Origin of the sequence: Olsenella sp. KH1P3 (assembly GCF_900167315.1) — a bacterium.
GTDB classification, from domain to species: domain Bacteria; phylum Actinomycetota; class Coriobacteriia; order Coriobacteriales; family Atopobiaceae; genus Olsenella_J; species Olsenella_J umbonata_A.
In genome coordinates this window covers 1-56742 of record NZ_FUWQ01000003.1, presented here as the reverse complement: position 1 = coordinate 56742, position 56742 = coordinate 1, and the positions used below count along the sequence as shown (strand labels likewise).

Below are 56742 nucleotides of genomic sequence, written 5' to 3'. Positions count from 1 at the left end.
CGTGGTCGAGATGGAGTCTGAGGCTGGCGCGTCCGGCACGGTTCACGGCTCTCTCGGCGCGGGCGCCCTCACGACGACCTATACGGCGTCACAGGGTCTACTCCTCATGATTCCGAACATGTACAAGATTGCTGGCGAGGGACTCCCGGGCGTCTTCCACGTCTCTGCGCGTACGGTTGCCTCTCACGCTCTGAACATCTTCGGCGACCACTCGGACGTCATGGCCTGTCGCCAGACTGGCTTTGCCATGCTCGCCGAGGGCAATGTCCAGGAGGTTATGGACCTCGCTCCCGTCGCCCACCTCGCCGCTATCGAAGGCAAGGTTCCGTTCCTGAACTTCTTCGACGGCTTCCGCACTTCTCACGAGATCCAGAAGGTCGCAACCTGGGACTTCGACGACCTCGCCGACATGCTCGATATGGATGCGGTCCAGGAGTTCCGCGATCACGCCCTCAACCCTGAGCACCCGCACGCGCGCGGCGCCCACGAGAACGGCGACATCTTCTTCCAGCACCGTGAGGCCTGCAACTCCTATTACGACGCGCTTCCCGCCGTCGTCCAGGGTTACATGGACAAGATCAACGAGAAGCTGGGCACCGACTATCACCTGTTTGACTACTATGGTGCCGAGGACGCGGACCGCGTTGTCGTCTGCATGGGCTCCTTCTGCGACACGCTCGAGGAGGTCATCGATTACCTCAACGCCCACGGCGAAAAGGTCGGCCTGGTCAAGGTTCGCCTCTACCGCCCCTGGTCCGTCAAGGACTTCGTTGCCGCCCTGCCCAAGAGCGTTAAGAAGGTCGCTGTTCTCGACCGCACCAAGGAGCCGGGTTCCATCGGCGAGCCCCTCTATCAGGACGTCGTTTCCGCGCTCTATGAGTCTGGCATGACCGATCTTGTGACCGTCGGCGGCCGCTATGGCCTCGGTTCCAAGGACGAGCCCCCCGCGGCTGCGTTTGCGATCTACGAGGAGCTCAAGAAGGACGAGCCCAAGCGCGAGTTCACCGTCGGCATCGTCGACGATGTCACGAACCTCTCGCTGCCGATGGACGAGGACGCGCCCAACACGTCCGCGCCTGGCACCATCGAGTGCAAGTTCTGGGGCCTTGGTGGCGACGGTACCGTCGGCGCCAACAAGAACTCTATCAAGATCATCGGCGACCACACCGACAAGTACGTTCAGGCGTACTTCCAGTACGACTCCAAGAAGACTGGTGGCGTCACGATTTCCCACTTGCGTTTTGGTGACTCTCCCATTCGTTCGCCCTACTACGTGACTAAGGCCGATTTCGTCGCCTGCCACAACCCCAGTTACATTATCAAGGGCTTTAAGATGGTCCGCGACGTGAAGCCGGGCGGCGCCTTCCTTGTCAACTGCCAGTGGAGCGACGAGGAGTTTGCGAAGCATATGCCCGCGAACGCCAAGCGCTACATCGCGAAGAACGACATCAACGTCTACCTGATCGACGCAATTGACCTTGCGGCCAAGGTCGGCATGGGCAAGCGCACCAACACGGTTCTCCAGTCCGCCTTCTTCGCGCTGGCCAAGGTGCTTCCCGCGGAGGACGCGCTCCAGTACATGAAGGACGCGGCGACCAAGTCTTACTCCAAGAAGGGCGAGGCCATCGTCGCCGCAAACCACAAGGCGATCGATGCCGGCGCGACCGCGTTCCGCAAGTTCGAGGTTCCCGCCGACTGGGCTACTGCCGAGGACAAGCCTGAGGTCTTGTCCCTCGAGGGCCGCGAGGCAATCGTCAAGCAGGTCAAGGACCTCCTTACCCCCATCAACAAGATGGACGGCGACTCCCTGCCCGTCTCCGCGTTCAAGTGCAACCCTGACGGCCAGTGGGAGCTTGGTGCCTCCGCCTACGAGAAGCGTGGAACCGCCGTTATGGTTCCCCGCTGGGACGAGACGAAGTGCATCCAGTGCAACCAGTGCGCCTATGTGTGCCCGCACGCCACGATCCGTCCGGTTGCCATGACCGCAGACGAGGCTGCTGCCGCGCCCGAGGCCATGAAGATGTCCGACCTCAAGATTCCGAAGGACACCGGCTACAAGTTCGCAATCGCCGTCTCGCCGCTTGACTGCATGGGCTGCTGGAACTGTCTTGCCGTCTGCCCCAAGAGCGACCTCAAGGAGGGTGGTGCCCTCACGATGGTCCCGCAGGAGGAAGAGGCTGCACAGGCAGAGGTCTGGGACTACGCCGTCAAGAAGGTGAGCGAGAAGACCGAGCTCGCTAACGACAAAAACGTCAAGGGCTCTCAGTTCCACAAGCCGCTGCTCGAGTTCTCCGGCTCCTGCGCCGGCTGCGCCGAGACCTCGTACGCACGCCTGGTGACCCAGCTCTTCGGCGACCGCATGTTCATCTCCAATGCCACCGGCTGCTCCTCCATTTGGGGCAACCCCGCGGCGACCGCGCCGTACACCGTCAACGCCGAGGGCCACGGCCCCGCGTGGAACAACTCGCTGTTCGAGGACAACGCGGAGCACGGCCTTGGCTTCAACGTCGGCTACGAGGCGGAGCAGGATCGTCTGGTCGCGGCGACCGAGGCACTTCTCGACACTGACGTCTCCGATGAGTTCAAGGCGGCCGCCCAGGCCTGGCTTGAGTCCAGGAACGACAGCGCCCTCTCCAGGTCGGTCTCCGATGCCTACATCGAGGCTCTGGAGAAGAACGGCTCCGATACCGCCAGGGCAATCCTGGCCGACAAGTCCTACCTCTCCAAGAAGTCCTTCTGGATTTTCGGCGGCGACGGCTGGGCCTACGACATCGGCTTCGGTGGCCTTGACCACGTGCTTGCCTCTGGCCGCAACGTCAACGTCTTCGTCTTCGACACCGAGGTCTACTCAAACACCGGTGGCCAGGCTTCCAAGGCGTCCAACATCGGTCAGGTCGCACAGTTTGCCGCTGCCGGCAAGGAGACCAAGAAGAAGTCTCTCGCCGAGATCGAGATGAGCTATGGCTACGTCTACGTCGCTCAGGTCGCTATGGGCGCCAACCAGGCGCAGACCCTCAAGGCCATCGCCGAGGCCGAGGCTTACGATGGTCCGTCACTGATCATCGGCTACAGCCCCTGCGAGATGCACTCCATCGCCAAGGGCGGCATGATGCACTGCCAGGAAGAGATGAAGAAGGCTGTCGACTGCGGTTACTGGAACCTCTTCCGCTTCAACCCCGCGGCTGAGCCCGGCAAGAAGTTCTCCCTCGACTCCAAGGAGCCGAAGGGCGGCTATCAGGAGTTCCTCAAGAATGAGGCGCGCTATAGCCGTCTGACCCGCGAGTTCCCCGAGCGTGCGGAGCAGCTCTTCGAGCAGAACGAGAAGAACGCCATGGAGCGCTACGAGCACCTGCTTAAGCTCAAGGCGATGTACGCCGAGGCCTAGTGCCTTCGTGGCATGGTCGTCTTTCGGGCCCACGCGAAAGCGTGGGCCCTTTTTTGTGCCGCGAAGGCGTGAGCGACGGGAGGGCTGTGTCCTAAACCTCTCTAGTCCGCATCGCCGAGGCGTCGCGGACGGTAGCTATCGGGCTGCGGGCGGTTGAGAAGGCCAGTCCGCCACCTTGCCCCGTCTGGCCGCCCTTGTCCTTCTCCTGCTTGAGGACGTTTCGAGCCTACGTTCTCTACCAGCTGATTTACCGAAGGTTTAGGGAGGGGTTAGGCCTCCTGTCACCCAAAGAATCCGCTATAAACTGGCGGACGAAAATGGTCGAGCCGAATATGGGGTCGTGCATTTTCGAGCGCTCTCCAATCGTGCCGGAGAGCCGCTCGGTGTGAATGGGGGCTCCGGTCCAGAAGGGGGGCGGAGCGAGTCGACGGGCGTCACTTCGGCGCAATCGTAAGAAAGGAAGCACGACATGACCATGCCCAAGGATTACATCGACACCAATGCCTATACCAAGGAGGAACTCCTTGCCCTCGAGGACCTCGGTCTTGCAATGAAGAAGGCCATCAAGGTCGACGGTTTCTATCCCCACCTGAAGCGCAACAAGTCTCTCGGCATGATCTTCCAGCAGGTGTCCACGCGTACCCGCCTGTCCTTCGAGACTGCAATGACCGACCTTGGCGGCCACGCGCAGTTCTATGGCCCCGGCACCATCCAGCTCGGCGGCCACGAGTCTCTCGGCGACACCGCTCGCGTCATGGGCTCCCTGCTCGACATCATGATGGCTCGCGTCAACCGTCACAAGGACGTCGTCGGCCTTGCCGAGGGGTCTGCGGTTCCCGTGATCAACGGCATGTCTGAGTACAACCACCCCACCCAAGAGCTGGGTGACCTCATGACCATGCTCGAAAACCTCCCCGAGGGCAAGAAGATTGAGGACTGTACCCTCGCCTTCATCGGCGACGCGACCCAGGTCTGTGTCTCTCTCATGTTCATATGCTCGAAGATCGGCATGAAGTTCGTGCAGTACGGCCCCAAGGGTCACCAGATCACCGACGGCGGCCTTCAGGTCGAGAACAAGGTCGACTTGCTTGCCATTGGCGAGGAGAACTGCAAGAAGTCTGGCGGCTCCATCGTGATTTCCGACGACATCGAGTGCATCAAGGGTGCTGACTTCATCTACACCGACGTTTGGTACGGCCTGTACGACGACGAGGAGGGCGGCGAGTCTTACATGGACGTCTTCTACCCCAAGTACCAGGTCACCATGGACATGATGAACTACGCTTCCCCCAACTCCAAGTTCATGCACTGCCTGCCCGCCACCCGCGGCGAGGAGGTTACCGACGAGGTTATGGATAACCCCGAGCGCTCCCTCTGCTGGGTCGAGGCTGAGAACCGCAAGCATTCCATCCGCGCTCTCCTCGCCGCCCTCGGCGAGCGTACCCCGCTCAACGACGAGGACCTCGAGTACTCCGCCAAGGCTGAGCTCCACGCTGCTCTGGACAAGATCGCCGAGCTCCAGAAGTAAGCGCTCCCTGCGCCTGCGTTACGGGGTAGGGCACGCCCCGGTATCAAGCTGCCCCTCCCGCCCGCGGAGTCGGGCGGGAGGATTCTATTGTGTCGCGGCGCGTCGGCGCCGCGACGATCGTCACGAAAGAGGAGAAGCGCAATGGGTGAGAAGAAGGGCCTTTCGTTCCTCACCGTCATTTCGACGGTCATCTGCGTCGTCTTCGTGTGCGAGGCTGCGGCTCCTGCGGCGGCCATTGGTAATCAGCAGTTCTTCTGGTGGATCTTCCTGATCCTCACCTTCCTGATTCCCTATGGCCTTGCGGTTGCCGAGCTTGGCACCACGTACGACAGCGAGGGCGGCATCATCGACTGGATTCGAGACGGACTCGGCGACAAGTGGGCGGCCCGCGCGTCCTACTACTACTGGGTCAACTACCCGTTCTGGATCGCGTCGCTGTCCACGCTGTTTCCAGCGGTCATCAACATGGCCTTTGGCATCGAGTTCACCACGGTCACTGGTCTTCTTGTCGAGCTGGCCTTTACCTGGATCGTCACCTTCATGTCGTTCTCGAAGGTCTCCGACTCCGAGATCATCCTGAACGGTGGCGCAATCATCAAGGTCATCGTCGCGGTGCTCGTCGGCTGCCTGGGCATCTGGTTCGCCTCCCAGAACGGCTTCGCCAACGACATGAGCTTCCAGACCTTCCTGCCTTCCGGCGACCTCAACGCTCTGAGCTACATCTCGATCATCATCTTCAACTTCATGGGCTTCGAGGTCATCTGCACCATGACGGGTGACATGAAGGATCCCAACAAGGACATCCCCAAGGCCATCATCCTTGGCGGCGTCGCAATCGCGGCCATCTACCTCTTTGCCGGCTTTGGTATCGGTGCCGCAATTCCTTCCGATCAGATCGACCCTGACTACGGCATGATCGTCGCCGTTCAGGCCATGGTTGGTGACTCCATCCTGTTCAAGGCCGTCTGCGTCGCCTTCCTCGTCACGCTCTTCGCAAACATGGCCTCGTGGTCCTTCGGCGTCAACTCCGCGGCGGCATACGCTGCTAAGACGGGCAACATGCCCAAGGCGTTTGGCAAGATGAACCCCAAGACCGGCATGCCCGACCAGGCCGCCATCATCAACGGCGTCGTCGCCTCGCTGGTCCTCTGCATCCAGCTCATCCCCATTGAGGCAATCTCCAACGGCATCTTCTGGATGCTCTTCGGACTCTCGGTCGTGTTCCTGCTCCTGACCTACGTACCCATGTTCCCGGCGTTCATGAACCTGCGCAAGAACGACCCGAATCGCGAGCGCGTGTACAAGCTTCCCTTTAAGGGTGTCCTGCTGAAGATCGCCATGGTTGTTCCCATGGTCGAGCTCATCGCGGTGACCATCACCACGGTCGTCCCCCTCAGCGCCGCCGAGGTTGACGGAAAGCTTCCGAAGCTCATCGGCTTCATCGTCCTTCTGGCCATCGGCGAGGTCGTGCGCATCGTCTCCGCCAAGGATCGCGACGAGGAGTACATGGGTCTGACGCCCGAGCTCGCCCAGAAGCGCCTGGCCGAGGAGGCCGCGGCCGAGTAGGAGAAGGTCTTCTCCGCTTGCGTCGGAACGTGTTCCGACTCGCTCTAACCACCTTGTTCGTATTGTTCTCGAAGCGCGGCCGCCGCATGGGCGGCGGCCGCCTCAAGAGGAGGAAATGCAATGCGTACCATATTTGAGTCTGACTCAACCCCCAAGGCCGACGGCTTCCGCATGCCCGCCGAGTTCGACCCGCAGGATCGCGTCTGGATGGGCTGGCCCACCCGCACCGACACCTGGTCGTTCGGCGCCAAGCCTGCACAGGAGCAGTATGCAAACATCGCTCGCGCCATCGCCGAGTTCACGCCGGTTACCATGTGCGCCAACGAGCGCGACTACGCCAACTGCAAGGCCGTCTTCGAGGAGGACGAGAACGTCCGCGTCATCGAGATGACCACCGACGACGCCTGGTTCCGCGATACCGGAGCGACCTTCGTCGTGAACGACACGGGCGAGAAGCGCGCGGTCAACTGGCACTTCAACGCCTACGGCGGACTGGTGGACGGCCTCTACTTCCCCTGGCGCGCTGACGACGAGATCGCCCAGAAGATTGCCGAGATTGCTGGCGTGAAGGCCTATCGTCCCGACTACGTCATCCTCGAGGGCGGCTCCATTACCGTCGACGGCGAGGGCACCCTTGTCGTGACCGACCAGTGCCTGCTCTCTCCCGGCCGCACCTGCTCTGCCCTCGTGGCCGATGAGGAGAGAGGGGACACCATCTGGCCCAAGTGCGCTCGCAAGTTCGAGCCTTGGTCCGAGGAGCTTCGCGAGTACATGAACGAGGAGCTCAAGAAGTACCTGGGCGTCGAGAAGGTCATCTGGGTCAAGGAGGGCATCGATCCCGAGGAGACCAACGGCCACATCGACGACGTCGCGACCTTCATCGCGCCGGGCGTCATGGCCTGCATCTGGACCGACGATCCCGAGTACCCGTTCTACCGCCAGTGCCACGAGGCATACGAGACTCTCAGCAACGCGACCGACGCGCAGGGCCGGAAGCTCAAGGTCTACAAGCTCCCGATGCCCGTGAAGCCGCTGTACATGACGCAGGAGGCCTGCGACTCCATCGACGTCGACGAGGCTGCGGAGCCGCGCGTTCCCGACGAGCCCCTGATCGCCTCCTACATGAATTACCTCGTCACCAACCACGGCGTCATCACCCCGCAGTACGGCGACGAGAACGACCAGCTTGCCGTCGACACGCTCCAGAAGATCTATGACGAGACCTGGGGCGAGGGCGTCTATAAGGTTGTGGGTGTCAAGTCCGAGCAGGTCGTCTACGGCGGCGGCAATATCCACTGCATCACCCAGCAGGAGCCTTCCGCTCAGGCCAAGTAGGTCCTCCCACCTCCTTGGGGCGTACGGATAGGCGGACGGCACCAAGCGAAACGTCATGGGGACGTCCCCGGCTTGCCGGGGACGTCCCCATGACTGTAAAAGGACGTTCGGTTGCGCGTGCCTGAGACGTGGGGCGCCGATTGTGCATGCCTGTGGCATGGTGCTGTCACTGGTGCTGTCACTGGAGCTCGGTCGGCGTCGTCGCCCTACCTGCGTCCGGCGAGGGGCGATGGGCTAGACGCCGCGGAAGCCCCTGCCGATGATTTCCGAGCTGCTGACGATGGTGATGAACGCGTCTGGGTCGTTGTCGCGCAGGAAGACGCGCAGCTGCTTGGCTTCGCTGCGAGAAAGGACGGAGACCAGAACCGTCTCGCGCTTTCCGGTGAAGCCGCCACGCTCTTCTCGAATGGTTGCGGTGCGATGGAGGTTCCTGACCAGGTAGGTCAGCACGGTGTCGGGGTCTCGGCTGATGACGGTGCAGACCTTGCGCTGGTTGACGCTCTCGATGACGGTATCGACCACGAAGGCCTTGCCAAACAGGCCGAGCACGCAGTAGAGGCCGGTGCGTGGCCCATACAGGGTTGCGGCACCGGCGACGATGGCGGCGTCGACCACCATGAGGGCCTTTCCGATTTCGAGCGAGCTGTACTTCTTCAGGATCATCGCCAGGATGTCGGTGCCACCCGTCGACGCGCCGATGTTGAAGATGATGCCGCTGCCCACGGCCGGAAGCAGCACGGCGAAGATGAGCTCGAGCAAGGTGTCGTCCGTCATGGGGCCGCTCAGGTGAATGGCGATCTCGAGCAGCGAGGTGAACGCCGAGAGTGCCAGCGACGAGTATACGGTCCAGCCGATGGTCTTCCTGTCCAGGAAGATTAGGCCGAGCACGACCAGGATGATGTTGATGACCCACATGAACGCGCTGACCGGCAGGGTGGGGAAGAGCGTCGAGAGGATGATTGACATGCCCGATGTGCCGCCCATGGCGAAGTGGTTGGGCGACTTGAAGGCGACGATGCCCAATGCCGTGATGAAGAGGCCCACATTGAGGGTGATGAAGAAACGCGCGGGAGAGGGCTTCTCGCGCCTGCGCGATATCTTCCCGCCTTCCTCTATCTCGCTGTCGGACAATTGCTCTTGTATTGGCTGCATATTACATTCTCTCTTACTCACGCAAGCGCTGGTGCGCCTTTCATTTCCAACCGTTGCATTCGTTATATTTGAACGGCACTTCGAAAGACTGATTCGGCTGGGGTGGCAAGTCAACCGGTTCTCGCGGACCTGCACATAATAGTCCATAAACGGAGCGAACGGGGTAGAATGGTCCCAACACGGCCAACGGTCGCTGGCACGGCCCCTGCGCACTTGGAGGAACAACGTGAAACGCGGTACTAAGTCCGGTGCACTTATTCAGCGTCGGGCGCTTATGCCCGCCGCGCGCGGGGTCATGGTTGCCGTCGGCGCCTCCCTGACGGTCGGGAGGTGTGCGCTCAGGTGAATCCCGCCATCGTCATCCCCTCCTATTGGGCCGAAACCGACCAGCCTACCGAAATCGGAGAGGCTGGCGTCTACGACCATGTCACTCCCATCACGAAGCCGGTTCCCGAGCTCGAGACCTGTCTCAGGTCCCTGGAGGCGGTCCGTGGCGTGCTGAGGGTTATCGTCTTGCTCGTTGCGCCCGCGGAGTGCGAGGAGTCTGCCCGCGCACGCGTCGACGCGATCTGCCGGCAGCACCTCTCGCTGAGCCCTATCGTCATCGGCAGCCGCGAGGGTTCCATCGTGAGCGGGGCGGTCGAGAAGGTGGTTCCGCGCATGGACGCCGACTACGTCTCCCTGCGCGGCTATGGCGCCATTCGCAATATGGGTCTTGCGATTGCGGCCATGCTCAACCATGACGTGGTCGTCTTCCTGAACGATGACGAGGTCGTTCTGGACGAGAACTTCCTTATTGACGCGGTCTACGGAATCGGCTCGATCACGCGGCAGGGCATCCCCATCCGCTGCAAGAGCGGCCTGTTTCTTGACTGGCAGAACTCGCCCTACGCAAACGTTGGCCGTCCGCGCTGGTCCGAGCGCCTTTGGTCGAAGCGTATAGAGTTCAACCAGTGGATGCACCGCGCCCTGACGGGAACGCGCATATCGCGTGCCAACTCCCTGTGCGGCGGGTGTTTCGTCGTGAGTGCGGAGGCCTATACCAAGGTTCCATTTGATCCCATCATCAGCAGGGGAGAAGACCTTGACTACCTCTTCAACCTCCGCATGAACGGCATAGATGTCTGGATTGACAACGCCTGGCGCGTGCGCCACCTCCCCCCGGACCTCCCCCAGACGGCCGAGCATTTCGTGCAGGGGGTCTACCGGTGGAGCTACGAGACCGAGAAGATTGCCGCGGCCAATGCTACGCCTGGCATCAGGCAGATTCGCGCGGAGTCGCTCAGGCCGTATCCTTCGGGCTGGATTTCGCCTGACGTGCATCGTCGTATCCGTGGGACGGCGTTCCGTCGGGCGCTTGTGGGGCCCCAGCGGCTTGCATATCTTAAGATACTGTTGTCGGGTCACCGCCGCGCTCGAGCGTGGGCAAAGGAGCACTCGACTGAGTACTTCTCGTTTCAAACGTACTGGCCCCGCATCATGTCGGATCTTTGGGACAGTAAACTGCTTGCCAAGAGACTGCTCAACATGGCGTCTCCAAAACCCGTCGAGGGGGGTTCTCGCTCGTGAATCGTTGGCTTTCTGCGCACTACGGCTCGCTGATGCACATTGGACTCGTCCTGGTCACCATCGTTCTTCTCGCCCTGCTCTCCTGGGGCCTCATCGCCAGCAACCTCTTTGCGGCGATGATTGCTGGCGCGGGTTTGGCCATCGACATCGTTCTTGGCGGCACCAACCTGTTGGTTCCCGATGACTTGCGATCTCAGGCGACCGAGCGCACGCTGCGCGTTGCCTCGGGCACGCTTGCCCACATGGCGGGCGGCCTCACTCCCGAGGGCTGCGTCGCGGTATGCCAGCTGCTGCTCCCCGAGACCTCGGCTGCGGCCATTGCGATGACCGACGTGATCCAGACGATGGCCTACGTGGGCGGCGAAACGCTGGGCACCCATGCCGGCGTGCCCAACACCGCCCCGACGCGCGAGGTCATTTCCAGCGGGCGCATGCAGACCTTCAGCTCGCTCGACCGCGACGAGCGCAACCTGCTCGCGGCATCCGCAAGGCCGGTTGACGGCGATGCGCAGGGGGACGACCTCTATCCCATCGGCATCATCGCGCCACTGACCGTTGCCGACCGCACCGTGGGAACGCTGAAGCTCTACTACCGTCACGCCCGTGAGGTAGACAGGACCCAGCTGACCATCGCGCGTGGCTTTGCCGAGCTCCTCTCCACGCAGCTCTCTACGTACGAGCTGGACCGCCAGGCCGAGCTTACGGCGCGCGCGGAGGTCAAGGCCCTGCAGGCGCAGATCAACCCGCATTTCCTCTTCAACACGCTCAACACCATCGCTGCGCTGACCCGCACCGACCCCACGAAGGCGCGCAACGTGCTGCGCGAGTTCTCGTCCTTCTACCGACGCACGCTCGAAAGCAGCTCAAAGAGCCTCATTCCCCTGTTCGAGGAGCTCGAGCAGACGCGTCGCTACCTGACCATCGAGAAAGCCCGCTTCGGCGAGGACCGCATCGTGGAGACCGAGGCCGTCGAGGAAGGCTGCGGCGAGGTCATGGTTCCGGGCTTCATTGTGCAGCCCATTGTCGAGAACGCCGTGCGCCACGCCATGCGCGACGAGGGGCCGCTCCGTATTGACATCCAAGTGGTCCGCGACGGCGACGACGTCATGCTTGCCGTCGTCGACGACGGAAACGGCATGGACGAGTCCGTTGCCGAGAGACTTCTCGAGGGATCGTCGCAGAACTCCTCGAGCGAGTCCAAGGGCACGGGCATCGCCCTGCGCAACGTCGCCGAGCGCATCGAGCGCTTCTACGGTAAGGGCTCGGGAGTCGAGATCATGAGCAAGGTGGGCGAGGGGACGAGCGTCACGCTGCGCCTAAAGGGGGCCGCTCCCGCGCACGAGTAGCGTCTTGGCCCTGGGCACTAATACAATTGCTTGACGCATTGTCAAATAGACGCAGTTGTCAGCTAAAGGTAAGATTGAGGATGTTGTTGTTGTGTGCCCGCGCCCGCGGGCAAGGAAAGTTGGGTGATTCACGTGCTTAATGCTCTCATTGTCGACGACGAAGCCCCCGCCCGCTCTGAGCTTAGGTTCCTCCTGGAGGAAACCGGGCGCATTGGCAACATCGAAGAGGCTTCCAACGCCCGCGAGGCCGTCGAGGCTCTGGTCAGGAGTCGTGAGGGAACCGACGCCCGCACCGATGTGCTGTTCCTGGACATCTCGATGCCCAAGACCTCTGGCATGCAGCTTGCCGAGGCGCTCCACAAGCTCAAGAACCCGCCTGCGGTCGTCTTCGTCACCGCGTACAGCGAGTATGCGGTCGAGGCCTTCAGCGTCGACGCCGTCGACTACCTCATGAAGCCCGTTGAGACCGACCGTCTGAACCACGCCCTCGACAAGGTCGAGACGCGCGTCAAGCCCTCCGGTGGCAATCATGGTGCGGTCGAGCGCATCCCGGTCGAAAAGGGCGGCCGCAAGGTCCTCGTCCCCATCGACCAGATTCGCTACATCGAGGCCAAGGACGACTACTCCTGCATCTACACCGACTCCGATCGTTACCTCTCGACCATCTCACTCGCCAAGCTCGAGCAGAAGCTGGTTCCCCACGGCTTCTTCCGCGTGCATCGTGGCTACATCGTCAACCTCGAGCACGTCGAGGACGTTGAGGTCATCTCCAGCGGAATCCTCCAGCTCGGCCTCAAGGGCATCGAGGACAAGAAGATTCCCGTGTCGCGTCGTCGCGTCGTCGCCCTCAAACGCGCTCTCGGCCTCTAGCGAGCGTCATGCGCTACGACATCGTTTCCGACACGCACGGGCACATCTCGGAGGAGCTTGAGTCGGCGCTCCAGGGTGCGGACGTCATCGTTCACGCGGGAGACATCTGCTCGGACATCGACCTTCTGCACCTCGAGACCATCGCCCCTGTCCATGCGTGCTACGGCAACAACGACTGGGGCTACGACTACGGTCCGTTCGTGATGCACAACATCACGCGTTTCTTCTCGGAGGGGCTTCGCTGGGAGATTTGCCACTATCGCGAGCGGCTTGACCTCGAGACTTGCGAGGTTGCCGTCTGCGGGCACACCCATCGTCCCTTTGTCGAGAAGGACCCGCGTACCGGGGCGCTGGTCATGAATCCTGGCAGCCCGACCTATCCCCGTGCGGGGTATCCCTCGATGGGGAGAATCATCGTGGAGAAAGGCGCCATTCTGAGTGCCGAGATCATCCGTCTTTAGGGAGCTGTCAAGACACGCAAGAAAGTCGGCCCCTCGCGCCTTCGAACGCGAGGGGCCGATTGTCGTTTGGGGAGGCATGGTTCGGGCGGATGAGACAGCAACGCCCCCAGCTAGGTTTGCGCGCTCTCGCCGTGCTCGCCTAGGAAGAGGGGTGCCACCAGCTTCGTGTAGACGCACAGCCAGGCCAGCGACACGCAGAAGCCTGCGATGACGTCGGAGGCGTAGTGAACGCCTAAGTACACGCGGCTCAGACCGACCAACAGGACGACGGTTCCGAACCCCGCGACGCCGAGCCACTTGACGAAGCGGTCCTTCTCGTAGTGCCAGACCATCCAGGCGAGCAGCCCGTAGAAGCCCATTGACACCATCGAGTGGCCCGAGGGGAAGCTGTAGCCGGTCTCGGCGATCAGACGGAAGCCATCCGGGCGAGGGCGCTGCACGACCTCCTTCAGGATGAGGTTCAGGAGGGCGATGCCAACCAGGTTGACCGTCGCGCACATGCCCGGCTTGCGCCCCGGTGCGAAGACCTCGACGGCCAGAAGCATCACCAGCAGGACTACCGGCAGTGCGAGCTCAGAGATTGACTGCATGATCGGCGTGAGCCAGGGGCGGCGCAGGAACAGGACGAAGAACTTGTAGGCCGAGACGTCAAAGCTGAACATGCCGACCTGGTTGACCTCGCCCATCAGCCAGACAAACAGAACGAGCGCCACCGAAAAGACGATGGCGCGCGGGTTGTTGCTTACGAGATTTGCGAATCCCTGCGTGGCCTGGCGTATGCGCGCGATCAGGTTGTGCACTAGAGGCATGCCCTGATCTCTGCTTCCAGGTCGGCGCGGGGCATGTTGCCCACAAGCGTGCGGACGCACTCTCCACCCTTGAAGACCATGATGGTCGGGATGGAGACGATCTGGAAGCGCTGCGCCAGCTCGGCTTCGTCGTCTACGTTGCACTTGTAGAGGACTGCCTGGTCGGACATGCCGCCGACGACGGCCTCAATAACGGGGCCCAGCGCGCGGCAGGGACCGCACCAGGAAGCCCAGAAGTCAACGACGACGGCCCTGTCGCTGTTCGCGATGACGGAGTCGAACGACGCTGCGGAAATAGCCTCTGCCATGAATAAACTCCTAACGGTTTGTGCGGAAGTCTGATTCCGCGCTCTTTACTGTTGCCCTTATACCCACGCGTGTGGGATTGCAGCGTTAGAATTGGCGAGAAACACAACTGGCGGGGTCGCGCCCCACCTCCAAGGAGGGCATTCATGCAAGAAAGCGCCGCACGAAAGCAGGAGTACGTCGAGAAGGCCAGGGCGGAGCTTGCCACTCTGGCCGCTGAGGGGCTCAGGAGCTCTGGCAATGCGTTCTCGTCGGTGCTGTTTCTGAAGGGCGACCTGTCGGAAGACGAGAAGGGCGGCCAGCCCCTGCTCTCGGGCGAGGACGGCAAAGCCTTGCGCGCCTCGCTTGTGGCGCTGGGCTATGCGCCTGAGGACTGGGTCTGCGTCGCCGCAGCGGGAAATGACGGCGAGCCGATTGACCCGGCACTTCTCCGCAAGGCCATAATGACCCTCGATCCCGCCACGGTCATCGCCTGCGACGACGCGGCGACGGCAGACCTGCGCGAGGCCTTCTCGGACGAGCTCAGTGACCTCGAGAGCTTTGAGCAGGCCATGATGCTTCCGGGCGAGCTAGCGACCATCATGGGAATGCGCATGATGAACCTGGGCGGCTTTGCCGCTGCCCTGGCCGACAAGGAGCAGAAGCAGCTCATGTGGTCGCGTCTCAAGAGGCTGCCCCCTCTGGGCGCGCCTTACTAGTTCGGTTGATTCTGCTGGACAAACGACTTCGAATCAGCGTCCACCTGGCTTCTGATGGCAAGAAAAAATGGCAAACGGCTTGATGTTCTCGGTATCCGCGCTCCTGCGCCGCTAAAATAAACACGCATGGCTATGCGTCCACGTGGCGCGCGACATCATCGAGCCCGCCGCATGGTGCGGCGGCTTAAGCAGAGGAGCTAGCATGGCAGACGTTCCTGCACCTATCGATGTTACCCAGACTTCCGAGTGGCATGCCCTCCAGCAGCACTTCGAGAAGATTCAGTCTTCGGGCGCCAACCTCAAGTCGTGGTTTGCCAACGACCCGCAGCGCGTGAAGAAGCTCTCCTACGATCTCTCCGACCTTCACTTCGACCTCTCGAAGAACCTCGTGAGCGACGAGACGATCAAGCTTCTCGTCGCCCTGGGCAAGGCCGTCGACCTTGAGGGCCGTCGTGACGCGATGTTCTCGGGCGTCCACATCAACACTACCGAGGACCGCGCCGTTCTGCACACCGCCCTTCGCCGTCCGGCGAGCGAGGCCGGCAGCCTGATTGTCGACGGGCAGGACGCCGTCGCTGACGTGCACGAGGTGCTCGACCGCATGTACGCCTTCGCCAACAAGGTTCGCTCCGGCGAGTGGAAGGGCGTCACGGGCAAGAAGATCGAGAACGTCGTCTCCATCGGCATTGGTGGCTCCGACCTCGGTCCGGTCATGGTGTACGAGGCGCTCAAGCCCTACGCTGACGCCGGAATCAACGTCCGCTACGTCTCTAACATCGACCCCAACGACATGGCCGAGAAGGTCAAGGGACTCGACCCCGAGACCACGCTGGTGATCATCGTCTCCAAGACCTTCACCACGCTCGAGACCATGACCAACGCGCGCGAGGCGAAGGCCTGGCTGCTTGAGGGCCTCAAGTCCCAGGGCGCCATCGACGGCGGCGACGCATCCGTCGAGAGGGCCATAAAGAGCCACTTCGTGGCCGTCTCCACCAACCTCGAGCTCGTCGAGCAGTTCGGCATCGACCCCCAGAACGCCTTCGGCTTCTGGAGCTGGGTTGGCGGCCGCTACTCCGTCGATGCCGCGGTCGGCCTGTCCCTCATTATCGCCTTTGGCCCCGAGGTCTTTAAGGACTTCCTCGCTGGCTTCCACGACCTGGACACCTACTTCTGCGAGACTCCGCTCGAGCAGAACGTCGTTGCCCTGATGGGCCTGCTCAACGTCTGGTATGTGAACTTCTACAAGGCCGAGAGCCATGCGGTCCTTCCGTATGACCAGTACCTGCACCGCTTCCCGGCGTACCTGCAGCAGCTCACCATGGAGTCCAACGGCAAGTCCACGCGCTGGGACGGCACGCCCGTGACCTGCGAGACCGGCGAGATCTTCTGGGGTGAGGCGGGCACTAACGGCCAGCATGCGTTCTACCAGCTGATTCACCAGGGCACCCGCATGATTCCCGCTGACTTTATCGCGTTCGCCAACACCCCCAACCCCACCAAGGACGGCGAGCAGGACGTTCACGAGCTCTTCCTGGGTAACTTCCTGGCTCAGACCAAGGCCCTTGCCTTCGGCAAGACGGCAGACGAGGTTCGTGCTGAGGGCACGGCGGAGTGGATGGTTCCCGCCCGCGTGTTCACGGGCAACCGTCCGACCACGTCCGTCTTCGGCGAGGCTCTGACCCCGCACGCCCTGGGCGAGCTCATCGCGCTCTACGAGCACATCACCTTCGTTGAGGGCACGGTCTGGGGCCTTGACTCCTACGACCAGTGGGGTGTCGAGCTCGGCAAGCAGCTTGCCAAGCAGATTACTCCCGCCCTTCACGATGACGAGGCCCTTGCTTCGCAGGACGAGTCTACTAAGGCGCTCATCGCGTACTACCGCGCTCACCGCAAGTAGCCAGAAGCGCATGTTGCGACCATAGAGTGGCGCAAAGCCGCCTGTTTCCCATGCTGGGGGGCAGGCGGCTTTTTCATCGACCTATGGCGCGTCGAGCGTGGGGCGTCGCGTGGACGTCTAGTTGTTTAGGAGAGATGCCGAGGGCATTGAGGGGTCGACGCGTAGGATTTTTTTGACGCCCGCTTCCGAAAGGCGGGTCACCTGATCGTCCGTGATGCCCGTGTCGGTAATCAAAAGGTCGACCTCGTCAGCTAATCCGAACTGAAAGCTTGAGGTGACCCCGATTTTTGAGGAGTCGGCAAGGACGACGTGGTATTTAGAGCGCTCGAGCATCATGGCGTTGACCGCGGGCTCCGGAGCGGTTGCTGACGTGAGGCCGTATTCTGCCGAGATGCCGGTGCAGCCAAGGAAGCACTTCGCTGCCGTAACCTTGGCAATGCTGTTGATAGCGGCGGCTCCGGTAAGGGAGCTGCGCGGCGGGTGGACTTCTCCGCCGGTAAGCAGCAGTGACACATTGGGACGGATTCCATCAAGCAGGACTGCCTTTCCCATGTTCGTCATGCATGTGACGTCTTCGGCTTCGATGTGGTCGAGGACCCCAATGGCTGTGGCGCTGGTGTTGATGAGAATCAGGTCGCCGTCCTCCACGTAGCCTGCGGCGAGGCGTGAGATTGCCGTTATCGCTCGGATTTGGCGCGACCCAGACGGTCTTCCCATGGGGTTCAGCAGCTTGGCGGTTCCGTACTCTCGCGTGAGCACTCTGCGCGCCTCGAGGTAATCTCTGGAATCAAGGAGAGGTTCGGCGATGACATGATTGTCGGCGCCGGTACCGTCATGGAGGCGGCTACCGCGCGCATGGCGGTCATGTCTGGGGCACAGTTTGTCGTCGCGAACATGATGAGCGACGAGGTCGCGACAATCTGCAATCTCTATCAGATTCCCTATGCACCGGGCTGCACAACGATGACTGAGGCGAACCATGCCCTCTCGATCGGGGCGTCTTTCGTCAAGTGCTTCCCCATCTCGAATACCTATGGCCCACAGCTCGTCGGGCTCTTTAAGACGCCGACTCCCTGGATGCCCCTCATGATTTCTGGCGGTATCAACCTGGATAACCTTGCCGACTGGGTGAGGTCGGGCGCCGAATGCTATGGCATGGGGAGCCCCCTCACGAAGGGAACTGCTGGCGAAATCGCGTCCAACGCAGCGCAGGTTCGCAAGATCATCGACGAGACTCGCGCGAGCATGTAGCTCGCTGTGGCCAAGCTCTCGAAGGGGCTTCTCGGCCGCATTGCACAACCGCCTATGTGCGGGCGATTCATTTTCGTCCCGCGACGATGCCTTCAAAAGAAAGGGAAAACATGAAGTTCTTTATCGACACTGCTGACATTGACGAGATCAAGGAGGCCATGAGCTGGGGGTGTCTGGCGGGAGTGACGACAAACCCCTCGCTGTATGCGCGAACTGGCGGCAAGCTTGCCGATTTCGAGGGTCACATGGTGAAGATTGCCGAGATCTGCAAGGGGCTGCCCGTCTCCGCTGAGTCCCAGTCCAAAACCGTCGAGGGAATGATTGAGGACGGTCGTCGCCTTTCTGCCCTTGCTCCAAACATCGTCGTCAAGCTCCCCATCTGCGCTGAGTCGCTTGCTGCCACGCACATACTTGCCTCTGAGGGCGTTCGCATCAACATGACGCTTATCTTCAGCGCTCCGCAGGCACTTCTCGCCGCGAATGCCGGCGCGCGCTACGTAAGCCCCTTTGTAGGCCGCTTCGATGACATCGGAGAGGATGGCATCTCCGAGCTCAATAATGTCGTTTCGGCAATCGGCAACTATGACTGGGGCGGAAAGAACGTCGACAACCAGGTCGAGATTATTACCGCTTCCGTCAGAACTCCGAATCATGTAACCCAGGCCGCCCTCATGGGGGCCGACATTGCCACCGTTCCGCTCTCCGCCCTCAAGAAGTGCCTCAAGCATCCCCTGACCGACCAGGGCATGGCGTCCTTTGATGCGGATTGGGCCAAGGTCGTCGCCCAGTAGTCGTCTGCCGCACGACTGAACGGCGCGACGTATCAACATCAATAAGGAAAGGGCATTATGACAGACCAAGAGCTGGCGCGCATTGCCAATGAGGTCCGTCGCGGCATCGTCACCGCGGTTCATGCCGCCAAATCCGGCCACCCAGGCGGGTCGCTGTCGATAGCCGACATTCTTACCTATCTGTACTTTGAGGACATGAGCGTCGATCCGACCGACCCTGGTTGCACGAACCGCGACCGTCTCGTTCTCTCCAAGGGACACGCCGCTCCAGCGCTCTATTCGGTCCTTGCGGCTCGGGGATTCTTCCACGCGGAAGAGCTTGAGACGCTCCGGCGCATCGGAAGCCGTCTCCAGGGGCATCCGAACATGAACGATACGCCGGGCGTCGACATGTCGACCGGCTCGCTCGGGCAGGGCGTCAGCGCAGCCGTCGGCATGGCTCTTGCCGCCAAGCATTGGCATGAGAGCTGGCGCACGTATGCCATTTTGGGCGACGGTGAACTTGAAGAAGGGCAGGTCTGGGAGGCCGCAATGCTTGCCGGCAACATGCAACTGGACAACCTGTGCATCGTTGTCGACCACAACGGGCTTCAGATCGACGGGACCATCGAGGAGGTCAACTCGGCCATGCCCGTTGCGGACAAGTTCCACGCATTCAGGTTCAACGTGATCGAGCTGACGGACGGCAACGACATGGCCAAGATCCGAGATGCCTTCCAGAAGGCTCGCACACACAAGGGGGAGCCGACCTGCATCGTGGCCGAGACGGTCAAGGGCAAGGGCGTCTCCTTCATGGAGAACCAGGTCGGATGGCACGGCAAGGCGCCAAACGACGAACAGTTCGCGCGGGCGATGGCCGAGCTCGTGGCCGCCGGGAAGGAGCTCTAATGGCTGAGGAGAAGAGAATCGCCACTCGCGTCAGCTACGGTGAGGAGCTTGTGGCGTTGGGCGCCGAGCGCGACGACTTTGTGGTCCTGGATGCCGACCTCGCGGCAGCAACCCAAACGAGCAGGTTCAAAGCTGCATATCCGGATCGCTTCTTCGACTGCGGAATTGCCGAGGGCAACATGGTTGGCGTCGCCGCAGGCATTGCGGCTGCGGGTAAGAAAGTATTCTGCTCGACCTTTGCGATGTTTGCCGCCGGGCGCGCGTTCGAGCAGGTCAGGAATTCCATCGGCTATCCCCATCTCAACGTTAACATCCGTGCGACCCATGCGGGGATTTCGGTTGGCGAGGACGGTGCTACCCATCAGTGCTGCGAGGACATCGCCCTCATGCGCTCCATCCCCGGCATGACCGTTATCGTTCCCTCTGACGACACGGAGGCTCGTGCGGCGGTTCGCGCGGCTCTCGACTGCGCTGGGCCCGTCTACATTCGCCTTGGCCGTCTAGCGGCCCCTGTCATCAACGACCCTGTGGCATACGACTTCAAGATGGGAAGGGGTGTCACTCTTCGCGAGGGGGGCGACGTGACCATCGTCGCAACGGGACTCATGGTCGCGGCAGCCATAGAGGCCGCCGAAGCGCTTTCTGCAAAGGGCGTGGCCGCCGAGGTAATCAATATCCACACCGTGAAGCCTCTCGACGAAGAGCTTGTGCGCGCCTCGGCCAAGAAGACGGGCCGAGTTGTGACATGCGAGGAGCACTCAATCATTGGTGGCCTCGGGGATGCCGTTTTGGCTGCTCTGGCCTCTGACCCGGTTCCCGTGCGCAAGGTCGGGATTAATGACGTCTTCGGTGAGTCTGGACCCGCTCTTGAGCTGCTGAAAAAGTATGGTCTCGACGCCACTGGCATTGAGCGCGAGGTCTTGGACTTCTTGAAGGATTAGTATGACGCCCGCCTTGAGCGTTTGGTGGTCGCCGAGCGTCCCGCTGCGAAAAGGCGCAGCGGGATGCCTTTCGTTTGTGTGGCTCGTCACCTGTCGAGCAACCCAAACGCGTCTGTCGAAAGAATTGCGACTGCGCGGTGGGGGACAACCTGGCCAACAAGAACATCCTCGAGACGGCTGATGCCTGGTCGAGCACCGTCAGGCTACCGAAGACGGCATGGTGGACTGCGTCTATCCGTTGCGCGACCACACGAGCGACATGGCGACAGCGAACGAGCTCCTGGCCGACAGCCAGGATCCCTACGGCTTCCTTTGCGGCAAGACGCGCGAGGTCATAGGGGACGAGTTCCCGATCGACATGTGACGGCGGCCGGGGGACGGGCCTAGCAGTTGCCGACCACGACGCTGGCAAGCTCTTCTCGCGCGACGTCTGCCAGGCGATAGACGTCTTCCACGGGCGTCGCCGGGCGGTCGCGGAGCCGCCAGCGGGGGAAGAACCTCGTGACGTGCAGCACGATGTTGGGGTCGACGGAGGCGAGCCACCGGGCGATCTGGCGCATCTCGTCTGCGGAGTCGTTTATGCCCGTCACGACGAGGGTCGTGATCTCCAGGTGGCACGAGGGCTCGGCGGCCAGGATCTCTATCGTCCTTCGCGTTGCGTCGAGGTCGCCGGCGCAGCTCTGGTAGAACGCGGGCGAGAAGGACTTCAGATCGATGTTTGCGGCGTCCGTCAGGGGCGCGAGCGCGCGGACGACCGACTCGCTCGCGCATCCGTTCGAGACGAGCACGCAGGCGAGGTCGGAGTCGCGTGCGAGCTTGGCGCAGTCCCGCACGTATTCCCAGCCAATAAGCGGCTCGTTGTAGGTGAAGGCGAGGCCGACCATGCGCGGGTCTCGCCTGCGTTCGCGCGCGGCCAGGTCGACGAGCTCATGGGGCGAGACGTAGCGCCAGGCGACGTCGCCTGATTCCGCCTGGGATATCTGCCAGTTCTGGCAAAAGGGGCAGCGCAGGTTGCAGCCATAGCTGCCGACCGAGAGCACGGTGCCCCCGGACCTCCAGCGTGCGATGGGCTTCTTTTCGATTGGGTCGAGCGCAAGCGAGGTCGCGCGTCCGTAATTCTGGGCGACGATGTGCCCGTCCACGTTCCGCCGCGCACGGCAGAATCCCATGGCGCCTTCTTTCAGGCTACAGTGCCTGGGGCAGACGTCGCAGAACGCGCTCTTGCCTTCGCCTGCGCTCACCGGTGTCTCACGACCTCAAAGCGCTCCAGCCGCCAGTCGTCGTCCGTCAGGCTGATGCCTCCCTTGCGGGCGGCGATGGAGATCTGGCTCTGCGTGCCGTCGACGCCGTCGAGGTCGGGAAGGAGCAGGCCGTGCCTGCCGTCGGACGTGCTGACGATGACGCCGTAGCGACGGGGGTCGAGTTGGCTGGCGTCCGAGATGGACTCGGGCTTGCCCATGACGTCCACGTCGTAGACCAGCTGCGCCAGCTCGTCCTTGCGCACGGGGCTGAAGCGCGGGTCATGGCAGGCGGCCGAAAGGGCGTTGGCGACGATCTCCTCGGCCAGATTGCGCCGGACGGGAAGGATGGTGCCGATGCAGCCCCTCAGCTCGCCGTTTAGCGTGAGCGAGACAAAGCAGCCGGAGGGGGAGGAGAGCTCTTCGACCTCGGGTGCCAGCGGGTTGTCCAGCAACCCCTCGGCGTCGGGGCGGACTCCCTCGCGGACGAAGGTCTCCACCGCACGCCGCGCGAGCCTGACCAGGGAGTCCTCGTGCGAGCGCAGCTCCCGCATCTTCCGGTCCCGGGCCTCCTCGTACTGGGGCAGGAACGCGCGGGAGAAGGACGCGCGCTCTTCTCCGCAGGGCGTGAACGCGGCGACGCCGTATCCCACTCCAAAGGGACCCTCGTAGGAGAGGAGCTCGGCCTTGACCTCCGTCTGGTCCAGCGCGCCGGCCATGATCTGGAAGCTGCGCAGCCCGCACTCTGCGGCCCGCTTGGCCAGGCTATGGTCGGTGGTAAGAAGGTCGAGGAACGATCCGGACCTGAAGGCTTGGCAGACGTGGTCGTCGAAGCGCGGTGCCTCGGGAGCGAAGCCGTAGGGACCTTCTTCCAAAAGCTTGTGCGACAGGTCTCCCGAGGCGACGTACACCACCCGGCGCCCCAGGACGTCGGCGCAGCGCTGCACGAGCATTCCCATGCGATAGTGGTCTGCGGGAGACAGCCCGGATATCCCCATGCGCACCAGCTTGAAGTCGACCGCGTGGCCTGCCCGCGTGTAGGCCTCGCGGACGAAGTGGAGGGGGATGAGGGTGCCATGGTCGAGCTCGGGCGAGCGCTCGCCCTGGCTTCCGGCGCTCAGGGCGTCGGCCTGGGCGGCCGCGTCCAGGGCGCTTACGAAGGCGCTGTCGTAGTCCGCTTCGTATGCCGCGTCCGGAGCTCCGAACTGCAAGAAGTCGCCGCGCGCGCCGGTTCCGGGCGAAACGTGGACGTAGTCGCGGTAGCACGTGGCGTGGGGCGACGACAGGACTATCGTCTGCGGGGCGAGCCGCTCTATGCGCCGGGCGACCTCCTGGTACGCCTCGACGGTCGCGCGAATACCCTCCTCGCGCCCATGGCCGACCGCCGGAATGATGAGGGGCGGGTGCGGTACCGCAAACGCTGCGACGATGGACATGCTCTTCTCCCTTAGCCTCGCTCTGTGCTACAGGCAACATAGCGCGCTTGTGCGACGGGCGCGTCGGGAAATCGGGCAATCGGGAGCGTGTGGGGCCGCCGGGTCAGGGGCTACCAGATCGTCAGAGGCTCGGTCTGGGAGGCACAACAGAGGCTCAGGAGCCCGTCGGGAGTCCGTGCCTCGTTTGGACGCCCGGCGTCTACCGTCGCGCCCATGGCCGCGGCCAGCGTTCGCATGCAGACGCTGGGGCGGTTGTTCTTTTGCGAGAGGTGCAAGGCGACCACGGTTTCGGTGTCCTCCCCCACAAGAAGCGGCAGCGCGTCGGCGCACTGGTCGTTCGAGAGGTGTCCGCGCTCGCCACCCACGCGCTGTCGCAGGAAGTACGGGTAGGGGCCGTTTTTTAGCATCTCGCTGTCGTGGTTGCTCTCGATGCCCAGGATGCGGGCGTCGCGCAGCAGGCCGAGGGCCTCCGCCGTCAGGACGCCCGTATCAGTGCACCAGCCCACGGCGTCGGCCGGCTCACCGTCCGCGCCCGAAACCTCGAAGCGAATGCCAAAGGGGTCGGCGACGTCGTGCGAGGTGGGGAACAGGCGCAGCGTCATCCCGGCAAGCTCGAGGACGTCGTCGTGACCGACGAGTTCGAAGGGGGTGCCCGCAATGCTCTTTCGCGCGCTTGCGGTTCCGGCGGTCGAGAAGACCGGGCCGCCGTAGTTGTTGCAGAAGGCGGGCAGACCGCTCACGTGGTCCGAGTGCTCGTGCGTCACGATGACGGCGTCTACGGCTTCCACGTCCACCCCCAGCGCGCCGCCGCGCCTGAGCAGCTCGCGGCGAGAGATGCCGCAGTCGACGAGCACACTTCCCGCGGGCCCCTCGACGACGGCGGCGTTGCCTTTGGAGCCGCTGGCCAGTATGTGCAGGTGCAGTTGGGGTGTCATGGGCGTCGCTCTCGAATGTCGTCGTTGTCTGCCGGTATGGCAGAACTCTAGCGCACGGCGGAATGCGTGAGTGCGGGGGCGCGTGCCGTGGCATACTCTAGTCGAGAAAAAACATCGGTGCGGCCGCGGCCGCAAGGGAGGTACCGTGCCCAGCGTCAATCGAAGGTATGCGGCAACGGAGCTGCGCTTCAAGCGTCCGCCGGCGGCGCGGGGCGACGAGTCGCGCGCCCCGGTCGTGCTCATGGTCTCGGGCGGCGCGGACTCCACGGCGCTGGTCGTGCTTGCGGCCACGAGCCCCCTGGACATCGACGACGGTCGCGGGGCGCAGCGCATCATGCGCGAGCGCCTTCACATCCTGCACGTGAACCATCAGCTTAGGGGCATCGACGCGGAGGAAGACGAGGAGTTCGTTCGTCAGCTCGCGTCGCGCTTTGGCATGCCCTGCACCGTCCATAGAGCGGACGTCAGGGCCCTGGCGGAGGAGGCCGCCCGTCGCACGGGCTCAAGCGATGACGCCAACGTGGAGAACGTGGGTCGCGAGGTTCGCTACGAGGCCGCGCGAAAGCTGGCGAACGACCTTTGCGACCAGCTGGGGGCCCCGCGTTCCGCGGCACGTATCGTCACGGCCCACACGGCCGATGACCGCGCGGAGACGTTCTTCATGAACGCCATCCGAGGCACGGGGCCTGCGGGCCTCTCGTCCATCCCTCGCAGGCGCAACCGCATCGTCCGCCCCCTGCTCGACTACACGCACGAGGAGCTATGCGATCTGCTTCGCATGCGCGGCATCATCTGGCGCGAGGACGTGACTAACAAGGACACCCACTACCTGCGCGCCTACGTTCGCCACGAGGTCATGCCCGTGGTGCGCAAGCGAAATGCCCGCGTGGCCGGCAGCATTGCCACGACCTGCGACATCCTCTCTGATGAGGACGCCTACATGAACCAGGTCGCCTCGAAGACCTATCGCGAGCTGATTCGCAGGAGCTCCGACAGCATGGTCGCCCTCGACGCCCGCCGGCTTGCCGCTTGCGAGGTAGCCATCGCCCGTCGCGTCGTGCGCAAGGCGATCGTTGACATCTGCCCCGACGCGCGCCTCGAGGCGCGTCACATTGCGAGGGCGCTCGAGCTCGTTGCCGCGGATCACGGTTCCGCGAGCATTCCGTTGGGAGCCGACGTGCGTGTCGAGTATGGCCTGCTGTTCATTCGCGCTCATGGGTCCTCGCGTCGCGAGCTTGCCCTCTGGCTTGAGGTTCCGGGGCGTGTCGCCCTTCCCGACGGCCGCGCCCTCTCCGCACGCCTGGTCAGCCTGCCTGCGGGCGCCAGCGCGCCCGACGTGGCACGGGCCCACGCGTTGGAGTTCAAAGGAAGCTCCGTGCTGCTCGACGCGGAGGCCTGCGGGCTGTCGCGCTCCCAGGGCGGAAGGCTTTGGGTGGACGCTGCGGCCCCGGGCGACGTCATGTGCCCCCTGGGCATGCATGGCCAGTCGAAGAAGCTCTCGGACGTCCTCAATGAGGCTAAGGTTCCTGCGGCTGACCGTCCCGGCGTGCCCATTGTCCGACTGGACGCGACGGGCCCCGTTGCGTGGGTGGCAGGAATTCGCCCCGACGAGCGAGTTCGCTGCGCGTCAGATACCAAGCTGCTGCTAGAATTGGGCATTATCGACGGGTAACCCCGTTCGCTTGACACAGTACGTCTCAAAAGGAGAGCAACCAGAATGGCTGAGCTGCACAAGGATATAGAGAGGGTCGTTCTCACCGAGGACGAGATTAAGGAGATCATCGCCCGCCTGGGAGACCAGATCAACCACGACTACGCGGACAAGAACCCCCTGATCGTTGCGGTTCTCCGCGGCGCCTTCGTGTTCACCGCGGACCTCATGCGTGCCATCAAGGTTCCCTGCGCCGTGGACTTCATGGCCGTCTCGAGCTACGGCGACGGCGTCAAGAGCTCTGGCGTGGTCCGCATCGTGAAGGACCTCGACACCAAGATCGAAGGCCGCGACGTCCTGATCGCCGAGGACATTCTGGATTCCGGTCTGACCCTGAGCTACCTGGTCGACCTCTTCAAGGGCCGTAGGCCGCGCTCCATCAGGATCTGCGCCTTCGCTGTGAAGGACATTCCCAACCACACCGCGGCGGTCGTGCCCGACTACGTGGGCACCCACGTTCCCGACGAGTTCATCGTCGGCTACGGTCTCGACTACGCTGAGCGCTATCGCAACCTGCCCTACGTCGGCGTGCTTAAGTCCGAGGTTTACAGCTAATGGCCGACGCGTGCCCCCGATTAGGTCGGGGGCACGCTCATACTGGGCGATGAGAGTCCCGCGCACCAAACGCAGCAAGGAGCACCTTCGTGGCAGACCAAAACAACAACGAGGATTTCGATCCCAACGACATTCTGGGCTCCGGCCCCAACAAGAACAGGCAAGCCGTCATCGCGACGCTCATCGTGCTCGCGGCCATAGCCTTTGTCGCCTACAACTTTGCCAAGTCCTTCATGTCGGCTCCCGAGGTCGACGCGCTCAGCACGAGCGAGTACGTGACCGCCGTGAAGGAGGGCCGTGTGGACGAGGTCACCTACAAGACCTCTGACGGATCGCTCAAGGGTAGCTACTGGAAGGACACCGAGTCCAAGGGCGACGAGGACAAGGCCGTTGCGTTCACGAGTTCCTACGTAGGCTCGGACAGCCTGCAGGAGCTGATGGCGAAGCACAGCGACACCAAGTTCTCCATTGACACGTCGTCCGACGAGCTGTGGACCACCCTGGCCGTGTCCTTCGTGCCGACGATCATCATCGTGGCCGCCCTCGTCTACTTCATGAACCAGATGAACGGCGCCAACGGCAAGCAGATGAGCTTTGGCCGCGCAAGCCACGCGCGAACCTCGGAGGAGACGAGGCCCAAGGTCAAGTTCTCGGACGTGGCGGGCATCGACGAGGTGGTCGAGGAGCTCAAGGAGGTTCGTGACTTCCTGAAGGAGCCCGAGCGCTACAGCAAGATGGGTGCCAAGATACCCCATGGCGTGCTGCTGGTCGGCCCTCCGGGAACCGGCAAGACCCTGATCGCCAAGGCCGTTGCCGGCGAGGCGGGGGTTCCGTTCTTCTCGATCTCGGGCTCTGACTTCGTCGAGATGTTCGTAGGCGTCGGCGCCAGTCGCGTGCGTGACCTCTTCAAGCAGGCAAAGGAGTCCTCGCCCTCGATCATTTTCATCGACGAGATCGACGCGGTCGGCCGTCAGCGCGGCGCCGGCCTGGGCGGCGGTCACGACGAGCGCGAGCAGACGCTCAACCAGCTGCTGGTCGAGATGGACGGCTTCGAAGACACCTCCGCCGTCATCCTCATCGCGGCGACCAATCGCCCGGACATCCTCGACCCCGCACTGCTGAGGCCGGGGCGCTTCGACCGCCAGGTTACGGTCGACAGGCCTGACGTCAAGGGGCGCGAGAAGATTCTCGCAGTCCACTCGAAGAACAAGCCGCTGGAAGACGAGGTCAAGCTCGACAAGATCGCAAAGCTGACTCCGGGCTTCACCGGTGCGGACCTGGCCAACCTCATGAACGAGTCCGCGCTGCTCGCCGCGCGCAGGCGCGAGGACACGATCTCGATGGCCGACGTGGAGGAGGCAATGGAGCGCGTCATCGCCGGACCCGAGAAGAAGGGCCGCGTGATGACCGAGAGCGAGCGCACCACCATTGCCTACCACGAGAGCGGCCACGCGCTCGTGGGGCACGTTCTCGAGAACTCCGACCCGGTGCACAAGATTTCGATCATCAGCCGCGGACGCGCGCTTGGCTACACGCTCCAGCTTCCTGAGGAGGATCGCTTCCTCGAGACGCGTGATGGCATGCTCGACCAGATCGCCACGCTGCTGGGCGGCCGCACCGCAGAGGAGCTCTTCTGCGAAGACATCACGACCGGCGCCTCGAACGACCTCGACCGTGCGACCAAGATCGCCCGCGAAATGGTCACGCGCTACGGCATGAGCGAGGAGCTGGGCGCTCAGGTCTTTGGCGAGGCGAGCCACGAGGTCTTCCTCGGCCGCGACTACGCCAGCCACTCCGACCTCTCGGCGGAGACCTCCAAACGCATCGATGACGAGGTCGAGCGCATCATGCGCGAGGCCCACGACCGCGCCCGCAGGGTTCTCGACGAGCGTCGCACGCAGATGAAGACCATGGTCGATGTTCTGCTTGCGTGCGAGACCGTCGAGGGTAAGCTCGTCGACGCGCTTCTCGACGACAAATGGGACGAGTGGGTTGCCGCCCATCCCGAGGACGCGCCAACATTGCCAAATGAGTAACAGCACGGGCATCTGATTGCCATGCGCTTACAATGAAGCCAACCGACGGCGTGCGGCTTGTCGCGCGTCGTCTTCTTTTTTCGACGAGCAAGAGGGGAAGAGCGCATGTCAATTAACGAGAAGAGCTACGCATTCGGCGCCGCAAAGTCCTCGATCCGCGAGATCGCCGCCTATGGCGCGGCGCGCAAGGCCGAGATTGGCGCGGAGAATGTCTTCGACTTCTCGATTGGCAACCCCTCGGTGCCCGCGCCCGAGTCGGTTCGCGCCGCTATCGAGCGCTGCGCACAGCTGCCGCCGACGGAGCTTCACGGCTATACTCCCGCGGCGGGCCTTCCCCAGGCGCGCAAGGCGGTCGCCGACTCGCTCAACCGTAGGTTCTCCACTAGCTATGGCCTCGAGGACCTCTACCTGACCTGCGGTGCAGCTGCCTCCATCTCGATTACCCTCCATGCGCTGGTCAACCCGGGTGACGAGGTCATCGTCATCGCCCCCTACTTCCCGGAGTACCGTGTCTGGATCGAGACTGCTGGCGCCACCTGCGTCGAGGTCATGGCGGACCCCGAGACCTTCCAGATCGACACCGCGGCCGTCGCCGCGGCAATCACGCCGGCTACCAAGGCCATCATCGTCGACTCGCCCAACAATCCTGTTGGCTCCGTCTACTCTGCGCAGAACCTCGCCGACTTGGCGCAGGTTCTCACCACGCGCGGCGAGGAGATCGGCCACCCCATCTACCTCGTGTCCGACGAACCGTATCGCGAGATAACCTATGGCGTCGAGGTTCCCTGGGTGCCTGCTGCGTACGAGCGGACTATCGTCTGCTACTCCTACTCGAAGTCGCTTTCGCTCCCTGGCGAGCGCATTGGTTGGGTCCTGGTCCCCAACACCAACCCTGATCACGATGAGCTCATGTTTGCCGTTGCGGGTGCAGGCCGCAAGCTGGGATTCGTCTGCGCCCCTGCGCTGTTCCAGCGCGTCCTGGCAGAGTGCGTCGACGAGCCCACGGATATCGATGCCTATGCCCGCAATCGCGAGGCCCTCACGCGTGGCCTCTCCGAGCTCGGCTATGAGTACATCGAGCCGCAGGGCGCCTTCTACCTGTGGGTCAAGGCGCTCGAACCCGATGCCGAGGCCTTCTTCCGGAAGGCGAAGGCCTTCGAGATTCTTCCCGTTCCCTCCGACAGCTTCGGCTGTGGCGGTTGGGTGCGCCTTGGCTACTGCGTCAGCTACGATACAATCGTTAACTCCATGCCCGCATGGAAGAAGCTGATGGAGCAGTACCGGTAGCGTCGCCTGGGCGCCGCTGCGTTTTCGGGGGAGAGACATGACTGGTGACCTTAGGTGCAGGGACTGCATTTTCCTGAGCGAGAAGACCGGCCTCTTGCGCTCCCACGCCGTCTGCATCCAGGGCTCTCGCCGCGGACGCCAGCGCGTGAGCGAGGACAATCGCGCCTGCGGGCACTTCAAGCCCCAAATGGTGAAGCCGGGCCTCAGCTTAGTTCGAACGCTCGAGAAGGGCGTGCGCCACTCATATGACGTCCTGTCTTCTCAGACAGGGGAGGTCGAGGCCCCGAAGGCCGACGGCGGACAGCAGGTTGATGCCACCGACCTCGACCTTGCGGCACTCGAGGCGCGTGCCGCTGCGGCTGAGGCCCGCGCGCAGGCACTTGAGGCAAAGGCCGCCCTCGCCGAGGCCCGCGCCCGCGCGCGCCGTTACAACGAAAGGTAAGTTGATGCTCCGTATCGCCTGCGACGTGCATACGCACACGCTGTACTCTCGCCATGCCTATTCCACGATAGAGGAGAACGTTCGCGCGGCTCGGGAGGCCTCTCTCGAGCTCCTGGGGTCCACCGATCACTTCTCGCGCATGGTGTACGCCCCGCGAGGCACCGCGGGCGACGAGCGGTTCGACGTGCGCGACTATCAGTACTTCCTCAACTACCTTTGCTGGCCGCGCACGTGGCGTGAAGTGAGCCTGGTCCGCGGCTGCGAGGCCGACATCGTCGACCTTGACGGTCACCTGTTCGGCTGGGACGTCTCGGTTCCCGAGGCCATCAACGGCTACGTGTACGACAAGCCCCAGAACCTGAAGGAGCGCGTGTTCAGGGAGAGCGACTACGTCATCGCGAGCGTTCACGACGAGAGCATCTGCGACGGCGCGTCGGTCGAGCACGCGACGCAGATGTACCTCAATGCCTTGAAGGACCCCAAGGTGCTCATCCTGGGGCATGTCATTCGCTCGGGCGTGAACTTCGAGCTCGATCCCGTTCTCGACGCCGTCCGCGAGTCGGGCAAGCTGGTCGAGATCAACGAGTCGACGCTGGCTGACTACCCGGAGCTTGTGCCCGCGGTGAAGGACCTCGCGCGGCGCTGCGCCCAGAAGGGCGTCATGGTCTCCACGGGAAGCGACTCTCACATCTCCGCGACCATCGGCCGCTTCGAGCGGACGCGCGCCCTGCTGGAAGAGGTCGACTTCCCCCAGGAGCTTGTTGCCACCTCCAGCGCAGAGACCTTCCTCAAGGCCATGAGAAGGGCCATCGCCTAGAGCTTAGATGCGAATGCGCAGTTCGATGGGACAGTGGTCGGATCCGATTATCTCGTCGTGGATGGAAGCGTCGACGATGGAGCCCGCGATGCGGTCGCTCGTTAGAAAGTAGTCGATGCGCCAGCCCACGTTGCGCTCGCGAGCGCGCATGCGATAGCTCCACCAGCTGTAGGCGCCCTCAAGGGTGGGGTGGAGCGTCCTGAAGCTGTCGGTCAGGCCCGCACCCAGAAGCTTGCCGAAGCTCTCTCGCTCCTGGTCCGAGAAGCCCGGGCTCTCGTGATTCGTGGCAGGGTTCTTCAGGTCGATCTCCTCGTGGGCAACGTTGAAGTCCCCACAGGCGATGATCGGCTTGCTCTGGTCCAGCTCGCAGAGGAACTCTCGGAAGCGGCTGTCCCAGACCAGGCGCTCGTCCAAGCGGGCCAGCCCCTGCTTCGAGTTGGGCGTATAGACGTTGACGAGCCAGTAGCCGGGAAACTCCAGCGCGCAGACGCGGCCCTCGTCGTCTGCCACGTCGCAGCCGATCTGGCGGACGACGTGGGTGGGCTTCTCTCGCGAGAACACGGCAGTGCCCGAGTAGCCCTTGCGCTCTGCGTGGCTCCAGGTTTGGTGGTAGCCGGGCAGCTCAAGGTCGACCTGCCCTTCCTGGAGCTTGGTTTCCTGAATCGCGAACACGTCGGCGTCGAGCGTCGCAAAAATGCTCTTGAAGTCGGGGTCCTTCCGGAGGGTCGCCCTCAGCCCGTTGACGTTCCACGAGACGAGCTTTACTTCGCGCGCGCCCAAGGCATCAGCCATGATTCCTCCTAGGTGACGTTGCCGGTCGTTGCGGTCGAGCTGCCGTACAGGAACTCTCGCCAGCGTGGGAGCTCGCGCAGGGCCTGGGCGTGGCCCATCTTGTATGCCTGCTGCAGTTCCACGGTGTCGAGGTTGGTGCTCGAGACCGGCATGAAGTCCGGGCGGACCCACAGGAGGTCGCCGGCGCGCTCCATGCGCTCAAGGCGATCGAGCTCGGCGTTGTATCGCTCCCAACGGGTGAGAAGTGCGTTGCGAAGGTACGGATGGCTTTTGCCCAGACGGGCGATGACCTTGCGCTCGCGATCGGTGGGGGGGCTGCTTGCGGTATCCCGCGGGCCTCGTCGCGACGAAGAAGAACTTCTTGTAGCCGGCTTCCTCAGCCATGTGAAGCGGGATGCCGGCGCCCTTGCCCAGGCCGCCGTCGAGGAAGGTTCGCCCATCGATGGGCTCGGGCTTCATCATGATGGGAAGCGTCGAGCTCGCGCGAACGCAGCGGATGAGCGACCACACGTCGGGCATGTCGTCCTTGGTGAAGGTCACGGTCCGGCCCGTGTCCCGCTCGAACGCCTGGATGGCGATCTTTGCGGGGTTGTCCGAGAACGCTCGGAAGTTGAACGGCAGGTAGCCGTCTTCGATACAGCCCTCGTAGAGGTAGTCTGCGTTGAAGTAGCCCTTTCCGCGCAGGAAGAAGCCGAGGCCTCCGACCCCCTCGTTTCCGGGCGTTGCGAGGAAGGCCTGCTCGACGCGGCGCCGGTCGCGGCTCACGTAGTTGACGGTGTGACTGGCGCCTGCGGAGAGGCCGCACACGAAGTCGAAGTAGATGTGGTTCTCCAGCAAAGCGTTGGCAATGCCGGCCGTGTAGGCACCGCGGTAGCCGCCACCCTCAAACACCAGGGCACAGTCGTGAATCATGCCATCTGTGGAAACGTTGAATGCGGAGCCGTCGCGAGGCTCGCTGACGAGACCTTTGGCTTCGTCGCTCATGCGTGTGACCTTCCTTCCTCTGCCTCCCTAGAAGGTACCCGTTTGGCGTTTCGCTAAGCAAGCGGGTGCGTCGCCTGCCGAAGTGTTAACGTTGGCCCAAGACACTCGATTGAGGGGGGGCACATGGCACAGGTCATTCGCGATTGCGCGCAGGCTGCCGAGGAGCTGAGGGGCATCGTCGAGCAAGCACGGGACGTCGTCTTCTTTGGTGGTGCGGGCGTGTCGACGGCAAGCGGAATCCCCGACTTCCGAAGCGAGAACGGACTGTACAACCAGCACTTCTCCAGCAAATACTCTCCGGAGGCGCTCCTGAGCCACCAGATCTGGCGCGATGATCCCGAGGCGTTCTACGACTTCTACCGCAAGATGATGTGCGCGCCTGAGGCGCGCCCCAACCAGGCCCATCTGAAGCTCGCGGAGCTCGAGGAGCAGGGCAAGGTGTCGGCGGTCATCACCCAGAACATCGATGGGCTCCATCAGATTGCCGGCTCGCGCAACGTCATCGAGCTCCATGGATCGACCCACCGCAACTACTGCGTATCCTGTGGCGCTGGCTACGACGAGGAGTGGATGCTCCAGACCGACGGCATCCCTCGCTGCGAGAAGTGCGGATCTATCGTCAAGCCCGACGTCGTCCTGTATGGCGAGTCGCTCGACGAGTCGAACATCACCCGCGCCGTCAGGGCGATCAGCTCCTGTGACGTGCTGATCGTAGGAGGGACCTCACTCGTGGTCTATCCCGCGGCGGGCCTCGTCCAGTACTTCCAGGGCAAGAAGCTCGTCATCTGCAACCTCGAGCCCACGCCGCAGGACGCCCAGGCCGATCTGCTATGCGCCTGTGACATCGCTGGGGCCTTCGACTGGTAGCGCGCTCATCCGGCCGTTCGCGTTACGGATAATGCGCAGCTTTTGGTGAGGGGGCGCAGACCCGCTACAATCAGGAAGACGAAAGGGGACCGTGGGTTGTGGTGACCTGGCCCCACGCTACTCTTGGAGGATCCGATCCCATGCTTCGTGAAGACTATTCCGTCTGGCGCTGCGGCCGCCACGAGCTTTCGCTCGCCCGCCCGCGCGTCATGGGCATCCTCAACGTCACCCCGGACTCATTCTCGGATGGTGGCAAGAACCTTGATCCCCAGAAGGCCGTCACCCGCGCCCTCCAGATGCTGGACGAGGGTGCCGACATCATCGACGTTGGAGGCGAGTCCACGAGGCCGGGCTTTACGCCCGTCTCTCCCGACGAGGAGGCTGGGCGCATCGTCCCGGTTATCCGCGGCATCCTCGAGGCGGCTCCCACTGCGATCATCTCGGTAGACACGCGCCACGCGCCCGTCGCCAAGGTGTGCGCGCGACTGGGCGTCTCGATCATCAACGACGTCAACGGATTCTCCGATCCGGCGATGGTCCAGGTTGCGGCAGAGACCGGCCTGGGATGCATTGTCATGCACTGGAACAAGCTGGGCGCCGGCAGCAGCCGTCGCTCCGTCACGCTCGACTCCGTCCGTCCCGCGCGCTCGGTTCCCACCAGCACGCGCCGATTCACCCTGCCCGAAGAGGCACCCATCATGCGCGAGATCATGGGCTTCTTGGGCGACCAGGCTCGCATCCTCATGCGTGCGGGCGTCAAGCGCGAGTGCATCTGCGTCGACCCGGGCCCTGGCTTCGACAAGACGGCCGACGAGGACGTCGTCATCCAGCGCGCCACGCGCAAGCTCACCTCGATGGGCTACCCCGTCTGCTGCGCGCCTTCCCGCAAGCGCTTCGTCGGCGCAATCTCGGGAGTAACCGAGGCTCCGCAGAGGGACTTCGCCACAGCCGGCGTCGTGCTCTCGGCGGTCGAGGGCGGCGCGCGTGTCCTGCGCGTCCACGACGTCGCGGGTACGGCCCAGGCGGTCAACTCCTATTGGGCAGTCGCCAAGAACGACGCGCGCCAGGGCTTCATCTCGCTCGGCTCGAACGTGGGCGACCGCATCGGCCACCTCACCCAGGCCGTCAGGCTCATCAACGAGATCCCCCTCACCTGTGTGGTCCAGGTCTCCCACGCTTACGAGACGGAGCCGGCCTACGGAATCGCGACTCCGGTCGTCAACGCCGTCGCGGAGATCAGGACCGAGTTGCACCCGACCGTCCTGGTCGAGGCGCTCATGGACGTCGAGGCCAAGCTCAAGCGCGTTCGCGACCCGCGCATGGCGGGTCACGGCCCTCGCACCATCGACTGCGACCTGTGCTGGGTCGAGGACGAGGAGCACGCCGGCGCCAAGCTCACGCTCCCGCACCCCCACCTGGGCGAGAGGGACTACGTCCTGGTCCCGATGGAGGACCTCATGCACGATCCCGCGCGCTTCCTCATTCATGCAGGCGTGCCCGTCTACGCTCCGGGCGATCGCGTCGGTCACGTTACCGCCGAGATTGGCGAGCTCGACTGGCAGTAGCCGCATCACATGTACGATGACCTGGCGGCGCCCCTCGTGGGCGCCGCTTCCCCTGAGTTTCCAAGCAAAGGAGAAGAACGTGGCCGATTCGCTCGATAGGCTCACGGTGACCGTCCGCCCCGACGTCCCCATGCAGATGTACACCTGCGTCCAGCACGTCATGGCGCTCGGCTGCGTCCGCGCGCTGCGCGACGCTGGCCTCGAGGCGCACATTGTTTGGCCGGCAGAGGTTGCGGTCGATGGCGAGGAGGCGCTTCACGTGAGGGCCCGTGCCGGCTACGAGGAGGGCCTCTTTGCCGAGGTGACCCTAGCTGCGACGGAGCGGGGCACGTCTCTTCTGGCACAGAGGAGGCAGCTTCTTTCCGAGGCCCTTGAGGCCAGCGCGCGCGAGTGGGAGGCCTCCCTGCGCAGGGCGGGCACCGTTGCCGGTCCCCTGGCCCCCGTTTTGGACGAGTACTTCTCGCTCCTGCTTCTTGCCCAGAAGGAAGTGGACGTCGTCTACCCCAACGGAAACCTGTGCGCCCGCGGCGTGCTCGCCGGCATGGACGTGTGGGGGAGGGCCGCGGTTCGCACCGCGTCCGGTCGCGTCGTGGACATCTCGCCCGAGCAGGCGAGCCTCAGGGGCGCGACCGCCTAGCTGCCGGGGATGCTCGAAGTCCGCTCGCGCTCGGCCGCGTTGCGATGCCTGGCTTCTGGGCGCGTCTACTTGCGCGCCGCGCGCTTCGCGGCGCGGTGGCGCCAGATGCTGTAGATGCCTCGTACGGTGAGGTCCGGGTCGATGGTGTCAAACATGTCGGTCGCACGGGTGATCTCCTCGGCGAGTCCGCCCGTGCCGACGACCGTCGCGTCTGGCTCCCCGAGCTCAGACTTGATGCGGGCCACCAGCCCCTCGGCGGCACAGGCCGCGCCAATCACGATGCCCGATTGGACGGCGCACTCGGTGGAGACTCCCAAGGCGTGCTCTGGCGCCACAAGGGGAACGCTCGAGAGCTTTGCCGCGCGCTCGAAGAGCGAGTTGGCCGACAGCAGGAGGCCCGGCATGATCACGCCACCTCGGAAGGTGCCCGTCTTGTCGACGACGTCGATGTTCGTGGCGGTGCCGAAGTCGACCACGATGGTCGAGGGGCCATAGCTGTCTCGGGCGGCCACCGCGTTCGCGATGCGGTCGGCGCCAACCTGGCGCGGATCGGGAATGCCGACGGCGATGCCGCAGTCGCGGGTCGCGTCGACCATCAGGACGTCCTCCGCCTTGAGGACGTTGGTCATCATGTAGCTCCACTGCTGCGAGAGGATGGGGACGACGCTCGAGATCGCGACGTCGGTCACGCTCTCCATCTTCATTCCCAGCATCAGGAAGTAGCCAAACAGGCGCTCGTGCAGCTCGTCTGCCGTGTCGGTACGGTCGGTCGCCATGCGCCACTGGACGACGAGCTCGCCTCCCTCGTCGAAGAGGCCAAGGGTGGTCTGCGTGTTTCCTACGTCTACGGTCAGGAGCATGGAGTCCTCCGGTGAGCGCGGTGGTTTTATTCGGGCGCCGTGCCGCCGGCAGGGCGTCCCTCTTGGAGTGTAGCAACTGCGGGATGGGAGCCGTGGCACAAACTGCAGGTTCTTCTCCACCGGCTCGCCACATAATCGGGGGCATTGCATTTAGTTCTGGAAATGGCCCGACCTTGCGTGCTACTATTCAAAAGCTTGAGGCCCCTGGTCGGAACCAGGGGCAGTACCATCCTCGCCTGGTCGGAAACCAGGCCAATCAAAGGAGTCCTGAGATGAAGCAAGGCATCCATCCTGACTACGTGGAGTGCACCGTCCGCTGCACCTGTGGCAACACCTGGACCACGCGTTCCACCAAGAGCGAGATGACCGTCGACCTGTGCGACAAGTGCCACCCGTTCTACACTGGCCAGCAGAAGCTCGTCGACACCGGCGGACGCGTCCAGCGCTTCTCCGACAAGTTCGGTGGCGCAGCTGCTGCCCAGCTCAAGAAGGCCCAGGAGGCCAAGGCTGCTAAGGCCGCCAAGGCTGCCGAGGAGGCCGCTGCCAAGAAGGCTGCCAAGGAGGCCAAGGCCGCAGAGAAGGCCAAGCGTGCTGCCGAGTACGCCAAGAAGGCTGAGGCACAGGCTGCCAAGCAGGCCGAGCAGGAGGCCGCTGAGGCCGAGGCTGCCGCAGAGACCGTCGAGGAGTCTGCCGAGTAGGCTCTCGCGTACGCACTGCATACCGCAGGGGGGAGGTCGACGTTGGTCGGCCTCCCCTTTTTGCGGGAACGACGCTCGCCGGGGCTCGCCCGTGCGAGGGAAGGGGTAGCGTGCGACCGGCTTGGGTAAAATCCCCTTGCACATCGGCCGCATCGGCGCCATTGACCAGAGGAGCTCTCACATGACATGCGTTCCGCCTGACACCTCCGCCATCAAGACCGACCTGCTCATCGTGGGTGCCGGTCCCGCCGGCATCTTCACCGCGCTGGGACTCCTGCGCAAGGGCGACTGCCGCTCGATCACGATGGTCGAGAAGGGGCTGCCCATCGAGCGCCGCTCGTGTCCCAAGCAGAAGGTCGGCCACTGCGTCCACTGCAAGCCCTGCCGCATCACCACGGGCTTCAGCGGCGCCGGTGCGTTCTCGGACGGCAAGCTCTCGCTCTCGCATGAGGTTGGCGGCGACCTGCCTGAGCTCATCGGGGCGGACCTCGCGCAGGAGACCATCAAGAGGGCCGATGACATCTATCTCGAGTTTGGTGCCGACACGCACGTCGAGGGCGTCGGCCGCAAGGACGAGGTTGCGGCTATCCGGCGTCGCGCCATCAAGGCCGGCCTCAAGCTGGTCGACTGTCCCATCCGCCACCTGGGAACCGAGAAGGCCCAGACCATCTACGGCAAGATCGAGCAGGAGCTCCTTGCTGCCGGCGTGAACATCATCTTCGAGCACGAGTGCGTCGAGATGCTCATCGAGGACGAGAGGTGCCGAGGCGCCGTCATCGCGGCGGTCGGCAACCACAGCGACCTCACGCGGATCGAGGCAAAGGAGACCGTCGTCTGCACCGGCCGCCGTGGCGCGCTCTGGTTTGACGAGATGTGCAGCCAGCACGGCATTAGCCACTCCGCCGGCCCCGTTGACCTGGGCGTGCGCGTCGAGGTCCGCAACGAGATCATGGACGAGGTCAACGACGTCCTCTACGAGTCCAAGCTCGTAGGCTATCCCGACCCCTTCCGCAACAAGGTCCGCACATTCTGCCAGAACCCCGGAGGCTTCGTTAGCCAGGAGAACTACGACGGCGGCCTCGCTGTGGTTAACGGGCACTCGTACAAGGAGCTCAAGAGCCCCAACACCAACCTCGCCATCCTCGCGACCTTCAACTTCCGCGAGCCGTTCAACGAGCCCATCGTATACGCCCAGAACGTCGGCCGCCTGGTGAACATGCTGGGCGCGGGCCACATTCTGGTGCAGCGCTTCGGCGACATCCTCGACGGCAAGCGTACCTGGCCCAAGGAGCTCAGCCAGTCCAACGTCGTGCCCACGCTCAAGGATGCCGAGGCCGGCGACATCACCGCGGCCATGCCGTATCGCGCGATGACCGAGATCATCGAGTTCATCAAGGCCGTCGACATCGTCGTCCCCGGCTTCGCCTCCGACGAGACGTTGCTCTACGCGCCGGAGCTCAAGTTCTACAGCAACCGCGTCAAGATGGACGAGCGCTTCGACACCAACATCGAGCACCTCCACTGCCTGGGCGACAGCTCCGGTTGGACGCGCGGCCTCATGATGTCGAGCGTCATGGGACTGCTCATGGGAGAAGAGCTCGCAGGCCGGGCATAAAGGCACTTTTCGCCGGTGGGACGTGACTCCCTTCGGACTGCTCTCCCCGCGACCGGGCTTCGGTCGCGGGGAGAGCTGTGTACGGACGAAATACATGGATGCCGCGTGTAGCGGATATACCTGCATGAATATAAGTTCGCCGTAGGTGGTATCCTCACTACGCAAATATTTGAGCCGCGTCACCGCACCCTCGGGCGAGGGGCGCCGCGGATTTGTTAGGAGAACAACATGCGAGACAAGCTAGAGAAGCTTATCGCCGCGTATCAGGAGCTTGAGCAGAAGATGGTCGACCCGGCCGTCGTCTCGGATCCCAAGGAGTATGCGCGCATCGCCAAGGAGCATGCCAACCAGGCGGAGCTCGTCGCCAAGGCGCGCGAGTACCTCCAGGCAATCGACGACATCGAGGCCGCGAAGGAGATGCTGCACGAGACCTCCGACGCGGAGGAGAAGGAGATGCTCCAGGAGGACATCTCCTCCAACGAAGCAAAGCTCCCCGACCTCGAGGACGAGATCAAGTACCTGCTGATTCCGGCTGACCCCAACGACGACAAGGACACCATCGTCGAGATTCGCGCCGGCGTCGGCGGCGACGAGGCCGGCATCTTCGCGGGCGACCTCTTCAGCATGTACGAGCGCTTTGCGAGCTCGCGCGGCTGGAAGGTCCAGGTCCTCTCCTCGAGCCCCAGCGATTCGGGTGGTTTCAAGACCATCGAGTTCAAGGTCCTGGGCGAGAAGGTCTACTCCGTCATGAAGTACGAGAGTGGTGTCCACCGCGTGCAGCGCGTTCCCAAGACCGAGTCCCAGGGCCGCATCCAGACCTCGACCGCGACCGTGGCCGTCCTGCCCGAGGCCGACGAGATTGACATCACCATTGCCCAGGAGGACCTGCGCGTCGACACCTATTGCGCCTCCGGTCCTGGCGGCCAGGGCGTCAACACGACCTATTCCGCCGTGCGCATCACGCACCTGCCCACGAACACGGTCGTCCAGTCGCAGGACCAGCGCTCGCAGATCCAGAACCGTGAGGTCTGCATGCAGATGCTCCGTGCGCGCCTGTACGAGATGGAGCTCGAGAAGCAGCAGGCCGAGCAGGGCGCCGAGCGTCTCTCGCAGATCGGCCACGGCAACCGCTCCGAGAAGATCCGCACCTACAACCAGCCGCAGGATCGCGTGACCGACCACCGTATCGGCTTCAACAGCACCTACACCAGCGTCCTGCAGAACGACGGCCTCGCCTCCGTCATCGACGCGCTGGCAGCCGCCGAGCGCGCCGAGAAGCTTGCGCAGGCGGTCTAAGTTTCGCAAAGCTTGCAGAGGCGGCGTCGGCTTGGGCCGGCGCCGCTTTTTCGTAGGAAGACTGGCCGGGCGCGAGGCGCGCCAATGGGGCCCGAATGGAAGTGTTGCAACGTGTCTGAAGAGGTCTGGACCATCAAGCGCATGCTCGACTGGACGTGCGGCTATCTGGAGCGCAGGGGAGAAGAGCGTCCGCGTCTTTCCGCGGAGTGGCTCCTGGGCTCGGTGACGGGCCTTTCTCGCGTGCAGATATATACCAGCTTCGACCGGCCGCTCTCCCAGGAGGAGCTCAATCGTATGCACGACGCCGTGGTCAGACGCGGCAAGGGCGAGCCCCTGCAGTACCTGACGGGCGAGATGCCCTTCCGTCACATCATCCTGAAGTGCGAGGAGGGCGTCCTGATTCCGCGCCCCGAGACCGAGGTGCTGGTCGATGCCGCGCTCGAGGGCGTCGACGCCGCGACGGCTGCCGGACACGCCCCACGCGTGCTCGAGGTGGGCTGCGGCACGGGCTGCATCGCGTGCTCGGTCGCGTCCGAGCGCTTGGGCGCTTGCGTCACCGCAACGGACATATCCCCCAAAGCCGCATCGCTCGCACGACGCAACAGGACGGCCCTGGGTCTGGATAACCGCGTCGACGTCGTCGAGTGCGATCTGGCCGAGGGGGTGGACGAGTGCCTCATGGGCACGTTTGACGTGCTGGTCTCCAATCCGCCTTACATTCCCTCTGACGTGGTTCCCACGCTTCCGGGTGAGGTCAAGTTGCACGAGCCGTGGCTCGCGCTTGACGGCGGCGCCGACGGCCTCGACGTCTTCCGCCGTCTGCTCGAGCTCGCCCCGCACGCGCTGCGACCTGGTGGCGTGTTTGCCGTTGAGCTTTTCGAGACGAACGTGGGCGACGCCGCCGAGCTCTGCCGCCGGCAGGGAGGTTGGTCCACGGTCGAGGTACGCGAGGATCTGACTCGCAGGCCGCGCGTCCTGTTTGCCGTCAGGGGCGGCTCTCTTGCCGACGAGCTCGGACCTGCGCGCGAGCTTGAGATGGCCCGCCTTCAGAAGGTGGTCAAGGTAGACCAGAACGATCCCGACGAGGCGGCGGTGCGCCGCGGCACCCTGGCCCTCGAGGACGGTGGCGTCGTCGTCGTCCCGACCGACTCGGTCTACGGCATCGGCTGTGCGGCGACCCCGACGAACCCCGGCCTCTCCCGCACGTTCCAGATTAAGCGGCGCCCTGCGGGGCAGACCCTGCCCTGGCTCATTGCGAATGATTCCGACCTGCTGGTCTACGGGCGAGACGTGCCCGACTGGGCGCAGGAGCTTGCGCGTCGCTTCTGGCCGGGGGCGCTGACGCTGGTCGTCAAGGCGAGCGAGCTGGTTCCGCGCGAGTACGTCCTTCCCGTGACGGGCACCATAGCGCTCAGGCTGCCCGACTCTAACCTGGTGCGCCAGCTGGCCCGTTCCGTCGGCGCACCGCTTGCCATTACGAGTGCGAACACGCACGGGCGGGACGCCGCCGTCGACGGCGGCTCCGTGGAGGAGCGCCTCGTGAAGATGGTCGACCTGGTGTTTGACGGGGGCGCCGCGCCCGTTGCCGTCAACTCGACGATCGTGGACTGCTCGGGCGACGCACCCGCGATTCTGCGAGAGGGAGCCATTCCGTCGGAGGAGATCTTCTCTGCCCTGAGGGGCTAGCCCTTCTCGGCTGGTGCCACCCCGCCATCGGCCTCCACGCTGCCACCTGCTATTCGTTTTGCGCTTCTTGCCAGACCGATGGCCGCGTCCGCTTGCGTTGCGATAGGCTAGGGGAGAAACGAAAAACCCTTGTCATGAGGAGCAAACCGCATGAAGATCGCCATCGCGTCTGACCACGCCGGCTTTGATCAGAAGCCTGCCATGATCGAGTATCTCAAGGGTCTCGGCCACGAAGTCGTCGACCTTGGGCCTGACAGCGCAGAGCGTTGCGACTACCCCGACTATGCTGACAAGGTGGCCCGTCGCGTCGCGTCCGGCGATGCCGAGCGCGGCGTGCTCATCTGCGGGACCGGCATCGGCATGGCGCTCACGGCTGACAAGGTCGCTGGCGTTCGCGCCGCAGTCATCCAGACGCCGCAGTTCGCCCATCTGTTCCGCGAGCACAACAACGGCAACGTGCTGTGCATCTCTGGTCGCTTCACCACCTTCGAGGTGAACAAGCAGATCGTCGACGAGTTTCTCACCACCGAGTTCGGCGGCGGCCGCCACGAGGGACGCGTCCAGAAGATCATGCGCGAGGACGACCCCGATTTTGGTGGAGTAGAGGAGTAGCGCGCTCTTTTTGACCGAGGTCCCCTGGCGGGACCTCGTGTTGTAAAATCCCCCAGGCTAAGTTCGCGGCCAAGGGCCGCGTTGTAATGCAGATGAACCGAAAGGATCCCACATGGAGTTTGACGAGAACCGCTTCAAGGTTATCGACCACCCTCTGGTCCAGCACAAGCTGTCCATCCTGCGTGACAAGAACACGGTGACCAAGGACTTCCGCCAGCTGGTGACCGAGCTCGCCATGCTCGAGGGCTACGAGGCCATGCGTGACTTCCCGCTTGAGGACTGCGTGGTCGAGACGCCGCTTGAGACTGCCACGTTCAAGCGCGTCGCTGGCAAGAAGGTCGCGATCATCCCCATCCTGCGCGCAGGTCTGGGCATGGTCGACGGCATTCTCGCGCTCGTTCCCTCCGCGCGCGTTGGTCACGTGGGCATGTATCGTGACCCCGAGACCCACGAGCCCGTGCAGTATTACTGCAAGTTCCCGCCCTCGATCGAGGACCGCACCTGCCTTATCGTCGACCCCATGCTCGCGACGGGCGGCTCGCTCATCGCTGCCATCAAGTACCTCCGCGACGCTGGTGCCAAGGACGTTCGCGCCCTGACGATCGTCTCTTCTCCCGAGGGCGTCAAGGCGGTGCTCGACTATGATCCCAACGTGCGCCTGTACACCTGCGCGCTCGACCGCGAGCTTAACGACGCCGCCTACATCCTTCCCGGTCTCGGCGACGCCGGCGACCGCATCTACGGCACGCTCTAGTGCCACTCTCCGTGGTGATGCCGGATGGCATCGTCTGACCTCAGGCCCATCGCTCGCGCGGTGGGCTTTTTTATGAGGCCCGCACACCTCGACGTGCCTGCCGGGGCGAGGGGGGGGGGGTGCCTGCCCGCCATGGCGTATTGCGATGGAAGGGTGAAGTTTTGCGTATTTTTTAAATTGAGTTCAAAAAAACCGAATTGAAAAATAGGCATATTTAACTGGTTAAACGTTACTGATAATTTTTGAAACAGGTACGGAGTAGGCAAAATGTCCCCGTGGGTTGTGGACTTTGGGGAATAAGACTACTAGACTTCTCTCGCCTGTTAAAAAGGCACGTAGGAGGGTTTCCTTGGACATGGTGCTGCACATAATCGTCGGTGCCGTTTGCGGGTTAGTTGGGTGTGCTCCAACTGCCTTTTTGTTTGAGGTTGCTCTCAAACGGGGTACAACACAGGAAGCGAGCATCGCTCGGGGCCTGATTGCCATTGCGGTTTCATTTACGATGCTGTCGGTGGCAGTCTTTGTGGTATATCTCGTCAAACGAGAAGCGACGCTCGCCTTTGGGTGTGCAGTCGCGGTAGCGTTCCTCGCGTTTTGGGGGATTGAGTCTGTAAGGGCCTGTCGTGACGCGACGGCGTCGCCGCGGGCCGAGGGGAAGGACCGATAGTGAATCCGCTTGATAAGCTGCCTGAGGAAATGGATGAGCTGCTCGATGGCTTTATGACTCACGCCATTGCCGGTGACACCACCGTGGGGCTCACCAACTACATCTTCTGGATGTGCGTTGCCCTTGCTCTGATGCTCGTGGCGGTCTTCGTGTTCAAGAAGAAGCAGGCCAAGAGCCTCGTCCCCCAGGGAACCTTCGTGAACGCCATGGAGTTCGTCGTCGAGTACGTGCGTGACGACATGTGCAAGTCGATTCTGGGCGACACCTGGAAGAAGCACTTCAGCTTCTTGTCGGCCATCTTCTTCTTCATCGTCGCCAACAGCATCGTCGGCGTCATTCCTGGCTGCCACCCCGGAACCGGCACCATTGGCGTCACGTCGGCGCTGGCACTCTGCTCGTTCGTCTACTTCATCGTCGTGGGCGTCAAGCGCATGGGGCCCATAGGCTACCTTAAGAGCCTCGCACCCGAGGGCATCGGCTTCCCGATGAACGTTCCCCTTTGGATCATTGAGGTCTTCTCGACGTTCCTTCGTCTTATCACGCTGGCCGTCCGACTCTTCTGCAACATGTTTGCAGGCCATGTCGTAATGGGCGCCTTCGCGATTCTCGCGTCCCTGTTCGTGCAGCCTCTCCTGCAGGGCTTCTCGGCGGTGGCTCTTGGCCAGGCGGGTGCGTCGATCTTCTGGATTATCATCCTCATCATCATCTATGCGGTCGAGATTATGGTCGGAGTCATTCAGGCCTACGTCTTTACGCTGCTCTCGTCCGTCTACATCCAGCTCGTGGAGAACGAGTAGCTCACCCCAATATGGGTAATCGCGGGGCCACGCCCGCTATTACATAGTCAGGTCATGAAAGTCGTCCCCGTCGGGGCGAATGACAAAGGAGGAATCGTGGGAGTCATTGGTTATGGTCTTGGCGTAATCGGCGCCGGCATTGGTATTGGTCTGGCAGCCTTTGGCGCCACTACCGCAATGGCGCGTCAGCCGGAGATGCAGGGTCGTCTGTTCACGACCTTCATTCTGGGCTCCGCTTTCGTCGAGGCACTTGCACTCATCGGCTTCGTTGTAAGTCTTATTGTCAAATAACTCTTACAAGCACGAGACGCTGAGTGGAGGCACGTATGAAAAGCACTATGAAGGGGATCACCCGAGTCGCGGGAGCGGCGCTTGCGGTCTATGCCGCTCCGTCGGTTGCGCTTGCTGACTCGCTGAGTGGTCCGGACCTTCTGCTTCCCAAGCCCGCAGAGTTCATCCCGGCGCTTATCGCTTTCCTCATCATCTGGTTCGTCCTGGGCAAGCTTGCTTGGCCTTCGGTACTCGAGATGATGGAGAAGCGCCAGCAGAAGATCCAGGATGACCTCGATGCCGCGGCAGAGTCCAAGGCCAAGGCTGCCGAGGAGGCAAAGAGCTACGAGGCTCGTATCGTCGAGGCGAACAAGGAGGCCGAGAGCATCATCGCCAAGGCCAAGAAGGAGGCTGAGGAGCAGCGCTCCCAGATTCTCGCCAAGGCCCAGAGGGAGGCTGCCGATATCATCGCCAAGTCGCGTGGTGCGGTCGACTCCGAGCGCAAGAAGGCAATGATCGAGCTTTCCGGCTCCGTGGTGGATCTCTCCGTCGAGATCGCCAGCAAGATTATCGGTAACGAGCTGAGCGAGGATGCGCAGCGCAGGCTCGCAGAGAAGTACCTCGCGGAAGTGAGCGCACCAAATGAGCGCTAAGCAGGACAACTCCGAGAAGGTCGAGGCCTACGCCCGCGCCCTCATCGAGGCTGCGCGAGGCGAGGGAAGGGCTAACGCCGACCTCGTCATGTGGGAGCATGCGCGCAAGTTTTCGCCTGAGGTCCTTGAGACCATAAGCGCGATGCGCGATGCCGATGACCTTGACCTTATCGAGAAGGTTGCCAAGCAGTACAAGGAGATTCTGGACTCTGAGGACAAGACGGTGTCCGTCACGGTGACCACCTCCGTTCCCCTGAGCGATGAGCTCCGAGAGAAAGTTCGCACCAAGGCCGAGAACAACCTGAAGGCTCCTGTGTTCCTCGTCGAGCGCGTCGATCCCGAAATTCTGGGTGGCGTCATCCTCGAGGCTCGCGGCAAGCGCTATGACGCTTCCGTCAAGGCGCAGCTTGCCAACATCAGGAAGACGCTCGCCTCGACCTTCATCGGAAGTGATGAGCAATGACAGATAAGATCAGTTCCGCGGAGATCATGGACACGCTGCGAGAGCAGCTTGGCCAGATCAACGCGACCGTTGACAGGCAGGAGGCGTCTGTCGTTACCGAGGTAGGCGACGGCATCGCTCACGTCTCCGGTCTGAAGACCGCCATGGCTGGCGAGCTCCTGCAGTTCACCAGCTCTACGTCTGGTCGTAGCGTCTACGGCCTGGCGCAGAACCTCGACGAGGAAGAGGTCGGCGCGGTTCTCTTCGGTGACGTGGACTCCATCAAGGAGGGAGACGAGTGCCGTACCACGGGCCGCGTTATGGATATTCCCGTTGGTCGCGCCATGCTCGGCCGTGTCGTCAATCCCTTGGGGCAGCCGATCGACGGCCTCGGCGCAATCGACGCCACGCACCGTCGTCCGATTGAGTTCAAGGCGCCCGGCATCATGGAGCGCCAGCCCGTCTGTGAGCCTGTTCAGACCGGACTTCTCGCCATTGACGCTATGGTTCCCGTTGGCCGTGGTCAGCGTGAGCTCATCATTGGCGACCGCAAGACCGGTAAGACGGCCATCGCCATCGACGCAATCGTCAATCAGCGCGACACCGACATGGTTTGTATCTATGTAGCAATCGGCCAGAAGGCGTCTACCGTCGCCGCGATCAAGGACACCCTCGCACAGCGTGGCGTTCTGAACAAGACGATCATCGTCGCGGCCACTGCAGCGGATTCTGCTCCTATGCAGTACATTGCTCCTATGGCCGGAGCGGCAATCGGCGAGTTCTTCATGTACAACGACGAGAACGGCAATCCTGCGGATGAGGTTCACCCCGGCGGCCACGTGCTCGTGGTGTATGACGATCTGTCCAAGCAGGCCGTGGCATACCGTCAGATGTCGCTTACGCTTCATCGTCCACCTGGACGCGAGGCTTATCCTGGTGACATCTTCTATCTGCATTCTCGCCTTCTCGAGCGTGCATGCAAGCTGTCTGACAAGAATGGTGGCGGCTCGCTCACGGCTCTGCCGATCATCGAGACGCAGGAGGGCGACGTTTCGGCGTACATTCCTACCAACGTCATCTCGATTACCGACGGCCAGATTTACTTGCAGTCCAACCTCTTCTTCCAGGGTCAGCGCCCCGCAGTTGACGTAGGCATCTCCGTCTCTCGTGTCGGCGGTGCGGCGCAGCTCAAGTCTATGAAGCAGGTTGCCGGTACGCTTCGTCTTGACCTCGCGAGCTATCGCGAGAAGCAGGCGTTCGCGCAGTTCGGCTCCGACCTTGATGCTGCCACGCAGTACCAGCTCAACCACGGTGCCCACATGATGGAGCTTCTCAAGCAGCCGCGCTACGCAGCTCTTGACGTTGCCGACCAGGTCATTTCCATCTTCGCTGCCAAGGAGGACTTCCTCGACGACGTTGACCTCGATCACGTCACGCTCTTCCGCGACGAGCTTGCCAAGTACATGGGCGAGCGTCACTCGAAGCTCCGCCAGGAGATTCGCGAGAAGAAGATCGACGACGAGATGAGCGAGAGGCTCAGGACGCACATCGCCAACTTCAAGCGCGAGTTCCTGCTGCAGCATCCCAACAAGAAGTCCGTCGTTGACGTCGAGGCCCACGCCGAGGACACCGAGGCGGCCGAAGACCCTTCGCTCGAGGGCCAGGAGAACTAACAAATGGCCAATCTTCGCGAAATATCGAGGCGCATGAGCTCCATTAGGAGCATCATGCAAATCACGCGAACCATGGAGATGATTTCCACGGCTCGCATTCAGAAGGCGCTTGCGCGTGCTGAGGAGGCATCTCCGTACAAGGATGCCATCACGAACATGCTCGCAAATGTTGCTGGCGCAGGCTTTGATGACTCTCAGCCCCTGCTGAGTGCTCACGATGAGGAGAAGAACGTGCTCTTCATCATCATCGCGTCCGACCGTGGCCTTGCTGGAGGATTCAACATTCTTCAGCAGCGCACAGTCGAGCGAGAGATGGAGAAGCTCTCCGAGCAGGGCATCAAGTCCTCTGTCATCACCTGCGGCAGGAAGCCCACCGAGTACTTCACGTACCGCAAGGTCAAGCCGGTCCTCTCCTTCGTCGGCATCTCTTCCGAACCGAACATGGACGAGGCGGACAGGATTGCGTCGTACGTGATGGATGGCTACTCGAACGGGAGCATCGACCGAGTCGAGCTGCTGTATTGGCACGCGAAGAACCGCGTCGACCAAGAGCAGGTCTCGGAGCAGCTGCTTCCCGTCTCGCGCGAAGCGCTGATGATGCCTAACCAGCCGCGCGATCCCGAGGCGCTTTCCGAGGTTGAGCACAAACCCTTCTCCGACTACTCCTTTGAGCCGTCGGCACAGGAGGTCCTTGGTTACCTCATGCCGGCGTACTTGAGGACGGTTATTTTCCACGCACTTCTTGACTCGGCAGCAGCCGAGCACGGTGCAAGGCGTCGAGCAATGCAGTCGGCTACCGACAACGCCAACGAGGTTCTTGGTACCCTGAGCAGGACGTTCAACCGCGAGCGCCAGGGCGCCATCACGACCGAGCTGAACGAGATCATTGGCGGCGCTTCCGCATTGGAGGACAACTAATGTCAGAAACCGTAGAAACGAAGCGCACCCCTCTTGAGGAGGCTGCCTTCAACCACATGAACAGGAGCGTTGGCACGGGCACCATCGTCCGTATCGTCGGCCCTGTCGTCGACGTCAAGTTCGACGACCAGGTTCCTGCGATTTACACCGCCCTTGTCGTCGACGACGATACGCCCATGGGCCACGTCTCGACCGTTCTCGAGGTCGAGTCGCAGCTTCCGCATGGCGTCGTCCGCGCAGTCGCCATGTCGTCCACCGACGGCCTCCAGAGGGGGCTGAGGGTTAAGGACACGGGGCACCCCATGATGATGCCCGTCGGCCCCTCGACCCTCGGTCGCGTTTGGAGCGTCACGGGCCAGCCTGTCGATGGCGGCGAGATTCCCGACGACGTTCAGTACTATCCCATCCACCATCCCGCGCCTGCCTTCGAGGAGCTCACCACTCAGACTGAGATCTTCGAGACCGGCATTAAGGCCATCGACCTTCTCGAGCCGTACGTTCGCGGCGGCAAGACGGGCCTGTTCGGCGGCGCTGGCGTCGGCAAGACCGTTCTGATTCAGGAGCTCATCAACAACCTCGCGCAGGAGCATGGCGGCACCTCCGTTTTCACCGGCGTCGGCGAGCGCACTCGTGAGGGCACTGACCTGTTCCTCGAGATGACCGAGTCTGGTGTCATCGAGAAGACCTGCTTGGTCTACGGACAGATGAACGAGCCGCCTGGAGCACGTCTGCGCGTCGGCCTCGCCGGCCTGACCACCGCGGAGTACTTCCGCGACCAGGGCCAGGACGTTCTCCTCTTCATCGACAACATCTTCCGCTTCTCGCAGGCAGGCTCTGAGGTCTCCGCACTTCTTGGTCGTATGCCTTCCGCGGTTGGTTACCAGCCGACGTTGGCAACCGAGATGGGTGACCTCCAGGAGCGCATCACCTCCACCAAGGAGGGCTCGATTACGTCCGTTCAGGCTGTCTATGTTCCCGCCGACGACCTTACGGACCCCGCGCCTGCGACGACTTTCACGCACCTCGACGCGACCACGGTTCTTTCGCGCTCCATCACGGAGCTCGGCATCTACCCCGCAGTCGATCCTCTGGCAAGCTCCAGCTCGGCGCTTGACCCGTCGGTTGTCGGTGAGGAGCACTACCGCGTCGCCATGGCCGTTCAGGAGACGCTCCAGGAGTACTCCGACCTCCAGGACATCATTGCGATTCTTGGTATGGACGAGCTCTCCGAGGAGCAGCAGCAGGTCGTTGCTCGCGCCCGTAAGATCCAGCAGTTCCTCTCCCAGTCGTTCCACGTTGCCGAGAAGTTCACGGGCAACCCGGGAGTCTACTGCACCGTCGAGGACACCGTCCGCTCCTTCGCGGCGATTGTCGACGGCAAGTGTGACGATATCCCCGAGCAGGCGTTCCGCTATGCAGGCACCATCGAAGACGTGCGCGAGCGCGCCGAGAAGATGAAGGCCGAATCCGCGGACGCAGAGTAGGGAAGTCTTCATGGCTGAGCTTAAATGTCAGTTCGTGCGTCCGGACAGACTTCTGTACGAGGGACCCGTGGCGAGCCTGATCCTTGTCGCCCACTCGGGTGAGCTTGGTGTCTGGCCAGGCCACGCGTCCGAGATCTGCTCGCTGGGCGACGGGGTCGTCCGCCTCCACCTCCGCGAGGAGGATGGGGGCGGTACCCGTCGGGTCGTCATCTCCGGTGGCTATGCCGAGATCAACCCCGATGGCGTCATCATCCTCGCCGACCATGCACGCGACGTTGACGACATCGAGCCTGACGTCGTTCGTGAGACGAGGGAGAGGGCCTTCGACGCCCGTGACGAGTATCCCGAGGGCGACCACAGGCGCGCGTATTACGACAACAAGATCAAATGGTGTAACCTTCTGCTTAAACAAGCAGGGGCAAATGAAAGCGCATAGCCGGAGGTATTTTGGAAGTTATTAAGGTTGAAGGCGGCTATCCGATAGGTGGCGAAGTCAACGTTGAGGGCGCAAAGAACTCAGCGCTCAAACTCATGGCGGCGACCATTCTCGCTCCTGGAGTGAACACCCTCACCAACGTCCCCAATATCTCCGACGTGCACGTGATGGGCAAGGTCCTTGAGTGCCTCGGCGCGAAGATCACCGTCAAGGGCCTGCACGAGCTCGAGATCGATACGTCTTCCGTCGACAAGTGGGAGACCCCGTATCACCTCGTCGCCAAGATGCGCGCCTCCACGGCCGTGCTTGGCCCGCTCTTGGGGCGCTTTGGCAAGGCCGTCGTGGCCATGCCGGGCGGCTGCAACATCGGTGCTCGCAAGATTGACATGCACATCCTGGGTCTCGAGGCCCTGGGCGTGAACTTCGAGATCGATCACGGCAACATCCACGCCACGACGCCCACGGGTCTCAAAGGCACCACGGTGACGCTGGACTTCGCGAGCGTTGGCGCGACCGAGAACCTGATGATGGCCTCGGTCATGGCCGAGGGTGTCACGACCATCGACAACGCGGCCCGCGAACCCGAGATCGTTGACCTCGCAAACCTTCTTAACGAGATGGGGGCCAAGGTCAACGGTGCCGGCTCGCCCGTCATCGAGGTCGAGGGCGTGCGTGAGCTCCGTCCCGTCAGCCACCGCGTCGTGGGCGACCGCATCGAAGCCGGCACGTTCATCGCGATGGCCGGCCTGTGCGGACAGCCGGTGACCGTCAAGGGCTTCGAGCCGCATCACCTGGGACTCGTTCTTAAGAAGTACGAGCTCATGGGTCTCAAGGTCGAGCGCGGCGACCAGCAGTGCACGGTCGGCAGGGAGGGCGATATCAAGCCCGTCGATATCCAGACGCTGCCGTTCCCTGGTTTCCCGACCGACATGCAGGCCCAGACGATGACGCTTCTGGCGCTGTCCAGCGGCAGCTGCATCGTCACCGAGAATGTCTTCGAGAACCGCTTCATGCTCGCGAGTGAGCTTCAGCGCATGGGTGCCGACATCCGCATCGAGGGGCATCATGCCATCGTCCACGGCGTCAAGGGCTTCTCGGGTGCTGAGGTTAAGTCCCCGGACCTGCGTGGCGGAGCGGCGCTGGTAATGGCCGGGCTCGTTGCGGACGGCGAGACCACTGTGTCTGCGATCCACCACATCGATCGCGGATATGAGGGGTTCGTCGACAAGCTCCAGGCTCTTGGCGCGCGCGTCTCGCGTGTTGAGGTTCCCGACCCTGACGAGTTCTAGGCCAGACGACATTGAGTTAAGGTAAAGTCCCGCCGTGCTGCGCATGGCGGGATTTTTGTGCGCCTGCCCCCGCGCGCATGTACGTCCGGTGGGGCGGGCGGCCAAATGGGTACAAAGGTAGCGAATGATTACCGTCTTCAGTTGAACGGAGAAGTACATGCCCCGATCTTCCAAGAGCGCCTTGACTCAGGTGGATGGTGAGCCCAGGCGCTTGACCATGGCAAACGAGGACTACCTTGAGTCGATCTACCGCATCGCGGTCGAGTCCGGGTCTTCGGACGGCATACGTTCCGTCGACGTTGCTGAGCAGCTCAACGTATCCAAGGCGAGCGTCAACAAGGCGCTCTCGACGCTCAAGGACGCGGGGCTCGTGGAGCAGAACTACTACGGACGCGTGCAGCTGACCGCCGAGGGCAGGGAGTATGCCCGCCACGTCTGGCGCTGTCACCGTATGCTCAGGCTCTTCCTCGAGCGTGACCTGGGCGTCGATCCCAAGACGGCCGACGAGGAGGCCTGTCTGATGGAGCACGCGCTCTCGCGCGACACCCAGGACAGGTGGATAGCGTATCTCGAGGGGCAGGGCATTGTCGTTGACTGAGAGCGCATACGCCCCTGACCTCAGGTCGGTTCTTCCCGACTTGCAACATGAGGACGCAGACGACGAGATCGTTGCCGACCTTGCGCGAGCACTTCGGGGGCCTGCCGAGAAGTGCCTGGTCGCCTCGGGTGACTTTTCTGCCACCTTTGCGGGTCAGCCTCACTCCGCGGGCATTTCTCCGGCGGAGTGGAACCTGAGCGACCAAGTGGCCCTCGCCCAGATGCATGCGGTCTGCGCGCTCGCGGGCTGTGACATTTCCGTTGCGCACACGGGCGGCTGCACTCCGCTCGAGCTTGAGCGACTCGGCCTGGGCGAGGCGTCTCCCGCCGTCTTGGGCAACGCCATCTCTGCGGCGCGCTCGGCCGGCTCCAAGTACGTGATGGCCGAGCTTGCCTACGACAGCGTGCGCAAATGCGCTGGCGCCGCCGAGGCCGCAGAGCAGCTGGCCGGGCAGGTGGTTCAGATTGCCGACAGCAACGTGCATGGTCTTCTTGTCACCATTGGCGATGCCGACGCGTCGCCTGCGGTCGTCCGAGCGCTTCGCGAGGTGACCGCCCTGCCCCTGGCCGTTCTTCTGGGGATTTCGCCCGCGGCGGCCGCCGCGCGAGGCGACGACTGGCTGGTGGAGCTGTGCGAAGACCTCTCGGGGCAAGGCGTTGCGTGTCTGGGCCTCGACTGCTGCTGCGTGGCAGACCTTGAGCCGATGCGGGATGTCGACCAAGCCGTGCGCGGGTGCCGGATGGGCGTCTGGTTGCGCATCTCTGATGAAAAAACCGTGTTGGCTGCGTGTGCTGAGCAAGAAGCTTTTGACAGCGCGGCCCCACGCGGTAGGGTCAGGAACGCAAGCGCGGGACGCCGTGGGCTGATTGGCAGCCTGTGTGCATCGCGCGAGTTCATTCGACCGAACGTCTGCTCGCTGGGTGTTGGCTTCACCCATGCCGATGCAGGCGGCCTCGTGGAGTGCCTTGAGAGATCGCGCGCTTAGCAGCGCGTGGCTGCGACGGCTGGGGACCGCCTGCGGATGGCCTCGTGAACGGCGGCGGAAGCAGAGGGGTATTCTCTAGGGGTTGAGACAGCGCCTATTCGGGTGCTCAGATTGAAAGGAACCAGTACATGAAGGCGATCATTCCGGCCGCTGGCCTCGGAACGCGTTTTTTGCCTGCGACTAAGAGCATCCCTAAGGAGCTCTTGCCCGTTCTCAACAAGCCCGTCATCCAGTACGTGGTTGAGGAGGCTCTCGAGCCCGAGGGTGTTGACGGCGTCGTCATTGTCAACTCGCACGAGAAGCCCCAGATCGAGTCGTACTTCACCGTCGACGGCGAGTTCGAGTCCCTCCTCCAGTCTCGCGGCAAGGCTGCCGAGGCCCAGGTGGTGCATGAGGCCTCGAGCCTGCCCGTCTCCTTTGTCTATCAGGACGACCCCAAGGGCCTGGGCCATGCGGTCCACTGCGCTGCGGACGATATCGACGGCCAGCCCTTCTTTGTCCTTCTCGGCGATTATTTCGTGCCCGATCGCAAGATGTGCGTGCGCATGGCCGAGGTCTCCAAGGCGCATGGCGGCGCTTCCGTGATCGCCGTCGCCCCCGTTCCGGCCGACCAGGTCAGCCGCTACGGCATCATCGCTGGCGAGTGCGTCGGCTCCCTCGACGGCAACTCCGCGGAGGACGAGCAGGAGGGCGCGGTCTGGAAGGTGACCGGCCTTGTCGAGAAGCCCGCCCCCAAGGACGCGCCCTCGCACCTCTTCATCGTGGGTCGCTACCTGCTGAGCCCGCGCGTGATGGAGCTCTTGGCCGACCAGGGCGTCGGCGCTGGCGGCGAGATTCAGCTGACCGATGCCATGGAGCGCCTGCTTGCCGAGGAAGAGATGTACGCGCTCGTCGTCGATCCCGCCGAGGGCTGCGACACGGGCACTCCGGCGGCCTGGGCCGCGACCAATGCCCGCCTTGCCCTGAGGGATGAGGCCTCGTGTGCGGCCTTCCTCGAGGCAATGGGCAACGAGGCAGCCGACAAGCTGGCCTAGTACCAATGCAGATAATCCGCTTTGGAACAAACGGCTGGCACGAGCGCTTCGAAGACGGGTTTGACGAGAAGAGCGTGAGCGCCATTGCGTCGGCGCTGGGCTATGCCTGGGGCGAGGACGCGGCTGGAAAGACCGTCATGGTGACCTACGATGCGAGGCACCATTCGGAGGAGTTTGCCCTTCGCGCGAGTGGCATCCTCTCAACGTATGGGCTGCGCGTCAAGCTCAGCGCATCGCCTGCTCCGACACCCGCGCTCGGCTGGGCCGTGGCCTGCGACGACGAATGCGTCGGCGGCGTGGCCATCTGCGCCGGCGACCTGCCGCATGAGTATGGCGGCATACTCGTTCGGGGCGCAGACGGCGGACCGGTCTCCGAGGCTTTTGCCGAGCGCGTCGATTCGCTCATCTCGCCCGTGGCGAGTGCGGAGGGCGGGGCGCTTGAGCGCATCGACCTCGTGACGCCCTATTTGACGAGCGTGCTCTCGGCCATCGACGTCGAGAAGATCAGGCTCCGTCGCCCCAGGGTCGTCGTCGACTCCATGCACGGCAGCTGCAGCGGCAGCGCGGCAAGTCTGCTGCGAGCCGCGGGCTGCTCGGTTATCGACTTGCACGGAGATGCACGAGAGGACTTCGGCGGGCTCCATCCCGAGGCTGCCGAGCCCTGGGTAGACGAGTGCGAGCGAACGGTGACCAAGCTTGGCGCGGATTTCGGAATCGTATTCGACGGAGACGGCGAGAGGTGCGCGTTCGTTGACGAGCGGGGAAGGCTTGTCCCACCGCATACCATGCTCGCCCTTCTCCTTCGCCACCTTGTCCTGAGGCGCGGGGAGACGGGTCGTGTCGTGACCACCCACGCCAGCTCCGCGCGCATCACACGCGAGGCCGACCGGCTTGGCGTGGAGCTGTCCTCCGTTCCCGTTGGATTCAGGCGTCTGTACGTCGAGGCCAAGGTCGGCGACGTGCTGCTCGCGTGTGACGAATACGGCGGCGCATGCTTCCCGGCTCACTTTCCCGAGCGCGACGCGCTGCTGTGCGCGCTTCACGTCGTCGAGGCCCTCTGCGACGAAGCCGGCTCTGCGGGCCAGATCTTCGACGAGGTGGAGGAAGAGACTGGACGCATGTACTATGCCCACAAGGACGTGAGGCTTGATGCCGCCTCACTTCAGGCTTTCAGCAATCTGCTGCCCGGCCTCAATCCCCGGAGCATGGCGGGCCGTGTCCCGGTCGCGGTGAGCCATGCGGACGGCATGAAGGTCTTCTTCGAGGGCGACGCCTGGGTCATGGTTCGCCCCTCGCGAACAGAGTCGCTCGTCCGCGTGTACGCCGAGTCCTCCACGCCGGGAGACCGAGACAGCCTTCTGGCCGAGGCCTGCGACTTAGCTCGCGGAGATGTCGGTGGCTCCATGGAGGGCTAGGAGAGAAGTGCTTGGGCTCGGGCTTGCAGCTCGCTCCTGCCGAGCATCCTAGCAGGCTTGTTTTGGGGGCGTCCCAAGATGGGCCTTTGAGCGCGTGAAGGCTTACGACGATATATGTAAAAGAATGGGAAGGCAGCTTAGACCTAGTCTGAGCTGCCTTTTTGCGCCCCGCCCGCCGATTCCGCGTTGCCCCAGGGGCCGAAATGTATAGGAGTTGTGGAGGCCGCGATTCCCGGCCCCACGGGGCCGGAAGGTGCGTATAGTTATCTCTCGCGCCGCAGCGGGGCGAGGAGCTCCGGGCGACGCGGCGGACCTTGAAAACCGGATACTGCGATCGAAAGATCGACGAAAGACAGCACAAGCGAAGTTCGAATTTACGAACAGTCAATTCAAACCAAGCGAATCCAGATCAGCGGGATCCAGAGACGGACCTGTCTCCTTTTTCACTCGTGACCGGCCTCGGCC

54 protein-coding genes (1 of these 54 only partly in view) are annotated in these 56742 nt (G+C 63.1%); 43 read left to right on the top strand and 11 right to left on the bottom strand.

The window, feature by feature from the left end:
- The 4 genes from nifJ to B5D13_RS04900 all read left to right on the top strand — a co-directional run.
- Positions 1–3385, top strand: partial view of a pyruvate:ferredoxin (flavodoxin) oxidoreductase gene (nifJ, locus tag B5D13_RS04915; RefSeq protein WP_078687227.1) — the 3' portion only. 170 nt of this gene lie to the left of the window's left edge; 3385 of the gene's 3555 nt are visible here — the last part of the coding sequence; the start codon falls outside the window, past its left edge; it ends in the stop codon at positions 3383–3385.
- 469 nt (positions 3386–3854) lie between these two features.
- Entirely contained in the window at positions 3855–4913 is a 1059-nt protein-coding gene (gene ptcA / locus B5D13_RS04910; protein ID WP_078687226.1) for a putrescine carbamoyltransferase, read from the top strand.
- Positions 4914–5054: 141 nt separating this feature from the next.
- A complete protein-coding gene (locus B5D13_RS04905; protein WP_078687225.1) occupies positions 5055–6479 on the top strand; it encodes an APC family permease in 1425 nt (474 codons plus the stop codon).
- Between the two features lie 120 nt (positions 6480–6599).
- A complete protein-coding gene (locus tag B5D13_RS04900; protein WP_078687224.1) occupies positions 6600–7814 on the top strand; it encodes an agmatine deiminase family protein in 1215 nt (404 codons plus the stop codon).
- Positions 7815–8048: 234 nt separating this feature from the next.
- Here B5D13_RS04900 and B5D13_RS04895 read toward each other — a convergent pair whose 3' ends face one another.
- Positions 8049–8966, bottom strand: coding sequence for a YitT family protein (locus B5D13_RS04895; protein WP_078687223.1), 918 nt, complete (start codon positions 8964–8966; stop codon positions 8049–8051).
- Positions 8967–9308: 342 nt separating this feature from the next.
- On the opposite strand from B5D13_RS04895, the gene B5D13_RS04890 reads away from it, so the two are divergent.
- The 4 genes from B5D13_RS04890 (at position 9309) to B5D13_RS04875 (ending at position 13212) form a co-directional block, all read left to right on the top strand.
- Complete coding sequence (locus B5D13_RS04890) at positions 9309–10535, top strand: glycosyltransferase family 2 protein (protein ID WP_078687222.1); 1227 nt, start codon at positions 9309–9311, stop codon at positions 10533–10535.
- Positions 10532–11881, top strand: coding sequence for a histidine kinase (locus B5D13_RS04885; RefSeq protein WP_200802611.1), 1350 nt, complete (start codon positions 10532–10534; stop codon positions 11879–11881). Before B5D13_RS04890 ends, B5D13_RS04885 begins: the two co-directional genes overlap by 4 nt.
- Positions 11882–12013: 132 nt before the next feature.
- Complete coding sequence (locus tag B5D13_RS04880; RefSeq protein ID WP_200802614.1) at positions 12014–12751, top strand: LytR/AlgR family response regulator transcription factor; 738 nt, start codon at positions 12014–12016, stop codon at positions 12749–12751.
- Between the two features lie 8 nt (positions 12752–12759).
- A complete protein-coding gene (locus B5D13_RS04875; protein ID WP_078687221.1) occupies positions 12760–13212 on the top strand; it encodes a metallophosphoesterase family protein in 453 nt (150 codons plus the stop codon).
- Between the two features lie 110 nt (positions 13213–13322).
- On the opposite strand, the gene B5D13_RS04870 is transcribed toward B5D13_RS04875, so the two are convergent.
- On the bottom strand, positions 13323–14021 hold the full coding sequence (locus B5D13_RS04870; protein ID WP_078687220.1) for a phosphatase PAP2 family protein: 699 nt from the start codon (positions 14019–14021) through the stop codon (positions 13323–13325).
- Positions 14012–14329 (bottom strand): thioredoxin, encoded by a 318-nt coding sequence (gene trxA, locus B5D13_RS04865; RefSeq protein WP_078687219.1) that lies wholly within the window; start codon positions 14327–14329, stop codon positions 14012–14014. The genes B5D13_RS04870 and trxA overlap by 10 nt, the downstream gene beginning before the upstream one ends.
- Positions 14330–14473: 144 nt before the next feature.
- Here trxA and B5D13_RS04860 point away from each other — a divergent pair, with 144 nt between their 5' ends.
- Together B5D13_RS04860 and pgi are read left to right on the top strand one after the other, a co-directional pair.
- Positions 14474–15025: a hypothetical protein gene (locus tag B5D13_RS04860; protein WP_078687218.1), complete on the top strand. Its 552-nt coding sequence runs from the start codon at positions 14474–14476 to the stop codon at positions 15023–15025.
- A 202-nt stretch (positions 15026–15227) separates the two neighbouring features.
- The gene (pgi, locus tag B5D13_RS04855) at positions 15228–16922 is read left to right on the top strand and encodes a glucose-6-phosphate isomerase (RefSeq protein ID WP_078687217.1); all 1695 of its coding nucleotides are present in this window, start codon (positions 15228–15230) and stop codon (positions 16920–16922) included.
- Positions 16923–17039: 117 nt separating this feature from the next.
- Here the strand turns inward: pgi and B5D13_RS04850 are convergent, their stop codons facing one another.
- Positions 17040–17681, bottom strand: a complete 642-nt coding sequence (locus B5D13_RS04850) for a DeoR/GlpR family DNA-binding transcription regulator (RefSeq protein ID WP_234970703.1) — start codon at positions 17679–17681, stop codon at positions 17040–17042.
- A 51-nt stretch (positions 17682–17732) separates the two neighbouring features.
- Here B5D13_RS04850 and B5D13_RS04845 point away from each other — a divergent pair, with 51 nt between their 5' ends.
- The 5 genes from B5D13_RS04845 (at position 17733) to B5D13_RS08785 (ending at position 21157) form a co-directional block, all read left to right on the top strand.
- Positions 17733–18173, top strand: coding sequence for a beta/alpha barrel domain-containing protein (locus B5D13_RS04845; protein ID WP_090991493.1), 441 nt, complete (start codon positions 17733–17735; stop codon positions 18171–18173).
- Between the two features lie 110 nt (positions 18174–18283).
- Positions 18284–18964: a transaldolase family protein gene (locus B5D13_RS04840; RefSeq protein ID WP_078687214.1), complete on the top strand. Its 681-nt coding sequence runs from the start codon at positions 18284–18286 to the stop codon at positions 18962–18964.
- Positions 18965–19021: 57 nt separating this feature from the next.
- Positions 19022–19852 (top strand): transketolase, encoded by an 831-nt coding sequence (locus tag B5D13_RS04835; RefSeq protein WP_078687213.1) that lies wholly within the window; start codon positions 19022–19024, stop codon positions 19850–19852.
- Positions 19852–20793: a transketolase family protein gene (locus B5D13_RS04830; protein WP_078687212.1), complete on the top strand. Its 942-nt coding sequence runs from the start codon at positions 19852–19854 to the stop codon at positions 20791–20793. Before B5D13_RS04835 ends, B5D13_RS04830 begins: the two co-directional genes overlap by 1 nt.
- 217 nt (positions 20794–21010) lie before the next feature.
- Complete coding sequence (locus B5D13_RS08785; protein ID WP_180363897.1) at positions 21011–21157, top strand: hypothetical protein; 147 nt, start codon at positions 21011–21013, stop codon at positions 21155–21157.
- A 19-nt stretch (positions 21158–21176) separates the two neighbouring features.
- Here the strand turns inward: B5D13_RS08785 and amrS are convergent, their stop codons facing one another.
- The 3 genes from amrS to B5D13_RS04815 form a co-directional block, all read right to left on the bottom strand.
- Positions 21177–22034, bottom strand: a complete 858-nt coding sequence (gene amrS, locus B5D13_RS04825) for an AmmeMemoRadiSam system radical SAM enzyme (protein ID WP_078687211.1) — start codon at positions 22032–22034, stop codon at positions 21177–21179.
- Positions 22031–23467 (bottom strand): AmmeMemoRadiSam system protein A, encoded by a 1437-nt coding sequence (gene amrA / locus B5D13_RS04820; protein WP_078687210.1) that lies wholly within the window; start codon positions 23465–23467, stop codon positions 22031–22033. The genes amrS and amrA overlap by 4 nt, the downstream gene beginning before the upstream one ends.
- Before the next feature lie 110 nt (positions 23468–23577).
- A complete protein-coding gene (locus tag B5D13_RS04815) occupies positions 23578–24402 on the bottom strand; it encodes an MBL fold metallo-hydrolase (RefSeq protein WP_078687209.1) in 825 nt (274 codons plus the stop codon).
- Positions 24403–24547: 145 nt separating this feature from the next.
- Between B5D13_RS04815 and tilS the strand changes: the two genes are divergently transcribed.
- The 6 genes from tilS to B5D13_RS04785 all read left to right on the top strand — a co-directional run bounded on the left by tilS (position 24548) and on the right by B5D13_RS04785 (position 31250).
- Positions 24548–26074, top strand: coding sequence for a tRNA lysidine(34) synthetase TilS (gene tilS, locus B5D13_RS04810; RefSeq protein WP_078687208.1), 1527 nt, complete (start codon positions 24548–24550; stop codon positions 26072–26074).
- 45 nt (positions 26075–26119) lie between these two features.
- Positions 26120–26668, top strand: a complete 549-nt coding sequence (gene hpt / locus B5D13_RS04805) for a hypoxanthine phosphoribosyltransferase (RefSeq protein ID WP_078687207.1) — start codon at positions 26120–26122, stop codon at positions 26666–26668.
- A gap of 89 nt (positions 26669–26757) precedes the next feature.
- On the top strand, positions 26758–28704 hold the full coding sequence (gene ftsH, locus B5D13_RS04800; protein ID WP_304528586.1) for an ATP-dependent zinc metalloprotease FtsH: 1947 nt from the start codon (positions 26758–26760) through the stop codon (positions 28702–28704).
- A 105-nt stretch (positions 28705–28809) separates the two neighbouring features.
- Complete coding sequence (locus tag B5D13_RS04795; protein ID WP_078687206.1) at positions 28810–29991, top strand: pyridoxal phosphate-dependent aminotransferase; 1182 nt, start codon at positions 28810–28812, stop codon at positions 29989–29991.
- A gap of 37 nt (positions 29992–30028) precedes the next feature.
- Positions 30029–30433, top strand: a complete 405-nt coding sequence (locus B5D13_RS04790) for a hypothetical protein (RefSeq protein ID WP_078687205.1) — start codon at positions 30029–30031, stop codon at positions 30431–30433.
- 4 nt (positions 30434–30437) lie between these two features.
- Positions 30438–31250: a PHP domain-containing protein gene (locus B5D13_RS04785; RefSeq protein WP_078687394.1), complete on the top strand. Its 813-nt coding sequence runs from the start codon at positions 30438–30440 to the stop codon at positions 31248–31250.
- 3 nt (positions 31251–31253) lie between these two features.
- On the opposite strand, the gene B5D13_RS04780 is transcribed toward B5D13_RS04785, so the two are convergent.
- The 3 genes from B5D13_RS04780 to B5D13_RS04775 are packed head-to-tail and all read right to left on the bottom strand — an operon-like array spanning position 31254 to position 33026.
- A complete protein-coding gene (locus tag B5D13_RS04780; protein WP_078687204.1) occupies positions 31254–32042 on the bottom strand; it encodes an exodeoxyribonuclease III in 789 nt (262 codons plus the stop codon).
- A gap of 8 nt (positions 32043–32050) precedes the next feature.
- Positions 32051–32320, bottom strand: a complete 270-nt coding sequence (locus B5D13_RS08780) for a DUF6363 domain-containing protein (RefSeq protein WP_369821284.1) — start codon at positions 32318–32320, stop codon at positions 32051–32053.
- Positions 32241–33026, bottom strand: coding sequence for a patatin-like phospholipase family protein (locus B5D13_RS04775; RefSeq protein ID WP_234970700.1), 786 nt, complete (start codon positions 33024–33026; stop codon positions 32241–32243). The genes B5D13_RS08780 and B5D13_RS04775 overlap by 80 nt, the downstream gene beginning before the upstream one ends.
- Positions 33027–33149: 123 nt before the next feature.
- On the opposite strand from B5D13_RS04775, the gene B5D13_RS04770 reads away from it, so the two are divergent.
- The 3 genes from B5D13_RS04770 to B5D13_RS04760 all read left to right on the top strand — a co-directional run bounded on the left by B5D13_RS04770 (position 33150) and on the right by B5D13_RS04760 (position 36095).
- Positions 33150–33893 carry an NAD-dependent protein deacylase gene (locus B5D13_RS04770; RefSeq protein ID WP_078687203.1) on the top strand — a complete coding sequence of 248 codons (744 nt, stop codon included), beginning with the start codon at positions 33150–33152 and terminating at the stop codon, positions 33891–33893.
- A gap of 140 nt (positions 33894–34033) precedes the next feature.
- Positions 34034–35458, top strand: coding sequence for a dihydropteroate synthase (gene folP / locus B5D13_RS04765; protein ID WP_078687202.1), 1425 nt, complete (start codon positions 34034–34036; stop codon positions 35456–35458).
- A 79-nt stretch (positions 35459–35537) separates the two neighbouring features.
- The gene (locus B5D13_RS04760; RefSeq protein ID WP_078687201.1) at positions 35538–36095 is read left to right on the top strand and encodes a hypothetical protein; all 558 of its coding nucleotides are present in this window, start codon (positions 35538–35540) and stop codon (positions 36093–36095) included.
- 65 nt (positions 36096–36160) lie between these two features.
- Here the strand turns inward: B5D13_RS04760 and B5D13_RS04755 are convergent, their stop codons facing one another.
- Positions 36161–36955, bottom strand: a complete 795-nt coding sequence (locus tag B5D13_RS04755) for a type III pantothenate kinase (protein WP_078687200.1) — start codon at positions 36953–36955, stop codon at positions 36161–36163.
- A 272-nt stretch (positions 36956–37227) separates the two neighbouring features.
- Here B5D13_RS04755 and rpmE point away from each other — a divergent pair, with 272 nt between their 5' ends.
- From rpmE to B5D13_RS04655, 19 genes are all read left to right on the top strand, one after another.
- Positions 37228–37653, top strand: a complete 426-nt coding sequence (gene rpmE, locus B5D13_RS04750; protein WP_078687199.1) for a 50S ribosomal protein L31 — start codon at positions 37228–37230, stop codon at positions 37651–37653.
- Positions 37654–37834: 181 nt separating this feature from the next.
- Positions 37835–39268, top strand: a complete 1434-nt coding sequence (locus B5D13_RS04745) for an NAD(P)/FAD-dependent oxidoreductase (RefSeq protein ID WP_078687393.1) — start codon at positions 37835–37837, stop codon at positions 39266–39268.
- A 228-nt stretch (positions 39269–39496) separates the two neighbouring features.
- Positions 39497–40564: a peptide chain release factor 1 gene (gene prfA / locus B5D13_RS04740; protein WP_078687198.1), complete on the top strand. Its 1068-nt coding sequence runs from the start codon at positions 39497–39499 to the stop codon at positions 40562–40564.
- A 111-nt stretch (positions 40565–40675) separates the two neighbouring features.
- Positions 40676–42250: a peptide chain release factor N(5)-glutamine methyltransferase gene (prmC, locus tag B5D13_RS08895; protein ID WP_078687197.1), complete on the top strand. Its 1575-nt coding sequence runs from the start codon at positions 40676–40678 to the stop codon at positions 42248–42250.
- 150 nt (positions 42251–42400) lie between these two features.
- Positions 42401–42862, top strand: a complete 462-nt coding sequence (rpiB, locus tag B5D13_RS04730; protein ID WP_078687196.1) for a ribose 5-phosphate isomerase B — start codon at positions 42401–42403, stop codon at positions 42860–42862.
- Positions 42863–42974: 112 nt separating this feature from the next.
- A complete protein-coding gene (gene upp / locus B5D13_RS04725; RefSeq protein ID WP_078687195.1) occupies positions 42975–43616 on the top strand; it encodes a uracil phosphoribosyltransferase in 642 nt (213 codons plus the stop codon).
- A 666-nt stretch (positions 43617–44282) separates the two neighbouring features.
- Positions 44283–45080, top strand: coding sequence for a F0F1 ATP synthase subunit A (gene atpB, locus B5D13_RS04715; protein WP_078687193.1), 798 nt, complete (start codon positions 44283–44285; stop codon positions 45078–45080).
- A gap of 96 nt (positions 45081–45176) precedes the next feature.
- Positions 45177–45371: an ATP synthase F0 subunit C gene (gene atpE, locus B5D13_RS04710; RefSeq protein WP_078687192.1), complete on the top strand. Its 195-nt coding sequence runs from the start codon at positions 45177–45179 to the stop codon at positions 45369–45371.
- A 35-nt stretch (positions 45372–45406) separates the two neighbouring features.
- A complete protein-coding gene (atpF, locus tag B5D13_RS04705) occupies positions 45407–46003 on the top strand; it encodes a F0F1 ATP synthase subunit B (RefSeq protein WP_078687191.1) in 597 nt (198 codons plus the stop codon).
- Positions 45993–46466: a F0F1 ATP synthase subunit delta gene (locus B5D13_RS04700; protein ID WP_078687190.1), complete on the top strand. Its 474-nt coding sequence runs from the start codon at positions 45993–45995 to the stop codon at positions 46464–46466. The genes atpF and B5D13_RS04700 overlap by 11 nt, the downstream gene beginning before the upstream one ends.
- The gene (gene atpA, locus B5D13_RS04695; RefSeq protein ID WP_078687189.1) at positions 46463–48118 is read left to right on the top strand and encodes a F0F1 ATP synthase subunit alpha; all 1656 of its coding nucleotides are present in this window, start codon (positions 46463–46465) and stop codon (positions 48116–48118) included. The genes B5D13_RS04700 and atpA overlap by 4 nt, the downstream gene beginning before the upstream one ends.
- 3 nt (positions 48119–48121) lie before the next feature.
- The gene (gene atpG, locus B5D13_RS04690) at positions 48122–49036 is read left to right on the top strand and encodes an ATP synthase F1 subunit gamma (protein ID WP_078687188.1); all 915 of its coding nucleotides are present in this window, start codon (positions 48122–48124) and stop codon (positions 49034–49036) included.
- Positions 49036–50520, top strand: coding sequence for a F0F1 ATP synthase subunit beta (gene atpD, locus B5D13_RS04685; RefSeq protein ID WP_078687187.1), 1485 nt, complete (start codon positions 49036–49038; stop codon positions 50518–50520). Before atpG ends, atpD begins: the two co-directional genes overlap by 1 nt.
- A gap of 10 nt (positions 50521–50530) precedes the next feature.
- The gene (gene atpC, locus B5D13_RS04680; RefSeq protein WP_078687186.1) at positions 50531–50956 is read left to right on the top strand and encodes an ATP synthase F1 subunit epsilon; all 426 of its coding nucleotides are present in this window, start codon (positions 50531–50533) and stop codon (positions 50954–50956) included.
- An 11-nt stretch (positions 50957–50967) separates the two neighbouring features.
- Complete coding sequence (gene murA / locus B5D13_RS04675) at positions 50968–52245, top strand: UDP-N-acetylglucosamine 1-carboxyvinyltransferase (protein ID WP_078687185.1); 1278 nt, start codon at positions 50968–50970, stop codon at positions 52243–52245.
- A gap of 157 nt (positions 52246–52402) precedes the next feature.
- Positions 52403–52843, top strand: a complete 441-nt coding sequence (locus B5D13_RS04670) for a metal-dependent transcriptional regulator (protein ID WP_078687184.1) — start codon at positions 52403–52405, stop codon at positions 52841–52843.
- The gene (locus B5D13_RS04665) at positions 52836–53828 is read left to right on the top strand and encodes a hypothetical protein (RefSeq protein ID WP_078687183.1); all 993 of its coding nucleotides are present in this window, start codon (positions 52836–52838) and stop codon (positions 53826–53828) included. Before B5D13_RS04670 ends, B5D13_RS04665 begins: the two co-directional genes overlap by 8 nt.
- A gap of 128 nt (positions 53829–53956) precedes the next feature.
- Entirely contained in the window at positions 53957–54862 is a 906-nt protein-coding gene (locus B5D13_RS04660; RefSeq protein ID WP_078687182.1) for a UTP--glucose-1-phosphate uridylyltransferase, read from the top strand.
- 5 nt (positions 54863–54867) lie between these two features.
- A complete protein-coding gene (locus tag B5D13_RS04655) occupies positions 54868–56277 on the top strand; it encodes a phosphohexomutase domain-containing protein (protein ID WP_078687181.1) in 1410 nt (469 codons plus the stop codon).
- Positions 56278–56742: the final 465 nt, after the last annotated feature.

What these genes read in the sequence shown, in the direction of transcription:
- hpt (WP_078687207.1), top strand. Translation starts at nt 26,120, where the DNA reads ATGGCTGAGCTGCACAAGGATATAGAGAGGGTCGTTCTCACCGAGGAC.
- B5D13_RS04655 (WP_078687181.1), top strand. Translation starts at nt 54,868, where the DNA reads ATGCAGATAATCCGCTTTGGAACAAACGGCTGGCACGAGCGCTTCGAA.
- B5D13_RS04660 (WP_078687182.1), top strand. Translation starts at nt 53,957, where the DNA reads ATGAAGGCGATCATTCCGGCCGCTGGCCTCGGAACGCGTTTTTTGCCT.
- atpA (WP_078687189.1), top strand. Translation starts at nt 46,463, where the DNA reads ATGACAGATAAGATCAGTTCCGCGGAGATCATGGACACGCTGCGAGAG.
- B5D13_RS04785 (WP_078687394.1), top strand. Translation starts at nt 30,438, where the DNA reads ATGCTCCGTATCGCCTGCGACGTGCATACGCACACGCTGTACTCTCGC.
- B5D13_RS04700 (WP_078687190.1), top strand. Translation starts at nt 45,993, where the DNA reads ATGAGCGCTAAGCAGGACAACTCCGAGAAGGTCGAGGCCTACGCCCGC.
- B5D13_RS04900 (WP_078687224.1), top strand. Translation starts at nt 6,600, where the DNA reads ATGCGTACCATATTTGAGTCTGACTCAACCCCCAAGGCCGACGGCTTC.
- rpiB (WP_078687196.1), top strand. Translation starts at nt 42,401, where the DNA reads ATGAAGATCGCCATCGCGTCTGACCACGCCGGCTTTGATCAGAAGCCT.
- B5D13_RS04845 (WP_090991493.1), top strand. Translation starts at nt 17,733, where the DNA reads ATGATTGTCGGCGCCGGTACCGTCATGGAGGCGGCTACCGCGCGCATG.
- B5D13_RS04840 (WP_078687214.1), top strand. Translation starts at nt 18,284, where the DNA reads ATGAAGTTCTTTATCGACACTGCTGACATTGACGAGATCAAGGAGGCC.
- B5D13_RS04780 (WP_078687204.1), bottom strand. Translation starts at nt 32,042, where the DNA reads ATGGCTGATGCCTTGGGCGCGCGCGAAGTAAAGCTCGTCTCGTGGAAC.
- B5D13_RS04895 (WP_078687223.1), bottom strand. Translation starts at nt 8,966, where the DNA reads ATGCAGCCAATACAAGAGCAATTGTCCGACAGCGAGATAGAGGAAGGC.
- B5D13_RS04835 (WP_078687213.1), top strand. Translation starts at nt 19,022, where the DNA reads ATGACAGACCAAGAGCTGGCGCGCATTGCCAATGAGGTCCGTCGCGGC.
- B5D13_RS04775 (WP_234970700.1), bottom strand. Translation starts at nt 33,026, where the DNA reads ATGAGCGACGAAGCCAAAGGTCTCGTCAGCGAGCCTCGCGACGGCTCC.
- pgi (WP_078687217.1), top strand. Translation starts at nt 15,228, where the DNA reads ATGGCAGACGTTCCTGCACCTATCGATGTTACCCAGACTTCCGAGTGG.
- B5D13_RS04790 (WP_078687205.1), top strand. Translation starts at nt 30,029, where the DNA reads ATGACTGGTGACCTTAGGTGCAGGGACTGCATTTTCCTGAGCGAGAAG.
- prfA (WP_078687198.1), top strand. Translation starts at nt 39,497, where the DNA reads ATGCGAGACAAGCTAGAGAAGCTTATCGCCGCGTATCAGGAGCTTGAG.
- B5D13_RS04860 (WP_078687218.1), top strand. Translation starts at nt 14,474, where the DNA reads ATGCAAGAAAGCGCCGCACGAAAGCAGGAGTACGTCGAGAAGGCCAGG.
- atpD (WP_078687187.1), top strand. Translation starts at nt 49,036, where the DNA reads ATGTCAGAAACCGTAGAAACGAAGCGCACCCCTCTTGAGGAGGCTGCC.
- ptcA (WP_078687226.1), top strand. Translation starts at nt 3,855, where the DNA reads ATGACCATGCCCAAGGATTACATCGACACCAATGCCTATACCAAGGAG.
- B5D13_RS04755 (WP_078687200.1), bottom strand. Translation starts at nt 36,955, where the DNA reads ATGCTCCTGACCGTAGACGTAGGAAACACGCAGACCACCCTTGGCCTC.
- rpmE (WP_078687199.1), top strand. Translation starts at nt 37,228, where the DNA reads ATGAAGCAAGGCATCCATCCTGACTACGTGGAGTGCACCGTCCGCTGC.
- B5D13_RS04830 (WP_078687212.1), top strand. Translation starts at nt 19,852, where the DNA reads ATGGCTGAGGAGAAGAGAATCGCCACTCGCGTCAGCTACGGTGAGGAG.
- B5D13_RS04795 (WP_078687206.1), top strand. Translation starts at nt 28,810, where the DNA reads ATGTCAATTAACGAGAAGAGCTACGCATTCGGCGCCGCAAAGTCCTCG.
- B5D13_RS04905 (WP_078687225.1), top strand. Translation starts at nt 5,055, where the DNA reads ATGGGTGAGAAGAAGGGCCTTTCGTTCCTCACCGTCATTTCGACGGTC.
- amrA (WP_078687210.1), bottom strand. Translation starts at nt 23,467, where the DNA reads ATGTCCATCGTCGCAGCGTTTGCGGTACCGCACCCGCCCCTCATCATT.
- B5D13_RS04875 (WP_078687221.1), top strand. Translation starts at nt 12,760, where the DNA reads ATGCGCTACGACATCGTTTCCGACACGCACGGGCACATCTCGGAGGAG.
- atpF (WP_078687191.1), top strand. Translation starts at nt 45,407, where the DNA reads ATGAAAAGCACTATGAAGGGGATCACCCGAGTCGCGGGAGCGGCGCTT.
- upp (WP_078687195.1), top strand. Translation starts at nt 42,975, where the DNA reads ATGGAGTTTGACGAGAACCGCTTCAAGGTTATCGACCACCCTCTGGTC.
- B5D13_RS04770 (WP_078687203.1), top strand. Translation starts at nt 33,150, where the DNA reads ATGGCACAGGTCATTCGCGATTGCGCGCAGGCTGCCGAGGAGCTGAGG.
- B5D13_RS08785 (WP_180363897.1), top strand. Translation starts at nt 21,011, where the DNA reads ATGGTGGACTGCGTCTATCCGTTGCGCGACCACACGAGCGACATGGCG.
- B5D13_RS04670 (WP_078687184.1), top strand. Translation starts at nt 52,403, where the DNA reads ATGCCCCGATCTTCCAAGAGCGCCTTGACTCAGGTGGATGGTGAGCCC.
- B5D13_RS04745 (WP_078687393.1), top strand. Translation starts at nt 37,835, where the DNA reads ATGACATGCGTTCCGCCTGACACCTCCGCCATCAAGACCGACCTGCTC.
- trxA (WP_078687219.1), bottom strand. Translation starts at nt 14,329, where the DNA reads ATGGCAGAGGCTATTTCCGCAGCGTCGTTCGACTCCGTCATCGCGAAC.
- atpG (WP_078687188.1), top strand. Translation starts at nt 48,122, where the DNA reads ATGGCCAATCTTCGCGAAATATCGAGGCGCATGAGCTCCATTAGGAGC.
- B5D13_RS04870 (WP_078687220.1), bottom strand. Translation starts at nt 14,021, where the DNA reads ATGCCTCTAGTGCACAACCTGATCGCGCGCATACGCCAGGCCACGCAG.
- B5D13_RS04815 (WP_078687209.1), bottom strand. Translation starts at nt 24,402, where the DNA reads ATGACACCCCAACTGCACCTGCACATACTGGCCAGCGGCTCCAAAGGC.
- atpC (WP_078687186.1), top strand. Translation starts at nt 50,531, where the DNA reads ATGGCTGAGCTTAAATGTCAGTTCGTGCGTCCGGACAGACTTCTGTAC.
- folP (WP_078687202.1), top strand. Translation starts at nt 34,034, where the DNA reads ATGCTTCGTGAAGACTATTCCGTCTGGCGCTGCGGCCGCCACGAGCTT.